Origin of the sequence: Pseudomonas sp. HY7a-MNA-CIBAN-0227, assembly GCF_040310325.1 — a bacterium.
In the GTDB taxonomy this organism is placed as follows: Bacteria; Pseudomonadota; Gammaproteobacteria; order Pseudomonadales; family Pseudomonadaceae; genus Aquipseudomonas.
The window spans coordinates 1-57671 of record NZ_JBEOPT010000004.1 but is presented as its reverse complement, the minus strand read 5'-3'; the positions used below and the strand labels follow the sequence as shown (position 1 = coordinate 57671).

The 57671-nt window shown below is 59.7% G+C and carries 44 protein-coding genes, 1 tRNA gene and 3 pseudogenes (1 of these 48 running past the window's edge); 8 read left to right on the top strand and 40 right to left on the bottom strand.

Going from position 1 to position 57671, the window contains the following annotated elements:
- Together desA and AAEZ06_RS08330 are read left to right on the top strand one after the other, a co-directional pair.
- Window positions 1-557, top strand: the 3' portion of a protein-coding gene (desA, locus tag AAEZ06_RS08335) for a delta-9 fatty acid desaturase DesA (RefSeq protein WP_149414231.1). It extends 628 nt beyond the left edge of the window; only the last 557 of its 1185 coding nucleotides appear in the window; the start codon falls outside the window, past its left edge; the stop codon is at window positions 555-557.
- Between the two features lie 228 nt (window positions 558-785).
- Window positions 786-1787 (top strand): GGDEF domain-containing protein, encoded by a 1002-nt coding sequence (locus AAEZ06_RS08330; RefSeq protein WP_350613828.1) that lies wholly within the window; start codon window positions 786-788, stop codon window positions 1785-1787.
- A gap of 9 nt (window positions 1788-1796) precedes the next feature.
- Here the strand turns inward: AAEZ06_RS08330 and AAEZ06_RS08325 are convergent, their stop codons facing one another.
- From AAEZ06_RS08325 to gabD, 3 genes are all read right to left on the bottom strand, one after another.
- Complete coding sequence (locus AAEZ06_RS08325; protein WP_149414233.1) at window positions 1797-3005, bottom strand: HDOD domain-containing protein; 1209 nt, start codon at window positions 3003-3005, stop codon at window positions 1797-1799.
- Between the two features lie 134 nt (window positions 3006-3139).
- Window positions 3140-4417, bottom strand: a complete 1278-nt coding sequence (gabT, locus tag AAEZ06_RS08320) for a 4-aminobutyrate--2-oxoglutarate transaminase (protein ID WP_350613826.1) — start codon at window positions 4415-4417, stop codon at window positions 3140-3142.
- A gap of 186 nt (window positions 4418-4603) precedes the next feature.
- Window positions 4604-6046, bottom strand: a complete 1443-nt coding sequence (gene gabD, locus AAEZ06_RS08315) for an NADP-dependent succinate-semialdehyde dehydrogenase (RefSeq protein WP_149414235.1) — start codon at window positions 6044-6046, stop codon at window positions 4604-4606.
- Between the two features lie 394 nt (window positions 6047-6440).
- Between gabD and AAEZ06_RS08310 the strand changes: the two genes are divergently transcribed.
- Together AAEZ06_RS08310 and AAEZ06_RS08305 are read left to right on the top strand one after the other, a co-directional pair.
- A tRNA-Arg gene (locus AAEZ06_RS08310) sits at window positions 6441-6517 on the top strand.
- A gap of 80 nt (window positions 6518-6597) precedes the next feature.
- Window positions 6598-7638, top strand: a complete 1041-nt coding sequence (locus AAEZ06_RS08305) for a virulence RhuM family protein (protein ID WP_149414236.1) — start codon at window positions 6598-6600, stop codon at window positions 7636-7638.
- Window positions 7639-7707: 69 nt separating this feature from the next.
- Here AAEZ06_RS08305 and AAEZ06_RS08300 read toward each other — a convergent pair whose 3' ends face one another.
- The 11 genes from AAEZ06_RS08300 to AAEZ06_RS08250 form a co-directional block, all read right to left on the bottom strand.
- Entirely contained in the window at window positions 7708-8328 is a 621-nt protein-coding gene (locus AAEZ06_RS08300) for a hypothetical protein (protein ID WP_350613823.1), read from the bottom strand.
- Complete coding sequence (locus tag AAEZ06_RS08295; RefSeq protein ID WP_350613821.1) at window positions 8325-8897, bottom strand: RNA polymerase sigma factor; 573 nt, start codon at window positions 8895-8897, stop codon at window positions 8325-8327. The genes AAEZ06_RS08300 and AAEZ06_RS08295 overlap by 4 nt, the downstream gene beginning before the upstream one ends.
- A gap of 32 nt (window positions 8898-8929) precedes the next feature.
- Window positions 8930-10603 (bottom strand): vWA domain-containing protein, encoded by a 1674-nt coding sequence (locus tag AAEZ06_RS08290; protein ID WP_350613819.1) that lies wholly within the window; start codon window positions 10601-10603, stop codon window positions 8930-8932.
- A gap of 133 nt (window positions 10604-10736) precedes the next feature.
- The gene (locus AAEZ06_RS08285) at window positions 10737-11390 is read right to left on the bottom strand and encodes a DUF799 domain-containing protein (RefSeq protein WP_133103737.1); all 654 of its coding nucleotides are present in this window, start codon (window positions 11388-11390) and stop codon (window positions 10737-10739) included.
- Window positions 11387-11746, bottom strand: a complete 360-nt coding sequence (locus AAEZ06_RS08280) for a DUF4810 domain-containing protein (protein WP_149414240.1) — start codon at window positions 11744-11746, stop codon at window positions 11387-11389. Before AAEZ06_RS08280 ends, AAEZ06_RS08285 begins: the two co-directional genes overlap by 4 nt.
- 29 nt (window positions 11747-11775) lie before the next feature.
- Window positions 11776-12456: a CsgG/HfaB family protein gene (locus tag AAEZ06_RS08275; RefSeq protein WP_149414241.1), complete on the bottom strand. Its 681-nt coding sequence runs from the start codon at window positions 12454-12456 to the stop codon at window positions 11776-11778.
- Window positions 12457-12497: 41 nt separating this feature from the next.
- Window positions 12498-13079, bottom strand: coding sequence for a hypothetical protein (locus AAEZ06_RS08270; RefSeq protein WP_350613817.1), 582 nt, complete (start codon window positions 13077-13079; stop codon window positions 12498-12500).
- A gap of 111 nt (window positions 13080-13190) precedes the next feature.
- Entirely contained in the window at window positions 13191-13667 is a 477-nt protein-coding gene (locus AAEZ06_RS08265; RefSeq protein WP_149414243.1) for a hypothetical protein, read from the bottom strand.
- A 156-nt stretch (window positions 13668-13823) separates the two neighbouring features.
- A complete protein-coding gene (locus AAEZ06_RS08260; RefSeq protein ID WP_350613814.1) occupies window positions 13824-14411 on the bottom strand; it encodes a hypothetical protein in 588 nt (195 codons plus the stop codon).
- 10 nt (window positions 14412-14421) lie between these two features.
- The gene (locus tag AAEZ06_RS08255; RefSeq protein ID WP_350613812.1) at window positions 14422-15039 is read right to left on the bottom strand and encodes a hypothetical protein; all 618 of its coding nucleotides are present in this window, start codon (window positions 15037-15039) and stop codon (window positions 14422-14424) included.
- A gap of 148 nt (window positions 15040-15187) precedes the next feature.
- Window positions 15188-15580, bottom strand: coding sequence for a DUF2846 domain-containing protein (locus tag AAEZ06_RS08250; protein WP_169876735.1), 393 nt, complete (start codon window positions 15578-15580; stop codon window positions 15188-15190).
- Window positions 15581-16091: 511 nt separating this feature from the next.
- Here AAEZ06_RS08250 and AAEZ06_RS08245 point away from each other — a divergent pair.
- Window positions 16092-16349, top strand: coding sequence for a hypothetical protein (locus AAEZ06_RS08245; protein WP_350613810.1), 258 nt, complete (start codon window positions 16092-16094; stop codon window positions 16347-16349).
- Between the two features lie 72 nt (window positions 16350-16421).
- On the opposite strand, the gene AAEZ06_RS08240 is transcribed toward AAEZ06_RS08245, so the two are convergent.
- Window positions 16422-17006, bottom strand: coding sequence for a zinc ribbon domain-containing protein (locus AAEZ06_RS08240; protein WP_350613808.1), 585 nt, complete (start codon window positions 17004-17006; stop codon window positions 16422-16424).
- A gap of 42 nt (window positions 17007-17048) precedes the next feature.
- On the opposite strand from AAEZ06_RS08240, the pseudogene AAEZ06_RS08235 reads away from it, so the two are divergent.
- Window positions 17049-17243: pseudogene (locus AAEZ06_RS08235) on the top strand (hypothetical protein); the annotation flags it as partial.
- A gap of 50 nt (window positions 17244-17293) precedes the next feature.
- On the opposite strand, the gene comJ reads toward AAEZ06_RS08235, so the two are convergent.
- The 25 genes from comJ to AAEZ06_RS08110 all read right to left on the bottom strand — a co-directional run bounded on the left by comJ (window position 17294) and on the right by AAEZ06_RS08110 (window position 55656).
- A complete protein-coding gene (comJ, locus tag AAEZ06_RS08230; RefSeq protein ID WP_149414244.1) occupies window positions 17294-17767 on the bottom strand; it encodes a competence protein ComJ in 474 nt (157 codons plus the stop codon).
- 41 nt (window positions 17768-17808) lie between these two features.
- Entirely contained in the window at window positions 17809-18507 is a 699-nt protein-coding gene (locus AAEZ06_RS08225) for a transposase (protein WP_149414245.1), read from the bottom strand.
- Window positions 18508-18890: 383 nt separating this feature from the next.
- Window positions 18891-19373: an SMI1/KNR4 family protein gene (locus AAEZ06_RS08220; RefSeq protein WP_133103742.1), complete on the bottom strand. Its 483-nt coding sequence runs from the start codon at window positions 19371-19373 to the stop codon at window positions 18891-18893.
- A gap of 1 nt (window position 19374) precedes the next feature.
- A complete protein-coding gene (locus tag AAEZ06_RS08215) occupies window positions 19375-28413 on the bottom strand; it encodes a two-partner secretion domain-containing protein (RefSeq protein WP_350613805.1) in 9039 nt (3012 codons plus the stop codon).
- Window positions 28414-28444: 31 nt separating this feature from the next.
- Window positions 28445-30166: a ShlB/FhaC/HecB family hemolysin secretion/activation protein gene (locus AAEZ06_RS08210; protein ID WP_149414247.1), complete on the bottom strand. Its 1722-nt coding sequence runs from the start codon at window positions 30164-30166 to the stop codon at window positions 28445-28447.
- 376 nt (window positions 30167-30542) lie between these two features.
- On the bottom strand, window positions 30543-31019 hold the full coding sequence (gene pgaD, locus AAEZ06_RS08205; RefSeq protein ID WP_133103613.1) for a poly-beta-1,6-N-acetyl-D-glucosamine biosynthesis protein PgaD: 477 nt from the start codon (window positions 31017-31019) through the stop codon (window positions 30543-30545).
- Window positions 31016-32362, bottom strand: coding sequence for a poly-beta-1,6-N-acetyl-D-glucosamine synthase (gene pgaC, locus AAEZ06_RS08200; protein WP_149414248.1), 1347 nt, complete (start codon window positions 32360-32362; stop codon window positions 31016-31018). The genes pgaD and pgaC overlap by 4 nt, the downstream gene beginning before the upstream one ends.
- 3 nt (window positions 32363-32365) lie before the next feature.
- Window positions 32366-34363, bottom strand: a complete 1998-nt coding sequence (gene pgaB / locus AAEZ06_RS08195; protein WP_350613802.1) for a poly-beta-1,6-N-acetyl-D-glucosamine N-deacetylase PgaB — start codon at window positions 34361-34363, stop codon at window positions 32366-32368.
- 12 nt (window positions 34364-34375) lie between these two features.
- Window positions 34376-36835, bottom strand: a complete 2460-nt coding sequence (gene pgaA / locus AAEZ06_RS08190; protein ID WP_149414250.1) for a poly-beta-1,6 N-acetyl-D-glucosamine export porin PgaA — start codon at window positions 36833-36835, stop codon at window positions 34376-34378.
- 216 nt (window positions 36836-37051) lie between these two features.
- The gene (locus AAEZ06_RS08185; protein WP_149414251.1) at window positions 37052-38548 is read right to left on the bottom strand and encodes a YdgA family protein; all 1497 of its coding nucleotides are present in this window, start codon (window positions 38546-38548) and stop codon (window positions 37052-37054) included.
- Window positions 38549-38700: 152 nt separating this feature from the next.
- Window positions 38701-39333: an NADH:ubiquinone oxidoreductase subunit N gene (locus AAEZ06_RS08180; RefSeq protein WP_149414252.1), complete on the bottom strand. Its 633-nt coding sequence runs from the start codon at window positions 39331-39333 to the stop codon at window positions 38701-38703.
- An 82-nt stretch (window positions 39334-39415) separates the two neighbouring features.
- A complete protein-coding gene (locus AAEZ06_RS08175) occupies window positions 39416-40858 on the bottom strand; it encodes an efflux transporter outer membrane subunit (protein WP_149414253.1) in 1443 nt (480 codons plus the stop codon).
- Window positions 40855-41745, bottom strand: a complete 891-nt coding sequence (locus tag AAEZ06_RS08170) for an efflux RND transporter periplasmic adaptor subunit (RefSeq protein WP_350613799.1) — start codon at window positions 41743-41745, stop codon at window positions 40855-40857. Before AAEZ06_RS08170 ends, AAEZ06_RS08175 begins: the two co-directional genes overlap by 4 nt.
- Entirely contained in the window at window positions 41742-41951 is a 210-nt protein-coding gene (locus AAEZ06_RS08165; protein WP_149414255.1) for a DUF1656 domain-containing protein, read from the bottom strand. Before AAEZ06_RS08165 ends, AAEZ06_RS08170 begins: the two co-directional genes overlap by 4 nt.
- Window positions 41948-44020 (bottom strand): FUSC family protein, encoded by a 2073-nt coding sequence (locus AAEZ06_RS08160; protein ID WP_350613796.1) that lies wholly within the window; start codon window positions 44018-44020, stop codon window positions 41948-41950. Before AAEZ06_RS08160 ends, AAEZ06_RS08165 begins: the two co-directional genes overlap by 4 nt.
- The gene (locus AAEZ06_RS08155) at window positions 44017-44448 is read right to left on the bottom strand and encodes a MarR family winged helix-turn-helix transcriptional regulator (RefSeq protein WP_149414257.1); all 432 of its coding nucleotides are present in this window, start codon (window positions 44446-44448) and stop codon (window positions 44017-44019) included. The genes AAEZ06_RS08160 and AAEZ06_RS08155 overlap by 4 nt, the downstream gene beginning before the upstream one ends.
- Before the next feature lie 144 nt (window positions 44449-44592).
- The gene (locus AAEZ06_RS08150) at window positions 44593-44844 is read right to left on the bottom strand and encodes a DUF2789 domain-containing protein (RefSeq protein WP_149414258.1); all 252 of its coding nucleotides are present in this window, start codon (window positions 44842-44844) and stop codon (window positions 44593-44595) included.
- A gap of 66 nt (window positions 44845-44910) precedes the next feature.
- Window positions 44911-46518 carry a glycosyltransferase family 39 protein gene (locus AAEZ06_RS08145; protein WP_350614086.1) on the bottom strand — a complete coding sequence of 536 codons (1608 nt, stop codon included), beginning with the start codon at window positions 46516-46518 and terminating at the stop codon, window positions 44911-44913.
- A 333-nt stretch (window positions 46519-46851) separates the two neighbouring features.
- On the bottom strand, window positions 46852-47700 hold the full coding sequence (locus AAEZ06_RS08140; protein WP_350613793.1) for an ABC transporter permease: 849 nt from the start codon (window positions 47698-47700) through the stop codon (window positions 46852-46854).
- Between the two features lie 26 nt (window positions 47701-47726).
- Window positions 47727-48578 (bottom strand): ABC transporter ATP-binding protein, encoded by an 852-nt coding sequence (locus AAEZ06_RS08135; RefSeq protein WP_149414260.1) that lies wholly within the window; start codon window positions 48576-48578, stop codon window positions 47727-47729.
- A gap of 1 nt (window position 48579) precedes the next feature.
- Window positions 48580-49605, bottom strand: a complete 1026-nt coding sequence (locus AAEZ06_RS08130) for an ABC transporter substrate-binding protein (protein ID WP_149414261.1) — start codon at window positions 49603-49605, stop codon at window positions 48580-48582.
- 14 nt (window positions 49606-49619) lie between these two features.
- Window positions 49620-50504: a TauD/TfdA dioxygenase family protein gene (locus tag AAEZ06_RS08125; protein ID WP_149414262.1), complete on the bottom strand. Its 885-nt coding sequence runs from the start codon at window positions 50502-50504 to the stop codon at window positions 49620-49622.
- 251 nt (window positions 50505-50755) lie between these two features.
- Complete coding sequence (locus AAEZ06_RS08120; protein WP_149414263.1) at window positions 50756-52120, bottom strand: HlyD family type I secretion periplasmic adaptor subunit; 1365 nt, start codon at window positions 52118-52120, stop codon at window positions 50756-50758.
- Window positions 52110-54266, bottom strand: a complete 2157-nt coding sequence (locus tag AAEZ06_RS08115) for a type I secretion system permease/ATPase (protein WP_149414264.1) — start codon at window positions 54264-54266, stop codon at window positions 52110-52112. Before AAEZ06_RS08115 ends, AAEZ06_RS08120 begins: the two co-directional genes overlap by 11 nt.
- A 40-nt stretch (window positions 54267-54306) precedes the next feature.
- Window positions 54307-55656, bottom strand: coding sequence for a TolC family outer membrane protein (locus AAEZ06_RS08110; protein ID WP_133103588.1), 1350 nt, complete (start codon window positions 55654-55656; stop codon window positions 54307-54309).
- A 339-nt stretch (window positions 55657-55995) separates the two neighbouring features.
- Between AAEZ06_RS08110 and AAEZ06_RS28535 the strand changes: the two are divergent.
- Together AAEZ06_RS28535 and AAEZ06_RS08105 are read left to right on the top strand one after the other, a co-directional pair.
- Window positions 55996-56434, top strand: a pseudogene (locus tag AAEZ06_RS28535) (retention module-containing protein); the annotation flags it as partial.
- Window positions 56435-56508: 74 nt separating this feature from the next.
- Window positions 56509-57671, top strand: a pseudogene (locus AAEZ06_RS08105) (immunoglobulin-like domain-containing protein); the annotation flags it as partial.

Below are 57671 nucleotides of genomic sequence, written 5' to 3'. Positions count from 1 at the left end.
ACACCTACCCCAACTCCGCCAAGTTGTCGGTGAAGAAATGGGAATTTGACATGGGCTGGGCCTGGATCAAGGTGTTCAGCTTCCTGCGCCTGGCCAAGGTCCAGCGCGTTGCGCCCATCGCCCACCGGGTCGAAGGCAAGGGCCACCTGGACATGGACACCGCCATGGCGATCCTCAACAACCGTTTCCAGATCATGGCCCAGTACCGCAAGTTGGTGATTGCGCCGCTGGTCAAGCAGGAGCTGGAGAAGGTCGATCATTCCGTCCGTCACCAGTTCCATCGCGCCAAACGCCTGCTGTCGCGGGAAACCAGCCTGCTGGATGACCGCCATCACCTGCGCATCCAAAGCATGCTGGAGCACAGCCAGGCGTTGAAAGTGATCTACGAAAAACGTCTGGCGCTGCAACAGATCTGGCTCAAGACCAGCACCAATGGCCACGACATGCTGGCGGCGATCAAGGAATGGGTCCACGAGGCCGAGGCCAGCGGGATTCAATCCCTGCGTGACTTTGCCCATCAGTTGAAAACCTACTCACTGCGTCCTGCACCGGTCTGATTGGATGCCCAAAGGCTTGTTGTGGCGACGGGGCTTGTCTCCTCGCCACAACAAGCCTCCCCACAGTTTTTTGGCGCCATTACACAGTCGCCGAATTTTCCGTCTCAATCGCCACCAATAACGGAACTTCGCTGCAAATCTCCTCTCTCAAACAACACTTCGCCATCCTGGCGCACCTTGTTGTGACCGCTATCTGATCCTGCGGCACGCCCAGAGAGAGTTGTGCCGATGGTCCACGAAAAAACCTCCCCACCCGATATTCCCATCGCTGAGCAGGCACGACCTGCGGCTGTCGCCACGTTACTGGCGCTCAAGCATGCCCAGGGCGAAGTGGAGCGCCTGAGTGAACGCGAGCAGTTGTTGAGTTCGTTACTGGTCAGCGTCAACGCCGTGCTGTGGGCGATCGAGTGGGACACCCGTCGCGTGCTGTATGTCAGCCCAGCCTACGAGCGCATCTTTGGGCGCGCGGCGGGCCTGTTGATGGCCGACCACAGAGAATGGCACAACAGCATCCACCCCGAAGACGTCGATTACGCCGAATACAGCCTGGCGCTGGTGCTGGACAAAGGCGCCGTGGAAGACCGCCAGTACCGCATCATCACCACAGACGGGCAGATCCGCTGGCTCAGCGATAAATGTTTTATCAATCAGCAGGCCGAACCCGGTCAGCCGATCATCGTGGTGGGCATCGCTGAAGACATCACCGAAAAAAAGCAGTTGGAGCTGGAACTGCAACGCCTGGCCACCACCGATGCGCTGACCAAAAGCAGCAACCGTCGGCACTTCTTCGAATGCGCCAACCATGAATTCGAGCGCGCCTGCGTCCAAGGCACGCCACTGGCATTTCTGTTGCTGGACATCGATGACTTCAAGACCGTCAACGATACCTACGGCCATCTGGAGGGTGATCAGGTACTGCAGCGTATCGCCGAGAGCGGTCGAGGAGTTTTACGCCGTGGCGATTTGTTCGGGCGCATTGGCGGCGAAGAGTTTGCCGCAGTGCTGCCCGGTTGCGCGCCGGAAATGGCCAGGCAGGTAGCCGAGCGTCTGGGGCAGGAGGTTGCGCAGCTGAGTTTCAGCCATGAAGAACAGAGCTACGGGGTAACTGTCAGCCAGGGCTTGGCGAACATGACTGGCGACGATGCGAACCTCGACAGCCTGTTCGCCCGAGCCGATACGGCGATGTATGAGGCCAAGCGCCGGGGCAAGAATCGAGTTATCTCGGGCTGATGATCAGCATCAAACCTTGCGGATGCGCATCAGCTCCGACAAACCGACCTTGAGCAACCGCGCCGTCTTGCCCCTGGCCAGTTCCTCGACGCCTTCATGCTCGCTCAGCCGCGCCAATTGCGCCGCTATGTTCACCACCAGCGCTTCACGGGAATACACCCCGCCTTCCAGGGAATAGATCGCCGCGATCAGCTGACGCAGCTCCAGCGGCAAGCGCCAGCGGATGCGCAACGCCGAGCCGTAGTTGGCGCCGAAGGTATACAGGGACTCGCCAATCAGTTCGACATCCAGTTCGCCACCGCCCTGGCGCCACTCCTGTAAACACCGCAGCAGCGCCAAATCGCCCAACCGGTGGAGAATGCCGGCGCTGTAGCAGCGCTCATGGTCCAGATCAAGCATGCGCGCCAGGGAGCGAGCGTAATCGGCGGTACGCTGGGACAGTTGCCAGTGACGTTCGGCGTAATCCACCAGGCTGGCGTCGCTCAAGATCACGTTGTGCTTTAGGGCCAGGCCCAGGATCAAATTCATGCTCTGCCCGGCCGCCAGCTTGTGCAGGGCCATGGACAAGGTTTGCACCGGAACGCCGTGATGCCCGGCGCTGTTGGCGGCGGCGATCAGTACAGCAGTGATTTGCGGATCAACCTTGACCTGCTCTTCCAAGCGCCTGAGGTCCAGGCCTTCCGGCGCAAGGCTGTGTTGCACCACCGCCTTGACGTCGACCCGCAGCGGCGCGCCATCGGACAGTTCGCGGCGGTGCTCCAGGAACACCGGCAGGGTCATGCCGGCAGCCAGGGCCGGGACTTCACAGCAAACGGTTTCACCCTCGTTAAGTAGCAAGTCCTGCAGACGCTGGGTCAGGCCTTCCATGTTAAGGGGTTTAGTCAAGTACGCGGTCGGCGCCAGGGGCAATGCTTCGCGCACGCTGGCGCTGTCGTTGCGGGTGCTCAGCAGGATGAACGGCAACGCCGGTGTACGCCGACGCTGGCGCACGGTACGCAACAGGCTCAGGCCGTCGACGCCGGGCAGATCCCAGTCGGCGATGATCAGGTCGTAGGGTTTTTCACTCAATAGCGCAGCCGCTTGCTGCCCGTCGGCGCACACGTCCAGCCGGGCGTCACAGCGCACATTCAACAATACCTGCTTGAGCAGATCCCGCGACCAGGGGTCCGCCTCGGCGATCAACACACGGGGTACAGCAGGCAAATCAACAGCAACCATCCAGCACGCTCCCTCTGCAATCCTTGCACCTTAGACAATGCAGGCATTTGGATACAGGAAAATTCCCTCGATATGTTTCTGAGGGTACAAAAAAACCGCCGAAGCGGTTTTTTTGTAGATCAGGTCACGCTAAATCAGAGCTCGGAGAAACACTCTTCAATGATCGCCAGGCCTTTATCCAGTTGCTCGTCCGGCGAAGTCAGCGGCACCAGTACGCGCAACACGTTGCCGTAGGTACCGCAGGACAGCAGGATCAAACCCTTGTCGCGGGCCTTGGCGACCACAGCGGCCACGGCCGGGGCGTTCGGCTTGTGGCTGTCGCCATCGACGAACAGCTCAACCGCGATCATCGCGCCCAGGGCACGCACGTCACCGATCACTGGGTACTTGGCCTGGATGGCCTTGAGGCCGGTTACCAGACGCTCGCCCACCGCCTTGCAGCGGTCCAGCAGGTGCTCTTCTTCGAACACTTCCATCACCGCCAGCGCAGCAGCGCAAGCGATCGGGCTACCGGCGTAGGTGCCGCCCAGGCCGCCTGGCGCAATGGCGTCCATGTATTCAGCCTTGCCACACACACCGGCCAGCGGGAAGCCGCCAGCGATGGATTTGGCGAAGGTGGTCAGGTCGGCGGCAACGCCCATCTGTTCCATGGCGAAGAAAGTACCGGTGCGGCCAGCGCCGGTTTGCACTTCGTCGGCGATCAGCAGGATGCCGTGCTGGTCGCACAGTTCGCGCAGGCGCTTCATGAAGGCTTTAGGCGCGACGTAGAAACCGCCTTCGCCCTGCACCGGCTCGATGATGATGGCCGCGATATCACGCGGCTCGGCATCGTTTTTGAAGATGCGCTCGATGCTGGCGATGGAATCATCCACGCTCACACCGTGCAGGTCGTTCGGGTACAGCGCACGGAAGATACCGCCAGGCATCAGGCCCATGCCGGCCGAGTAAGGCACGACTTTACCGGTCAGGCCCAGGGTCATCATGGTGCGACCGTGGTAACCGCCAGTAAAGGCAATCACGCCGGCACGGCCAGTGGCGGCGCGGGCGATTTTCACGGCGTTTTCTACAGCTTCGGAACCGGTGGTCACCAGCAGGGTTTTCTTGGCGAAATCACCAGGCACCTTGGCGTTAACTTTTTCACACAGTTCAACGTAAGGTTCGTACGCCAGCACCTGGAAGCAGGTGTGGGTCAGCTTGTTCAACTGGGCGGTCACGGCCGCGATGATTTTCGGGTGCAGGTGACCGGTGTTCAGCACGGCGATGCCGCCGGCGAAGTCGATGAACTCGCGACCTTCAACGTCGGTCACGGTGGCGTTCTTCGCCGACTCGGCAAAGATCGGGTGAATCTGGCCAACACCGCGCGGTACTGCGGCTTCGCGGCGTTTCATCAGGGAAGCGTTGGTCTTGCTCATCAAAAAAGTCCTCATTCGCCGCTCATCGGGCGGCGTAGCTCAAGGAGTACGTGGCGGGAGGCAACTACGGCAGCATGCGATGATCGACTGCCACAGCTTTCCGGCCACTTGCGTAATAACATTTTGAAACACGCAAAGGGACAGCGCTCTCGTGCCCTTTGCGTTTAACGCAATGCCTTGCCGGGTTTAGATACCCAGGCAGAGGTATTTGATTTCCAGGTAATCCTCGATCCCGTACTTGGAGCCTTCACGGCCCAGGCCCGAAGCCTTGATGCCGCCAAACGGCGCCACTTCGTTGGAGATCAACCCGGTGTTGACGCCGACCATACCGTATTCCAGGGCTTCGGCCACACGGAACACACGACCCAGGTCTCGGGCGTAGAAGTAGGAGGCCAGGCCGAACTCGGTGTCGTTGGACATCGCGATCACTTCGGCTTCGTCTTTGAAGCGGAACAACGGTGCCAAAGGACCGAAGGTTTCTTCCTTGGCCACGGCGGCGTTCTTCGGCACGTTGACCAGGATGGTCGGCTCAAAGAAGTTGCCTTCCATGACCTTGCCCCCGGCCAGCAGCGTTGCGCCTTTGCTCAGGGCATCGGCGATGTGTTCCTGAACCTTGGCCACGGCTTTTTCGTCGATCAGCGGGCCGGTAGTAGTGCCTTCTTCCAGACCGTTGCCGATCTTCAGTTTGGCCACCGCCACTTTCAGTTTCTCGGCGAACGCGTCGTACACTGAATCCTGAATGTACAGACGGTTGGCGCAGACGCAGGTCTGGCCGTTGTTACGGTACTTGGAGATGATCGCGCCTTCGACGGCCTTATCCAGGTCTGCGTCGTCAAACACGATGAACGGCGCGTTGCCGCCCAATTCCAGGGAGACTTTCTTGATGTCCTTGGCGCATTCGGCCATCAATTGGCGACCGATTTCGGTAGAGCCGGTGAAGGACAGCTTGCGCACGATCGGGTTGCTGGTCAGCTCGCTGCCGATATCGCCAGCACTGCCGGAGACCACGCTGAAAACGCCTTTGGGAATACCGGCACGCTGGGCCAACTCAGCCAGGGCGAACGCGGAGAACGGCGTTTGCGAGGCGGGTTTGAGCACCATGGTGCAACCGGCAGCCAGGGCCGGGCCGGCTTTACGGGTGATCATCGCGGCGGGGAAGTTCCACGGCGTGATAGCAGCGGTCACGCCGATCGGCTGCTTGATCACGATCAGGCGCTTGTCCGGCTGATGGCCGGGAATCACGTCACCGTAAATGCGCTTGGCCTCTTCGGCGAACCACTCGATGAACGAGGCGGCGTAGACGATTTCGCCCTTGGCTTCGGCCAGCGGCTTACCCTGTTCCAGGGTCATCAGGCGAGCCAGGTCGTCCTGGTTTTCGATGATCAGTTCAAACCAACGACGCAGCTTGTTCGCACGGTCCTTGGCGGTCAGTGCACGCCAGGCCGGCAGGGCCTTGTCGGCCGCTTCGATAGCGCGGCGGGTTTCGGCAGCGCCCATTTTCGGCACGGTACCCAGAATTTCGCCGGTAGCCGGGTTGTTAACCTTGATCGTCTGACCGTTGTCCGCATCGACCCAAGCGCCATCAATGAAGGCTTGCTGGCGGAACAACTGGGTGTCTTTAAGCTGCATGTCGGCTTTCCTTAACAGCACCGCGCACGCGCGGAGCAAATTAGAGTTGTTGAAAGGCGCCTTGAAGGCTGCCGTCAGGGAAATCATTCACCGGGCGCAAGCACATAAATAGCGCACGAAAGACAGATGTGCGGTTCAGCACCCAGGGAGGAGCGTTTGAAATCTCAAACGAATCCTAGGATCAATGGGGGTAAAGGACAATAGTCTGTTCGAAAAAAAGAACAAAAACGGCGTACTTGCCGAAACTTTCTGATCAGCGTACTTGCCCCTGGTTCAGTGCCAACGACCCATACCGCCCGGGGCAGAGCCTCGACACTCCAGAATCCTGCCGGCAGACGGCCGAAAACCAGCATGGACGCCCAAGGTCGACATGGGTATGATGGCGCCCGCACAAGCATCCGTAGCTCAGCTGGATAGAGTACTGCCCTCCGAAGGCAGGGGTCGTGGGTTCGAATCCCGCCGGGTGCACCAGATACAGACGAAAAGCCCCAGGTCGAAAGACCTGGGGCTTTTTTGTAGACTATCGATCAGCCCGATCACAGAGGTCTCACATGAGCGATAGCACCCAGACCGAACATCCTCCCGCACCACAAGGTGAACTGTTGTTGTTCCAGAGCGGTGACGGTTTGGTTCGCCTGGAGTGCCGCTTCGATACCGACACCCTGTGGCTCTCGCAGGCAATGATCTGTGAGCTGTATGGCAAGGCAAAAGCCACCATCAGCGAACATATCAGCCATATCTTCGCCGAGGGCGAACTGGTGGAGGATTCAGTTGTTCGGTTTTACCGAACAACTGCCGCCGACGACAAACCCTACAACGTCAGATACTTCAGCTTGCCGCTGATTCTGGCGGTAGGGTATCGGGTACGCTCTAAGCGCGGTACTCAGTTCCGTCAGTGGGCCACGCAAATCCTGCAGGAATATCTGGTCAAAGGCTTCGCCATGGATGACGAGCGGCTGAAAAACCCTCCCGTGGGTCGTTCGTTGGTTCCTGACTACTTTGACGAATTGCTTGAACGCATTCGCGATATCCGCGCGAGTGAGCGCAGGGTCTATCTGCGAGTCCGGGAAATTTTTGCGATGGCGGCCGACTACACTCCGTCGAATAGTGAAACCACAACATTCTTCCAGATCATCCAAAACAAACTTCATTTCGCCAGCACCGGACTGACCGCTGCCGAGTTAATTACTCAACGTGTTGATGCCGCCAAACCGAACATGGGCCTGACCAGTTTCAAGGGTGATGAAGTACGTAAGGGTGATGTGACCATCGCTAAAAACTATCTTCAGCAGCACGAAATTTCTGCATTGAATCGCATTGTCACCATGTGGCTGGACTTTGCCGAAGATCAGGCGTTGAGACGTAAGCAAATTTTCCTACGCGACTGGCAGGAGAAGCTGGATCAATTTCTAGCTTTCAACGACCGCGAAATTCTGCAAGGTGCAGGACAAATCAGCAAGCATGCAGCCGATGATAAAGCGAAGCTGGAGTACGAACGCTATAACCAACAACGCAGGACTCTGAAAGAAACAGAGGGAGAGACATTGAGCATTGAGGCATTGCGTGCGATGTCACAGAAGAAGAATTACTGAAACGCCTTAGTCTTTAGAACGAAAGCCCCAGGTCAAAAGACCTGGGGCTTTTTTGTGGCCGCCGTTTACTTATGGCTTTTGCAACGCCTCCAGCCGAGTCGGCAAGTCTTCCTGGGGAAAGCGCTTATACAGCGCCAGAAGCTTTTCATCGGCCGCCTTGGCCTCTCCCGCTTGGCGCAGGCGCACAATTTCCTGAAGCCCTTGCTCCAGGGACTGTGGCTTGACAGCCCTTCGCTTGCTCATTTTTGCCACAGACTCGTCCGCCAGGGCTCCCGCCACCTCAGCCTGAACCTGCACACTGTCCGCCTGGGGTGCCATGGCGAGTCGAGTCATGGGCGGTGCGGGCGCTTGCAACGCTTGCGGCGCTGGGCGAGCGAGTTCCTCGCGGCTGGCGGAGTACTGCGCCGCCGCTGGCGCGGGCAGGTCGACATTGGGCACTGGCGAGCGCACCACCAAGCCAATCATCAGCGCCACACCGGCAACGGTGGCGAATGCCATTTGCCAGCGTGGCCGTTGGCAGGCCAGCAGCCAGCGTTGCCACAGATTTGGTTGGGGCGCCGGGGCTTCGCGGCGGGCGGTGGCCAGCAGGAAAGCGTCCAGGGAAGCAGGCGGTTCGCCGCTGGTGTGTTGGCGAAAGTGTTGGATCAGCACTTCGTCGTCGGGATTCGGGGTGTGTCGGGAGTCAGTCATACGGGTACCTCCTCGGCCAGCAGTCGACGCAATTTCTGCTGGGCGTAACGCAAGCGGCTTTTGACCGTTTCCAGTGGGACGCCAGTGAGCTCGGCGATTTGCGGCACCTCCAGGTCGCCGTGCAGGCGCAGCAGGAATACTTCCCGCTGGTCTTCGGGCAAGTCTTGCACCGCGGCGTCCAGACGGCCCTGGTCGCGGCTCAGGCTCAAGAGTTGTTCGGGGCTGCCGCTGTCGTCGGGCTGGGCGTGAAGCTGTTCATCGTAGCTGTCGTGCAGCGGATTGTGGACGCCGTGCTTACGCCAGTAATCGATCAGGCGGTTGCGGGCAATCTGGAACAGCCAGGTACGAAAACTCGCTCGCCCTTGTGGCTGAGTGGCGCTGCGGATCAAGCTGAGCCAGGTGTCCTGGTAGATTTCCTCGGCAAGTTCCACTTTGTTGCTCAAGGACACGAGGAAACGATACAGGCCTTGTCGATGACGCGCGTACAAGGCCTCGAATGCGGCAGTGTCGCCGGTGCGATAGCGGGCCAGCAGCGATTCGTCGCTGGGTGAATCAACTGGAGCGGGCATGGGGGTGGCGAACTCCTTTCTTTTCAGCATCTTCAGTGTTTGACCGAGGCCTTGAGGCTCTGCGCCAGTTCGACCAATTGCACGAACTCATTGCGCAAGCCAAACGGGTCGTCGCCTCGGGCAGAACGAGCCAAGGCAGCCGTGTCTTTCAAACTCATGTTCCCAGTGTAGCGACCGTCACCCTTGAGCTGCTGGGCAAAGGCTGCCACGGCGGCTGAGAAGCGTAGGTCATTGCTGGCCTTGCCAGCGCTTTGCTCGCTGCTGATGGGGCGTTCTATCAACTGGCTGCTGCCTCCTTGGGCGGTCTTGTAGCGTACGCGCAAGATCGCCAGCTCCCCAGACGTGCCGCCTGATACAGGCTTAGCGGCATAGCGCAGCGGTTCCAACCAACCTTTTTCACCCTTGGGGACGATTTCATACAACGCCGTCACTGTATGCCCCGCACCGATCTCACCGGCATCGACCTTGTCGTTGTTAAAGTCCTCACGCTTCAACGCGCGGTTTTCATAACCCAGCAGGCGATATTCACTGACCTGGACCGGGTTGAATTCCACCTGCAATTTAACGTCCCGCGCCACCACCGCCAGGGTCGAGCTGAGCTGGTCCACCAATACCTTGCGCGCTTCGCGCAGGTTGTCGATATAGGCGTAGTTGCCATCGCCGGCATCGGCCAATTGTTCCATCAGCTGTTCGTTGTAGTTATCCACACCAAACCCCAGAGTAGTCAGGGATACGCCGCTTTTGCGCTGCTCGACCGCCATCTGCTTGAGGCTGTCGAAGTCACTGATGCCGACGTTGAAGTCGCCATCGGTGGCCAGCAGGATGCGGTTGATTCCCTTGTCGATAAAGCCTTCCCGGGCCATTTGATAGGCCAGTTCGATACCCGAGGCGCCTGCCGTCGAACCGCCAGCGGTCAACTGGTCGATGGCGTTGCGAATCTTCGCCTTGTCACCACCCGAGGTCGGCTTGAGCACCACGCGCGACTCACCGGCGTAGACCACCAGAGACACCCGGTCCTGATCTCGCAGCTGATCCACCAGCAGTTTCAGGGTGCTCTTGACCAGTGGCAGGCCTTCGCGGCGGTTCATGGAGCCAGACACATCCACCAGAAACACCAGGTTGGCCGGCGCCAGGTCTGCCACGGCGCGGTCGGAAGCCTTGATGCCGATGCGCAGTAAACGGGTGTGGGCATTCCACGGTGACGGCGCCACCTCGGTGGTCACGCCAAAGGGCGAGCCATCGTTGGGCAGCGCGTAATCGTAGGGGAAGTAATTGACCATTTCTTCAAGTCGCACAGCGCCTTGAGGCGGCAGGCTGCCCTGGTTGAGGAAGCGTCGGACGTTGGCATAGCTGCCGGTGTCCACATCAACACTGAAGGTCGACACCGGGGTTTCGGCGACGCTATGGATCGGATTGTCCGGCAGGTTCTGGTACTGCTCGCGGGGTTCAGCGCGGTATTCCATCGCGACCGAATCGCTCATCACCAACCGTGAGGCCATCGGCGCAGGCATGGCCATGCGTTTGCTCAACGCACCCTGAGCGCGAGCCGGCTCGCTATGCAATTCGGGGCTGGGGGTAACAGGGGCTGCTTCGGCTGTCTTGGCCACATCCCTGGACGAGGACAGTCCGCACCCGGCGAGCGCCACCAGCAAGGTGACGGCAAAACCCTGGGCTGCGGGGCGCAAGAGAAGAAGAGGACGGGACATGGGCTGAACCTCGGGAGTGAATGATCCGTTCACAAGGTCAGACGCAAGGCAATTACGGTTCGGGTTAAAACCGCAGATTTTAAATACGAAAACTGGCTACCCGAAGGTAGCCAGGCTGTTTATTGCAGGTCAATCAGTCCGACCCATACTTGGGCGAACGCGGCCCGTACAGAATCCCGGTGCGTTGGCCTGCCGACAGCAGACGCGCACTGGTGATGCCGGCAATCGGGTGGCCGGCGTCGGTTGAGCTGTTGATGATTTGCTTGACCGCTGCGGTGATCAGCATCCCCACCAGACCGCCGCCGCCATTGTTACCGCCCTCTTCGCTGGAGGCGCGAGCGGAGCCGGTCCACAGCGTGGTGCCGGTACGCAGGTCTACCAGTTTGGCCGACGCCGTCACCGCCGTTTCACTGGAGATCAGCATGTAGCTGGTGCCGTACTCGGTGATGGTGATGTACAGCCCGGCGTCCGCACCGAAGATTTCATGCAGCTTGCCCGGTGCCACGCCCTGGATGTCCGTCGGCGTGGTCAGACCGTTCTGGCGGAAGGTTTCATCCACCAGGGCGATCGGCAACACGTAGTAGCCGGCTTCGGCCAACGGGTAAGTCACCTGCGATACCAGGCTGTAGGACGCCTGCACTTCCGGCGATTCGTTGATCGGCGGCAGCACCAGGATTGACTTGGGCCGGGCCTGTTTAAACGCCGAGTAGTCGACGGTCTTGGGTGCTGCACAACCGCCCAGCAACGCCAGGGCCAGCAAAGCGCCAGTGAGTTTCAAAAGGCTCATTTGACGTCTCCGGTCTTGGCGTTCTTGAGCAGGAAGTCCATATAGGCAGCGGACTCAGGGAACAGCGCCTTCTCGGTGCGAAATTGCTGCACCATCTGGTCATCCTTGCCCATGCTCAGGTACAGCATGCCCAGGTGGGCGTGATAGCCCGGCGGCGCCTGGCGGCCACTGGCGTTGATCTTCTGCAGATCCCGCTCCAGCGCTTCGACCTGGGCTTCCTTGGGCTCACCCTTGAAGTATTCGTAAACCTGCGGCTGGTAGCTCTCCCATTGATAGAGAGGCTTGGGCGCCGTCTGGCACCCCGCTACTGTTGCTAAAACTGTCAGCATCAGCGCCAACGTCACTGCCTTGTTCATCCGTGTACGACTCCTTGTAAATCTGCTGATCAGTTGCGTGGGTTCCAGGCGCCGGCGTTGATGCCGTCGACGAGGCGGTTGATGGCTTCGCGCATGGCCAGGTCGAGGACCTTGCCATTGAGGGTGGAGTCGTAGCTGGCGGTGCCGCCGAAGCCGATCACTTCACGGTTGGACAGCGCGTATTCACCGGCGCCCTGGGTGGAATACACCACTTCGGAGGTACTGATGTTGACGATGTTCAACGCGACTTTGGCGTAGGCCACTTGGGTCTTGCCACGGCCGAGGATGCCGAACAGCTGGCGGTCGCCGGTCTCTTTGCGGCCGAACTCGGTTACATCGCCGGTCACCACGTAGTCAGCGCCCTTGAGCTTTTGCACGGTGCCTTTGATCGCGGCTTCCTGGGAGATTTCACCCATGTTGTCGCGGTCCAGCACGCTGAAGCGGTTGGTCTGCTGCAGGTGGGTGATCAGGATGGTCTTGGCCTGGCCACCGAGGCGGTCAACGCCGTCGGAGAAGATGCCGCGCATGTAGCTGGAGCGGTTATCGAACTTGCCCACGGCAATCGGCACGCGCACGCCGGAATAGGCGATGTTGGCGCTGGCGACTTGTTCCACCGGCATCGCGCGGTTGCTCTCCGTGGCACAACCGGCCACGGTCAGCAGCGCTGCGGCGGTGAAGCCCGACAGCAGGATTTTGGACAGTGTTTTCACGGGGTGCTCCTAGAGTGAGAAATCGGGTGCAGCAGGTAACGCTAGCGGGACGGAATATTGCGTAAGTCATCGACAATGAAGCGGCTCAACAAACCGGTGTAGAAAGGCTCCACACTGGAATTGCCGGTGTTAGTCAGCGCACCGGCCATGGTTTTCAAATTCTGCCAGTCGCCTTTGTAACCTTTGGGCATCAGCCCTTGGCGCGCCTGGGAAAAGTGCAGTATCTCGGCGCCGGCCTTTTTGATCTTGACCGAATAGTTAAAGTCGACACTGGCGAGGATGGTGTGGTCGTCAACGATGGCCGTCATGAAGCCGCCTTGGGTATCTTGAATACGCCGCGTATAGATAACGTCCACATCCAGCAGGTAATCCGCACTTTCCTTGCTAGTGGCGTAGCGCTTGGCCTTGAGCAGGCGGTCGATCAAGTCGACGCCCAATTGCTGGCGGACCTTGTCATCCGGCAAAAAACGTTCGTTCTTGCCCACCACATCAACGTCAAAGGTGTCGAGCCAGTAGGTAGCGGTCTTGGGAATGGTTACCGGCGCCGGAGAAATGTAGTACTCGGACTTGGAGGCACAGCCGGCCAAAAAAGAGAGGGCCAGGAGTAAGGCAAAGACGCGCATGTATGAATTCATCCCTGAAAAGTATCCGCGTTGTAACGGCTGCCGCATTTTACGGGGTTAAGAGGGGTTCTCAAGGTGTTTCGGTCCAAGCTCCAGGGGAGCATCACACCGTCACTGGTTCGGGCACTTCAACTCGGTTGGCCGGATATACACCTTGAACGCCGTGTTGCCCTGCGCGTCCTGATACGAATGCTCCTGATAGATCTTGTGCTTGCGCATGTTACTGATCAGCTCCGGCTCTCCACAGGCCAGGGCTTCCAGCTTTTGCTGCAGCTCCTGCTGGCCCTGGGCTTTTTGCGCAGCGCCCAGGCTGTCGGCGGCAAAGTTGACCCGGTAGCGATAAAACAGCGTGTAGCCGTACACCAGCTGGATGCTTTCGAGGGTAGTGGCGGCGTCTACCTGTTTGGGCAGGGTGGTTCGAGTCAGATTATCGAAGTAAGCGGTGAGTTGGGTCAGGTACTCAACCTCTTTTTTCTGCCCGTTGAAGGAGACAAAACGGCCGATGATCACAATGACCACCACGGCGCCTATCGACCAATAAAAGTTGCGAGCACTTCTCTTTTTCTTTGGGCTGAGCTTCATCAGCATGGGTGGAGAACTCCATAACAATAGGGTCAGACTACCTATTCAACGTGGCCAGACGTCGTTGTTTTCTACCGATCGTATTGCTTAAAACGCATAACTCGCCTTAAGCATTACCCCCTCGGTATCAAACCCGCTGCGAGCCTGGCGGGTATAAGCCCACTACAACAAGCGGCGTTGCACAGCCTCATCCAGCGTGCTGCGGGTCAAGGCCTGCACCACCTCGTGGGTGTCCTGCCGGAAAGGGACGGCGACGATCAACAACAACTGCATCCACGTACGCACCGACTCGCTCTTGCTCACACGGCCCAGCTCTTTACCGTCCTTGTCCTTGAACACTGTTTCCAGGGTGAAGGTATTTTTTGCCGTCGTGGGAATGATGAAAAACGTCACACCGGTGATGATGGCCGACGCCATGCTGAACTGTTCGTTGTTGTACAAGGTGGCTTCGGCATAGAGGTCTAACTCGACCTTATCCGTACTGACCCGCGTAAAGCGCCCAGACTGGCGAAACCCATCGGCAACCGCCGCTTCCCCAACGGCTGCTGCGGCACCCGCAGCGGTATTGGCCGGCCCACCGTTGACCTGATTCATAGCCGTGGTGCGCACGAACACCGTCAGTTTCTGTTGCGATGCATTGGCAGTTGGCGGCCAGGTCTGCACCGGAGGTAATTCATGCTGCGAATACGACACGCACCCCGTCAGCAGAACAGCCGCGAGCACCACACTGTGCTTGATCAAACCCATCATTTCATTCTCCTTAAAGCTGCGGTTTTGCCAACCGCGCGGTGGCGGTATCAAGCAGTTTTGAAACCAATTCATTCAGCTGTCTGGCCCCCATCACCGGTGACCAATATTCGCGCCCGTACAGGCCGACGTTGTGTTCAAACTTAATCTGATCCTTCGCCGATGCCAGCTCTTTACCGTCACGGTCAACGATCACCAAATCGCCTGCCACATCGAAACTGTCCACGTAGATTGGCCCGTTCACCCAGATCCAGATCGTCAGGGTCAACAAGGCTCCGGGGATATATGCAGGATGCGGGGCACGATGGCCCTTGAGGGACGTCATGTTGAACTTGAGCACCACATCGTTCTCACCCAGACGCGTGGGGTACTCGGTGACCTGCTTGAAATACCCACCGGCCTTAACGTACTGGTTGAGCTGAACCGTGAGCGAGCGGCTGATGGCTGTACGTGTTGCGTCGTCGGCACCTGGAACGGAAACCGCAACGTCAGCAATTTGCGCTGTACGGGGATTACTGGCCGCAGCAGAATGGAGCGGAGCGCCCAACGGGCCGGTGACGGTATAGGAAACACAGCCAGTCATCGACAGCGTCGCGATGAGGGCGGCGGCTTTGAAGAGGGTTTTCAGCACGGAATGTCCTTATTGGGTGGCGAGTTACTGGAGTATCTCGACTTGTAGAAGCATATAGGGGTCAGACCCCTGCCAAACTTAATGTTTGGGGTGGGTGAATAGCGACGATGGCCGAGCCCGAGGCCCGGCCGCTTCAAGCGCTTTTAACTCACTTGCTTTCTTTTGCCACGGTGCCCAAGGACGCATCCTTGACCAGATAACGGCCTTCCACATCGCTCAGCACTTTGAGGCTGTTGCGCGCCACGGCGAAGCCCATTTCGACTTCCTGCTTGAGGTAAACCACCTCACCGGCCTTGACGTTGATCGGCATGTCAGCCCAGTTTTCAGCTTTGGAGCTGATCACGTGCTGGCCGGGCGTCACGAAGAAATAAATGTACTGGTTGCCACGGTTGTAACCCATCTCCGAGTCGGCTTCCTTGTCATCCAGGAACACGTTGAACCGCACCATCATCCCCACGTTGCTTGGGCGTACGACATACACCAGGCCTTTATCGGCAACGGCAGCCTTGGGCAACGAGTAGTTCGCCACGTCCGCCTGCATCTTCTCAACCGACGGCGTCGAGGAGCAGCCAAACAGCGTGGCCAGGGACAATACAACAGCAGCTTTGCAGAACAGCTTGATCATGTACTTCTTCCTTGTGGTGTGACGGTAGAGCGGGTTGAGAGCGCCGGCGATTGACCGGCGCGGTTTTTTTGATGCGTTTAATCATCGCCAGTGTGTCGGCCATGGGTCTGAAGACATGAGGCGTTGTGCGTGGGCCAGTACTTTGATGCCTTGCGTGGGTTTGGGCGCGGGGCTTATAGTCCGGCCCGTCGCCCAACAAGGGCGATCGGGTTTGGCGACCCGACGACCGTGTGCGAAAGCTTTCTGCTTGCTTGCAGGGGCTTCCGTACCCGCATCGCTGCTTTATGGCAGCTGTGCGCGGGAGACCTTCGGGTCTGCCGGAACTCGGTCCCGGTTCGCCAACCTGCGTACAGCTGTCACCCATTCGTTTGGCGACGATAGGTGACAGCTTCAATCTACTGACCGAGGTTTCACCATGAACCAATACATGCCCCTCACGGGTCACGACAGTACCGTCCCCGCTCTACTTATTGACACCAGTGCGCCCCTCGACGTCCTCCACGACGCCGCCGTGTACCGGATTCGAGCCGTCACCCAACTGCTGGAAAACCTGGCCTTCCGCGAACAGCTCAGCAGCGATGCTGTGGTGCTTCAAGACTTCGCCCAATTGCTGGCTATTCCGCTGCGCGATGGGTGTGATTTGCTCGATGTCATCATTCGCAGGCTCCATGCAGATCCATCCTGAGTAAAAACCGGGCGGCCTTAGCGTCGCCCGCTTTATGCGTAGGCCTACTTATTTCCCCACAGCTACTTTTTTTTACGGCTGCATCTCATGTTCTCGGGTTACCGAGCGCCACGTCACCAGCCCATCCAAGCCGTGTTCAGACTTCAGGAATTTGAGTACGTTTTGCGCCTCGGCCTTTTCCTCAAACGGCCCTGCGTAAAGGTGTGGCGGCTCATCAAGCACTGTCGGTATATCGATGAGCGCCATCTGTGCCGCCATCCGTTCAAATGCCTCATCCGTATCGGCGGTCATGCGTGCGACCCAACCGCTGCGATCTCTCAGGGCAATCGGCTCCACGTCGGCGCCGCAGTGCTTACAGCGAGATGCCGCCGCTTGGATCGGTTGGTTGCAGGCGGGGCAAGGGCGTAGGTCCGGGTGCACCAGGGCGTCAACACCGGTCTTTGCCAGCCGGGGCATTAACAACACGGCTACCAAGGCGACGCCGGGAAGGAAGAGTGAGATTGCAAACCACCGGGGCCCTGAGCGCCCGCGTGTGCTTGCAACGTAAGCCGTGACAGCGGTGATAATGAGCCAGAAGGGGAGTGAGATGCCCATTGAACTTCCTTGTTTTAATAGTGGAATGGTGCGCACGTTGAACGAGCAGATAATAGGAAACAATCAGGCCTCTTCATTTTAGCGACAGAGGGCTAAAAAGTTAACGATGTCCTCCACGACGCCGCCGTGTACCGGATTCGCGCCGTCACCCAACTGCTGGAAAACCTGGCCTTCCGCGACCAGTTCAGCAGCGATGCCGTGGTGCTTCAAGACTTCGCCCAATTGCTGGCGATTCCGCTGCGCGATGGGTGTGATTTGCTGGATGTCATCAGTCGCCGACTCAATGCCGATCCATCCTGAGTAAAAGCCGGGCGGCCTGGGTGCCGCCCGATTTATAGTCGTAAACACGCTTAAGTGGCGGGCACCGCATCAAGATCAAAATCATCCTGGCCGTTAATTTCAGCATCTGCCCTCAGCACTTCAAACCCACAGGCCCCTTTGTTCAAGCGGACATTTATCTCGCACACCCCATCTAAAGAAGGGCTGATAAATTCGACCTGAAGGGCATAGTTTCCTTCTGGTAGCTCTAGAGGAATGACATCTGAGAGGCTACCGATTTCAACATTTTTGTCTTTTACAGTGAACGGAACTCTAAATGCCCGCACCACCCCAGCGCTCAAAGGCGGTTTTTCTTCATTGATGAAAAGATTAATTTTATGATCCCCTTCATCAACCAAAGTTTTAAAGGAAGCGCTTCCTACCCTCCAAGCAAATCCTTGCGAATAGCTCCGATCACTCCAATCGTTATACGGATGATCGAGCGAGCTTAAAAATACACAAATTTGTGAGTACGACACATACGCGCCCTCTTCAAACCTTGCCATCAGCGCCACACCTTAAATCATGGGAAATAGGGGTCAGACCACTATTCTTCTAACTCACATTTTTTTGGACGTCCGGCTATACCCCGAGAAACTCTTTTACCTAATGCCTGTGCGACCTCTGAAGCAAACTTCTTACCACCCAAAACGTAATTGCCGTTTGTAGATAGTCGAATTTTCTCTATTAGCTCAGGGGAAAGCCGGTCTTTGAATATAGACTGGTAAGCTTCTGCTCGTTGCGAAATATTGCTGCCTAAGCTTCTATAAACCGGATGTGGGCTGATAAAATCTGATGGCTCGCACTGTGCGTTCACTCTATAGCTGGTCCAACGATACTCGCCCGGGTGAGCAACCATACCCGCTCTAACCGGGTTCATTTCTATATATCGATAGCAAGCCAAAACATAGTCGTCTTGCTGAACCAAGCAAGAGCGAAAGCGTCCTTCCCAAAGAGTGCCCGTTCGTTGATATGTTCGATTTACATATTGGACGTAACGCTGCCCCAGCCCTTTCATAAGTAAACCAGCTCCTGCACAGCAGGCAGGAGTCAATAACAAATGCACGTGGTTTGTCATCAGGCACAATGCGTGGACTTTACAGCCATACATTTCAGCAAGCACAGTTAAGTTATCAATGTAAAAAAGATAGTCGTCATCTGAATAAAAACATGCAGACCTGTTATTTCCCCGCTGAATAATATGCAATGGGATATCTGGCAATAAAACCCTAGGACGTCGAGGCATAGAAAACTCATAACTGGACAAGAGTTTTTAGCTTAGCCGCCTATCACGAGGGCGACAAAAACAGAACAATTACAAAAATAAATCATGTTTTTAAAGAGCAACTCTGCCAGCCTTAAAACGTGGTCTGACCCCTATTTTTCTCTATTTTCCTGCTCGCTATATGGAAGCCTCTATCAATTCATAAAGATCTTCATAATCCAGGCCGGTTGAAGCGAATGACTCCTTGAGGCTCTCAAGCCAAGCCAAGCTATCCATCAATTTGTCCTCGGCGGCATAGGGGTCAAAGCAATGGGGACGGTCAACGGGGGCGGATTTATTTAATCGACTCATCTGGAGTTTTTTTAAATTTAATATTTAAATAAATCCGTCCCTTTTACGCTATTTTATTCGGGAGGACGCTCAAAAAGCATCTCTAAAAACGCTGAAAAGGAAGACGCAACAAAAGATAATTCGTCATCGCTACCGGGAGATGCTTCATGATGCCACATCACTACGCCTGGATCTTCAGACTGACGGTTCTCACGATAATCAAAACAGAGCGCATCGCCATTCCCTAGCACCGAAAAAATAATCAAACCTTGAACAAAATCCTCGGGTGGGTGTTGATACTTCATCTCCATTGTTTCAAATGAGCCCTCGATTTCACCGAAAGGCAAAAACATACCGGCGCTGCTCGTGACATCTACTCCGAGGAGACGATTATAAAACTTAAAAACGGGCTTATTCAAAATAAACGCGCCATTAAACCCTATTGAAATCTTTTTGTATTTTTCAGGAAAAACTACACCTGCCAGTGTTTCAAACGCTGCTATTTCAGCAGCATCACCTTGACCATAATACGAATCAAAACTTACGCCTGCGATCATTTTATTGCCCCTTGCTCATCGATTCCCACCCGACGTGGCGCGCACCATTATGGAAAGCCTCGGGAACCAGTTGCATCCTACCGGTATCCTGATGGTGATGCCAAGTATACCCAGGGATCTTATCCTGACCACCGCGGATTGCTTTTAGCTGTACGTCCGTGAATGCGGAACTTGGAACGGCACCACTATCTATCTGCGTTCGCAGGTCACGGGTGGCCATCCTTAACTGCCCATCGTAACTGGCAGCTCGAAACTCGCTGATATTTATATGTGTGTCGAATCTCGTAACATCATCAAATATAGGGAAGCCTTTGTTATCAAAGACTACGCGTGCATTTGAACCATCTGGCAGCACAATATCCTTATGCATTCCCGCCAGTTTCACATTAGGCATCCCCGACGGCGGAACAGTCGTAGATAACACATTATCGGCACCATATTTATCGCTCAATTCCTCCCGTATATTTCGGGAGTCATAAGGCACATCGCCGAGATTACGTTGGATCGAACAACTCCCTGCATTACAGGTATAACAAGGCCCGGTGTTATGCACCCAAGTGCTTAGCTTCCCGACATAAAACGTATGCCCAATATCCACCGTCAGGTTGTATGTCTTTCCCTGCGACTGCAGCAGCTTTATGGATACCACGGAGATCGAAGCATCTTGCGTAGCACCATCCCCCAACGATTGCAGCTGATCGCCCGGTTTGAGCTCTATCAGTGGCACAAAGCCTTTGCGCGCCGGGACGTAGAATGGATGGCCCGGGGTGACTTGCAAGGTCTCTGTTGTACCTTCGCCTGCAGCGCCGTTTTTCACCAGCGTCAGCTGATAAATCGGCTGGTCTGTTCGAATGTGGGTAGCGGAAACCTTGGAGGCGAATGGCTCACCTCCCTCTTCAGGTTTGGTCCAGACGATATCGCCCACCTTGAGTGCATCAATGGCTCGCTCACCATCAGGAGTGGCAACCATCGTCCCAGCAGCAAAACAGCAGGGGCTATAGCCAGCTAATTTCGCCTGAGCTTGGTTGGCAAACTGTTCGGTGCCCTTGCCGGCCGCGGCATCTATGCCTTTACCTGCAACAGACTCGAGACCTTTACCAGCAACCGTTTCAGCCGCCTTCCCTGCAATAGCCTCCGTACCTTTGACCGCCAATACATCCCGCGCAGCCAACTCTTTGATCGCGTTTAAGAGTGTTCCCTTACCTACTCCACCGATAGGCATAAGCTCAGCAAGGAGCTTTAGATCGATATTTGAATTGATGCCGCCGCCCACCAATACACGTAGTCGGTCTATTTGCTCTGCTTGGGAAATGGCGTCAGAACTGAGCGCGGCGATTTCAGGGAGCTTCCTGATAGCCGTACCCTCTCCGTATTGCTCGGCCCACGCATCAGGCACGACCCCCATACCACCGGGTTCATTGTTGTAGGTGGTGTTACTCGAAGGATTGAATAGCCGCGAGTCTGTGTACTGCTTGTCTGTAGACTTGAACGCAACTACCTGAGCCCCGTTCGCGACAATCGGGCTACCATCTGCCCAGGTCAGAAGGACTTTCTCGTTTTGCAGCTTAGTGATCACTTCCCGCGCAACACTCAGGTCGTCACCCAATGCCTGCCCCTCAGGGTTGGTAGGGCTGTAGCGGGCAAGAACTCCTTGGAGCTCATTGTTGGTTTTCTGATCGACTTCACCTCCCGCAACAAACGTCAGGAGAGCGTCCCACTCAAAGCCAGATCGGCTTTTCTTTGTGGCATCTAGACTCTTGGCCTCCTGAGCCAATCTTTTCTCTTCTTGGACGTGCAATTTCCGGTTGTACGATTGTGCATTCCCAGCGATTTCAGAGCCCATGGCGACATCGCCATTAACACTGGCCGCAGCGAGTAAACCCACCAGCTTGGACGCCGCATTGACCAGTCGATCATGCTCTGCTGGATCACTGCTACTGAGCAGAGGCGACTTATCCAACGCCACAATAAGCGCCTCATTAGCGCCCGCAGCAATCGCCCCCGTTTTGAAGTCGCCGCCCATTGCTTCCGAAAGCAACCCGCCCACAACGGCGTGCAGTGCTGTTTTACTCAGGCCACTGTCTTGAAGTTTGAAGGCATTGCCAAAATCACCTACGCCTGTGAACGAGGTCGCCTGCAGTACATCGAAAAGGCTGCCCTTCATGGCGTCCTTGAAGCTGCCTTGCCCAAGCGCTTCAGAAAGCGTTCCGCGCACGGCTCCGCCTGCCAATTGGATCGTTCCGAAACGCCCAATAGCGGCCGGGTCGTTCCAGTGAGGCACTACGCTGGGACCGCTCACTTTGTTGGTAACAGGGTCGCTTTGTGCGCCGAACCAATTGCCACTGGCGTAATTCACGAAGCCTGCTGAGGCGCCAGCGATCAGCGATTGCTTCATGCTGTCGCTGCTAAAGGTTTCCTTTAAAGCCGCGCCCAGGTTGCCCTTGTTGTTTATCGTGCTCACCACGCCGGTGCTGGCAAGAGAGGTCAAAGACGCGGTGGCGATGATGTTTCCTAGACCTGCTGCCGTACCCGCAACTGCCGCCGTCGTAGACGTTGCAGCTGTAGCCGCCGTCGCAGCAGCCATAGTCGACCCGGCACCCACAGCGCTGCCAGCTGATGCCGCGAGTGCACTGGCAGCACCTGCCGTCAATACGGTGACGACAATGATGATCGCCAGCATTGCACCTTGGCCAAGGCTGGAATGGCTGTATTTGAAGGAGTCGTGCAGTTCCTTCACATGCCGCCAATCCACATCCCCACGCTTCTCGGCTTCTTTCAACCAAGCCAACTGTGGATCTGCTTTCACCATCACATCAATCGTCTGGCTGACTGTGTTCTGATCGATCTGCTTGATATCAATCTTCAAGCCATCAACGGCCTTAATCGCCAACTGCCCCTGCGCCATCAACTCACTCTGGCGCAGCGTCTCGTCGGTATTGCCTTTACCCTTGGCGCTGGTCCACGCCAGGTCGCTCTTACTCTTCTCGTGGCTCTCTTGATGCAGGTCCTTGACCGCTTCAAACGTCACCGCGCCGCCGCTGGCAATCGTCAGATCGTTGCCACTGCTGAGCTTGGCCCGCTGATACAGCTGGTCGCCGCCACTGGCCAATGTCAGGTCACCGCCGGTCTTGATCTCAGTGCCGACGTTGGTGACGCGGGTGACTTCATCGCGCTTGGTTTTCTTCGCGCCCCAGCCACCGTTCTCCTTCATGTCATACAAGGTATGCGTGCTGTTCTGCGCCGCCAGCAAATTCAACTTATCCCCGCTATACAGATAAGCCTCATTGCCCGCACTGATCTTGCTCGCCACAATCGTAGTGTCGCGCCCCGCCTGGCTCGTAAAGTCCCTGCCCGCCGTCAGCACACTGGCTAACTGCGTGGTCTGCTCATCCGCCGTCTTGATGCGTTTCTTGCCGTGTTTTTCCTTGCCCTCGACGTTGTGCATGTCGCTGACCGAGGCGACGTTGAGGTCGCGACCGGCGGCGATGTTGAGGTCTTTGCCGGCGGTGGCGGTGCTGCCGATGATGTTGACGTCTTGTCCGGCCTGCATGTTGATGCTGCCGCCCGCCGTGACGCTGGCGGCGAGGTTTTTGACGTCGGTGGTGATGCTGGATTTCTCGCCGCCGTCGCGGGTCTCGTGTTTGACGCTGGTGTCGCTGGCGGCGATGAGGTTTAGGTCGCGGCCGGCGGTGAGGTTGGCGTCGTTGCCAGCGGTGAGGGCGCCGCGGTTGGTGAGGTCGCGCCCGGCGTCGATGGCGAGGTTTTCGCGGGCGACGATGGTGCCGGCGCCGGTGTCGGTGAGGGTGCGCATGCCGACGCCGTCACGCACCTGGATGGCGGTGGTGTCGTTGGTGATGTCGCCTTTAAGCGCCGTGAGGCTGACTTGCTTGCCGCGAATTTCGCCGGCCATGGCGTTGCGAATGCTGTCCTGGGCCAGCAGGCTGAGGTTGTTGCCAGCTTCGACCAGGCCGCCGGTGTAGAGGCTGCCGCTGCTGATGGCGGTAAGGTTGTTGCTGGCGCGCAGGGTGCCGACGTTGATCAGGTCGCCGCCGGTGACCAGGTTGAGGTCGCGGCCCTGGATCAGGCTGTTGCCGCGTACGTTGCGCGAGTCAGCCTGGGCCAGGTACAGCACCGGCACGAGGACGGTCTGGCCGTCGATAACGCGGTTTTCCATCCACACGATGTCATGGGTCAGGGCGCCGACCTGCTGGTCGGTGAGGGACACGCCGAGGCTCAGGCGCAGGGCGTCTTTGCTGGCAAGGCCGTTGTCCATCAGGTAGCGGAATTGGTCGGCGTCGCTGTAGAGGCCACCGGCGAGGAAGCGTTGGCCGGTTTGCGCGAGTACGGCGTCGCGGATCAGCCGGGTTTCGTACTGGCCGTCACCGAGGCGGCGCCAGGCGTCGTCGGAGGTGTAGCCGAGCTTGCCGAGCATGTAGTCGGAGCTGAGGAAGCCTGATACGGAGGCGAACTCGGGGTTGGTCTCGATCAGGTAGTGGCTGGTAGGGTCGGCGCTCTTGACGAACAGGCCGTACTCGCCCTTGGGCAGTTGGAAGGTGGGCGAGGTGGTGGGGTCGACCGGGGCGAAGGCGGTGCCGGTGTAGTCTACGGGCACGAAGCCGCCGCCGGGGGCCACGCCCACGACGGGCAATACGCTGCCTGGCGCCTGGGCGCCAGGGTCGTTGGCGTGTTTGCTCAGGTTGATGTTGATGCCGCCGACGGGGATGCCGGTCTGGTCGTCGCCGAGGGTGCCGGTCAACTGGGCCAGGGTGTTGTTGTGCAGCGTGCCGTTTTGCAGGGTGCGGGCGACGTTGAGGTTGACCGTGCCGCCCGCTTGCAGGGTGGCGTCGTAGCCGGGGCCGCCGTTGTTGGTCCAGGTGGTGATGTCGCTTGAGTGGACGAAAGGCAGGCTATTGGGCGAGCGGCTTTTCAGTTCTTCGAAGCGCGCCTTGTCGAAATTGCCAGCCGCCGTGGCCGCATTGAACGCGGGCACGTCGACATATCGCATGCGTTCAAACAAATCGTCGGGAACGTGCCCTGGCGTGTTGACGACAATCTTGCGCTGCCCCGTGCGCGTGGCGGCGCCCTGGTTGAGCAGGTCACCGGCGGTGATGCTCAGGTCGCCATTGGCGGCCATCAGGCTGTAGCGGTTCTGCACATTGTCGCCTTGCAGCAGCATGTTTTTGCCAGCCACCAGGCGCGCCGCTACCGAATCCTTGGTCGCCGCCTCAAGGTACGTCTCGTAGATGGTGATCTCGCCACGTTCCCAGTTGTCGCTCTCGTCGCAGTGCTGCTGACAGATCCAACTCAGGCTGCCGGTGGTCAGCGTCTGCCCGAGTTCGAATTCATCTTTGGCGTTTTCGATAAAGCCTGCATTGATGCCGATCGAGCCTTCGCTTTCCACGGTGCCGGAGCGGTTGCTGAACAGCACGGCACGCCCGCCATCCCGTGCGGCGAAGCTCAAGTTGCCTTTGCTGTAGACATCGCCATAGAGGTTGCTGAAACCATTGCTGCGCAAGGTCATGTCGCCGCCGCTGAACAGCAGCGTATCGGCAGCATTGGTGATGCCGTTGACTGCGGTGAGGTTCACTGCGCCCTGGGCACCGAGGGTGCCACGGTTGTTGATTTGCGCGGCGGCGATATCCAGCTGCTGGCGGGCGGTGAGGAAACCGAGGTTGTCCAGGGTGCCGCCCAGGGTCAGGCGGGCATTGGTGGCCGCCAGACGGCCGCCGTTCTGGCTGAGGTTGTTGGCTGCGACGGTGAGTGTTTGCAGGGCCGATACGCGGCCGCTGTTGGTCATCTCGCCGGTGGTGATGCTCACGTCACCGTCGCTAAGCAGCTCGCCGCCGTTGTTCAGGCTCGCCACATCAAGGGTCAAGCCCTTGCCGCTGGCCATGCGGTCGCCGGCCTTGAGGGTCAGGCCCTGGGCGCTTTTGTAGGTAAGGATTTCGTTGAGTTGTACGCGGCCCAGGCCGTCGACGGTGCCGAACGCCCAGTCGGCGGTGCCCATGCCATTGATAGTGCCTTGGCTGCCGCTGAGGCTGGCGGTGTTGAGGCGGAACAGGCCGGTGCCGGCGTGCTGGATCTGACCGGCCTGGTTGTTGAGGCTGGCAGCGTCGAGGCGCAACGCCTGGCTGCCGAACTCGAGAGTGCCGTTCTGGTTATTCAGCGCACCGCTGAGGTTGAGACTGCTGTCGGTGCCGCCCAGGGCGCGCAGTTGCCCGTTGGCGCTGTTGTCCAGGTTGCCGCCGTTGAGGCTCAGGCCCTGATTGGCCTCGATCAGGCCGCCCTGGTTGATGAGAGTATCGCGTGAGGTCAGGTTGAGTTGGTTGCCGCTGATCTGGCCGCCCGCACTGTTGTCGAGGGTGGCGCCGCTGACGGTCAGCTGCTCTTTGCCGAACAGTTTGCCGCCTCGGTTGGCCAGAGCTTCGACGGTCAGTTGCAGGTTGCCAACCAGGCTCGCCATCAGGCCGTCGCTGCCGTTGTCGAGCTTGTCGGCAGTGACGGTCAGGCTGTCGCCTTGCACGGTGCCGCCTTGGTTATCCAGGCGGGCGGTGTGCAGTTCGGTAAGGGCGCCGCCGCTGAGGATCAGGCCTTTGCGGTTGCTCACGTCCTGGCCGCTGTAGCTCAGGCCCCCGGCGCCGGCCAGCAGTTGGCCGCCGTCATTGTTATTCAGGTGCTGCGCGGCGATATCCAGACGCTTACCGCGCAGGGTGCCACCGTCGTTGTTAAGGGTGGTGAGATGCTTGACCAATACGCTGCGTTCGCCCGCGTCGATCTGGCCGCCGACGTTGGTCAGCAGGTTGCTGACGTTGAGGGTGATGTCGCCGCCATCGCTGACCAGCGCGCCCTTGTCGCTGTTGTTGAAGCTCTGCGCCGTCACCTCGACGGTTTGACCAAGCAGAATGCCGGCACTGTTGTCGAAACGCTCACCGCGCAGTTGCAGGAGACCTTCGCTCTGGATGCGGCCCTGTGCGTTGAGCAACTGGCCCGGGCCGTTGAGCAGCAGGCTTACGCCCTGGGCGCCACCGGCCAGCAGGCCGGCGTTGCGGTTGTCGAGGCCGGAGGCGCGCACGTCGAGCCCGTCCCCCAACACGCGCCCGGCGCGGTTGTCGATATCACCACCGGCGACGTCGAGCAGCAGTTGCTTGCCGACGATTACGCCGCTTTGGTTATCCAGGTTCGCGGCGTGCAGTTCGATATCGCCCTGCCCGGCCTGTAAGCGGCCCTGGGCGTTGTTGAGCTTTTGCGCGGCGGTGAGGGTCAGCTTGCCGCTGTCGGCGCTCAGTACGCCGCCTGCGTTGCTGCTGAGGTTGCCCGCCTTGACGTTGAGGTCTGTGCTGGCCTGGGCGAAACCCTGGTTGTTGTTGAAGCTGTTGTTGACGGTGAGGTTGAGCGCGCCGCCGTCGGCCTGGATCAGGCCCTTGAGGCTGTTGTCGAGGTCGCTGGCGTTGACTGTGGCGGTCTTGGCGACCAGTACGCCGTTCTGGTTATTCAGCTTGCCGGCGTTGACGGTCAAGTCGTTGGCGATGACTTGACCACCACTGTTGTTCAGGTCGGCACTGCTCAGCACCAGGCTGCCACCGGCCATTTCGATACGGCCTTGGCGGTTGTCTAGGGAGGCGCTGTTGAGCGTAGCGGCCTGGTCCTCGCCGAAGCGAATCAGCCCGCCGAGGTTGACGATGGCCGGTGAGCTAATCGCCAGGCTCTGTTCGCCGAACAGGCGTGCGCTGGCACCTTGGTTGGTCAGTTTGGCGCTGCTGACCTCGACAGTCTTGGCCTGGATGATCGCGCCCTGGTTGGTCAGCGCCTGCGCGGCGGTGATCGCCAGTGCGCGGCTGGCCAGCAGGTTGCCGCTGGTGTTGACGGTCTGCGCGTTGACCACCAGGTCACCGGTGGCGTTGCGGCTGTTGTCGGGCGCAACGCCGGCTTCGATGATGCCCGGGTTGGTGACCTTGATCGCGTTGAGTTCGATGCGCTGACCCGCGGCCAGGCTCTTTTGGTTGACCAGTTCTTCGGCACTGCTCACCTGCACATTGCCGGTGGCGTAGACCTTGTCGGTCAGGTTCACGTTCTGCGCGGTGACCTTGAGATTACCGGTGGCCGCCGTCTGCGCCATGCTCAGGTGCCCATTGGCATCCAACTGGATATCCCCACCACTGGCGGCCAGCGTACCGTCGAGCTTCACGCCCACGCCGGCTTCGGTGCCGACCAGCTTGATGGCGCCTGCGTACATGCCGCCCAGCGCCGAGGAGTCAATCGCCAGCTCCGGCTTGGCGCTACCGTCATCGGCACGCGCGGTGGTCTTTAGGCTTTGGGCATCGACGTCGTTACGCCCGGCGATCACGGTCAATTCGCGTGCGTTGATCTGCGCATTGATCTTGGCCGAGCGGGTGATGATCTCGAAGCGGTCGACGTTACTGGCGTTCAGGCCCTGGCCGTCGATGGTCACGGCACCGCCGTCAACCTGGTAGCGCTGCAACTGGCCGCTCGCGTCGAGCACCGGTTTGCCGGTAGTGAGGGTCACGTTGGGAGTGTTGATGAAGCCGCAGCCGCTGCACGTGACGCCGTAAGGGTTGGCCACGATGACCTTGGCCGACTGGCCCGCCACTTCGGTGTAGCCGCGTAATTGGCTGGGGCTGCCGCCGTTGACTTCGTTGAGGATAACGCTGGCCGCGCCGCCTTTGAGGTTCGGGTTGCCGACGATAAAGCCGCCCAATTGGGTGTTGGTCACCGCACCATTGGCGTTGTTGAGGATCACGCCGTTGGGGCCGACGTTGTAGTCCTTGAATTGGTTATGGGACAAGCCGCTGCCATTGGGAGTGGCGATGTTCACCACTGGTACGCCATTGCCGGCCTGGCCGACGGTGGTGCCTGGCGCACTGACCACAATGCCTTCGGCCTGGGCCAGCAGCGGCTGCCAGAACAACGCGTTGGCCAGGATCAGCGCCAGGCCGCGCTTGGGTAGGCCCCAGAACGAGTCGCGGCTTTTCAGTGCAGAAGAAGGCTGGCGAGCCAGGAAGGCAAAGTGGCGAACATCCATTGTCATATTCTCGATGTAACGGGGCGTTGAGTTACAGGAAGAAATCCATGCGGAAGTAGATCGGCGCTTCGCGCTCGCTCATCACTGCCGGGCGTTCCAGAGAATGGGCAAAGGTCACGCTGGTGCTGACGTATTTGCCGCGGGCGAACAGCTCCAGGGAGTTGCTCGAGACCCGGCCGTGCACTTCACCGTTGTAACGGTCGTTGCTGATCACGCCCTGGTCGTAGCCGACGCTTGCGCCGTATTCGGCAAAGGCCGGGCGCATCCAGTCCCAGGTCACCGGGCGAGCCCAGCGCACGTCGTTGCGCCAGTAGCCGCCGCTGTCGCCGGTGAGCTGCTGGTCTTTAAAACCGCGTACCGAGGCCGAACCGCCGAGGCTCATGCGCTGGGGGCTGAACAGGATGTCTTCACTGCGTTGGCCGGTGGCCAGGCTGGAGAAACTGAACGACTCGCCCCACAGCGTGAACGGCTGCAAGTAGCTGACGGTGGCGGTGTATTTGCGGTAGCGCGCGTTGGGCTGGCGATTGCCGTACTGATCGCGCTCGTTTTCAGCTTGGGCATCGAAGGCGCCGATACCGTTCTGCATGCCCAGGTCGAGGTTGACGAAGGCATTGCCGATGCGTCGGCCGTGGTTGATGCCCAGCTGCAGTTCGCTGAGGCGGTTGCTGCTGGGCTCGGTGCGGACGTCGAGGATGTAGTTGTTGGTGCGCAGGTGCGACACGCCGACGTTCACCGACGTCTTGCTCACGTCGTCACGATGGATCACCCGCTCGGCGCGCAGTTGGTGGTTCTCGTTGTCGCCGTTCTGCTTGAACTTGTAGTCGTTGGTCACGCCGTAAGTGCGGTAATCACTCTCGCTGTAGGTGTAGCTGAAGTTCCACCAGCCCCACGGCACGTTGTAATACAGCATGGAGTTTTTCGAGGTTTTCTGGTGGTCGCTGACGGCATCGTGGCCGCCGCGCAGTACCAGTTGGTCAGCCAGGCCCAGCGGGCTGTCCCACTCAAGGCCTGCGCCCCACTGCTGTTCGCCGGTGCTTTTCTGCCCGTCGTTGTTGCGCGACAAGCTGGTGCGCCAGGGCTTTTGCGGGGCATTTTTCACCAGCACTTCGCTACCGCCTACCTCGCTGCCAGGGGCCAGTTCCATCTGCGCCTGTTTCGACGGCAGGCGGTTCAACTGGTCCACCAACTGCTCGATTTCCCGCAGGTTGAGCTGCTCTCCGACTTTGCCGGGAAAAGCCATGGCCAGTTCGCGTTCGGACAGGTTGCTGCCCTGGGCACCCTTCATGCCTTCGAGCTTGCCCTCGACCACCAGCACGCTCAGGTGGCCGCTGGACAGGTCCTGCTGCGGCAAGTAGGCGCGGCTGGTGACCATGCCCTTGTCGATGTAATAGTCGGTGATGACCTTGAGCAGCCCGTTGAGCTGGGTGACGCCCAGGCACTGGCCAATATAGGGTTTGAGCAGACGCACGCGGTCAGTGGCGGACAGACTGTCGGCGCCCTTGAGTTCGATGTCCTTGATGGGAAAGCAGCGGCTGTCCACCGGAGCGGCGGGCACAACGGGCTTGGCTTCTTTACCGGGCAGTTCCTTGAGTTCTTCAAGGCGCCGGCGCTGTTCTTCCAGCAGGCGATTTTGCCGGTCGCGGATCAGGTCTTGATCCCCTGGCGTGGGTGCGGCAACCGCGCTGTTCAAAACAAGGCAGGCAAGCAGCGAGATACACAGCAGATACCGAATCCGAGGCAATAACGAAGACATGTTCGATCCATCGAAAAACAAGGGCGGCAAACTACCATCGAACTCCAGGACGGCCAAGAATCTGGCTTAGTTGGATTCGATAATTAATAAGTTCGTAAGCCATTTATTAAAAACAACTAAAAAATCAAGTAACGATTACCAACTTGTATTTGGAATTTTTATTCCGACAAGCGGTAACAGTTTTGATGCAGGTCTCGTCAAGGCTCTAGAGAGTTGCCACTAGTTAGCCACCAACCTTGCGTCGAGATTGATTAGTAGCCAGAAGAGAGGAAAAGTTCACGAGCCTTTTGTGAATTGGATCCCATATTTGAATGTTGATCGTTGCCACACTCTGTGGGACGCGGAGCGTGGCAACGATCATCAACAGAGGCTGTATTTAGCCCACTTCCTTGACCCGCCCCCGCACCAGCTTCAACCCCACCCGCTCCACCTCACGGGACACATGAGCGGTCACTTCCCGCACCCCACCGTCTTGGTCGTTATGAATCACCAACACCCCCGGCCGGCGCAGTTGTTCCAACTCGCCCTCGGCCAGGCTGAAACTTTCGCTCAAGCCTTTATCACTCAGGGCCTTGCCCGCAGCTCTGCGCTGGGCAAAACGCTTGCCCCGGCGTTGTTGATAACGTGCCCAACTGATCAGCAGCACCGCGTTAAATACCGCAATCCACAGGTAAATCTGCAAGGTATTCAAGGCCGCGAAAATCGGCGCATCCAGGCGCGGGCCGCCGTGGGTTTCCAGCATCGGCACCAACCCGCGTACCAACAAAATAATCAACCCGGCCCAGGCCATCAGGGTCAGGAATACATCGATTGCCCACATCACCGGGCGCTGAGAGGTTCGAATCAGGTTCATGGCTGCACTTCCTTTTGGGGGGCTTTGATTCCGCGATCCGGACTGACCCAGCGCGCGCGCTTCTGGTGTTGGCGGAACAGCACTTTGGGGAAACTCACCAGCGTGGTGAACAGGCTGACCAGCCAGAACACCAGCGGGTACCAGACGGTCCAGAACAGGGTTTTCCACAGGCCGCGCTCATAACGGCGGTCGATCATGATGCTCACGGCGAACTGCACCAGGCACACCACCGCCAGCAGCAAACCGGTGAAGGCCGGTGGCATCAACGAATCCACGGCAATCGCTTGCGGCAACGGAACAATTTTGCCCACGCCCCAGAAGATCACCGACAGCAGAAAAGTGAAGGCCCAACCGGTGGACAGGCAGTACTCGAACAGCAACGGCCACAGGTAGCGATGGCGCCATTGCCAGATGCCACGGATATTTTTGAACAGTACTTCGGCGCCGCCCTGGGCCCAGCGCAGGCGCTGCTTCCACAAGCCGCCGAGGGTTTCCGGCATCAGAATCCAGCACAGGGCGCGGGGTTCGTAGAAGATGCTCCAGTGGTCCAGTTGCAGCTTCCAACTGACGTCGATGTCTTCGGTAATCATGTCGGTGCTCCAGTAGTCGACCCGGTCCAGGGCCGCACGACGGAACGCCACCACCACGCCGGAGACGGTGAAGATCCGCCCGAACACCCGCTGGGTACGCTTGATCAAACCGATGATCGAGGAGAACTCGCCCACCTGCACCCGGCCGATCAATGTGGAGCGCGTGCGGATGCGCGGGTTGCCGGTGACCGCACCCAATCGCGGGTTGTCGAGCATCGGCGCCACCAGGTAGGCCGCCGCATTGCGGTCGAGCAAGGCATCACCGTCGATGCACACCAGGTACTCACTGCGAGCCGCCACCGCCCCCATGCGCAGGGCAACCGCCTTGCCCTGGTTTTGCGCCAGGTGCAGCACTCGCAGGCGCGGCTCCCGCAACGCCAGGGCATCGAGCACGGCGGCGGTGTTATCGCTGGAGCCGTCGTTGATGGCGATTACTTCGATGTTCGGGTACTGCTGGGCCAGCGCGGCGCCGATGGTGTCGGCGGCGTTGTCGCCTTCGTTGTAGCAAGGGATCAGGATCGAGATCAGCGGGTTGCCCGCCAGCACCGGCGCCGGAGTGTCATCGGCCCACGGCCAGTGGCGCTCCCAGTGCAGCCAGAAGTACAGGCCACCGGCGATCCACAGCCCGGACATGAACAGTGGGTAAAAAAACACGAAGTCCATCAGGAACTGCCCGGTGACCAGAAAGATCAGGCCCAGGGGCACGCCCAACACCAGGGATAAGACGAGTAAAGCCAGGATTCTGTCGAACATGGGTCAAGGATTCCACTGGTTGGAAAGGGCCGGACGCACGGTGTTCAGGTCCGGCGAGTTCTCCAGGAAGTTGTCGGGGTAGTAGCCAAAACTGGTGACGCCCTGGCGCTTGAGCACGCCCATCCACTCGGCCATTTGCGCGCCGGAAAGATCAGGCGCGGCGGCGGTGCGCCAGTCCTTGGCTTGCAACTCGAAGACCGTGCGTTGCAGGGCGCCGGGGCGGACCTTGACGGTGGCCACCAGCTTTTCCAGCCAGGCGTTGGAGTCTTCAAGGCTCTGGCCTTCCATCAGCGGCATAGCCATGGGCGCGGTCCAGTCGTAGCTCTGGAGGAAGTCATCGAGGTTCTGGGCAAACCAGGCTTCGCTGCCAGGGTTAAGCATTGGCTCGGCGAAAATATTGCGTGCGGTCTGCACTTGCGAACCGCGAAGTTTGCGGACCTTGGCGGTCAACTCGTGGGTGAAATCGATCAGGTATCGGCTCTTGAAGCGGGTCCAGCGCTGCATCACCGCAGGGTCGGCACGCAAGGCTTCAATACTGTCTGGCAGGCCGTTGGCGGCATAGGCCTTGAGGGCGGCGGGGCTGGCGTCTTCAAAATCGGAGAGCACCGCATCATCGTGGAACAGCACGCCGTCGATGGCATTGATGCGGGCCAGGTCTTCGTAAATCTCGCCAATGATCTGCCGCACCTTGGGATCAAACGGCGACAGGCGCTGGTATTGGTCCGGGTCCTGGCCAACCTTGCCGGTCTGCGGGTCCCAGCGGGTGACGCGAGGCAGCTTGGCATCAAGGGCGAAGCTGAGCACCGGCATCCAGGCAAACACCCTGGCATGGGCGCGGGTGTGCAACTGCCAGGCGACGCGGTTGAACAGGTCGGCGCGCACCGGCAAATGGCGGTTGGGGAAATACAGCGAATGCACCAGCCCATCGCCCTTGGGGTCGGCGAAGGCTTGCAGGAACACCGTGTCGGCGCCCATGTCCACCACGCGCTGGACCAATTGGTCGAGGTTGCGCGCTTCTTGCGCCTTGTCGGGGTCGTAGACGTTGTCCAGGTCCACATGCAGCACGCGCAACGGCGCCTGGGTCTGAACATTGACGATGGCATTGGCAAAGTGCTCGCCGTCCGGGTCCGAGGCCACCAGGAAACGCGGGCTGCTCATCAGGTTGCCGAGGCTATCGAGGCCGTCTTCCAGGGTCAGGGCCATTTGATAGCCCTGCTCGTCCACCACTCGCAACGTGGTGCCATCCGGGGCGCCATAAGGCCAGACCCACACACGCGGGGCCTTGCCGGTGACAGCGCGGATCTTGTTGGAAATACCCGCCACATCGGTACGCATCCGCGCCTGGAACTGTGCCTCGGTTTCATAGCGACCGGTGGCCGTATCAAAGCGGCGGGTGGTGGCCGCCGGTTGCAGGTTGCCCTGGGGATTGGCCAGCACGCCCTTGTGATTGGCGTCGGTGTGGGCGGCGATTTCCACCAGGCCCGATTGCGACACTTCGCGCACCTGCTGCCAGGTCAGGAAGTCGGAACGCGGGCGCGGCGTGCCGGCGAAATCCACCGGCTGGTTTAACGGCGTGTCGATCCAGGTGCCCACCGGCGCCAGCAGCGCGTGCCAGTTGTAGGCCCTGAGGATCGGCATCACACGGGTATAGAAGCTGGCGTAGCCGTCATCGAAACTAAGCATGATGGCCTTGGGCGGCAGCTGCGGGCCGCCCTTTCGGGCCGCGAGGATCTGGTCGACGGAGACTGGCTGGTAGCCGTTTTCCCGCAACCAGGCCAACTGTTCGATCAACCGCTCGGTGCGCACCGCCACCACCGCCTGATCGGGGTCGCGGTCCTCGACATCGTGGTAGGCAATACCGAGAAAATAGTTTTTCGGCCACGGCGCTTCGTTGGCCGCCTTGGGCCGTTCGGCGGGTGGAGTAAAGGGCGCGGGTTGCTGGGCGCAAGCGCTGCTCAGCACGAATCCCAACACCAGGCAGCAGCGGGAAAGAATGGACATGATCGGACTCTTCTAGAAGCGGTACGTGAGGTCGACGATCAGGCGCAAATCGCTTTCGCGCTCACCGTCATAAGGTCGGCTGATCCAGCTGAGGTTGGCGCCGGTTTCCAGTACGTCGTTCCAGCGAAAGCGCTGGCCATAACCGATCAAACCGACGCCACCAGTGGAATAATCCCGCTGGCTGTAAGTGCCCGCTCCGACCTGGAACTGCTGACTCCACTGGGTCTCGTAGCGGTGATAGAGCACGTGGTTGACGTTCACCGTGGGCAGCACGCTGAAGTCCGAGCGCGGGTTGAAATACGGCGTGCCTTGCTTGCTGTTGCGGCTGGTGCCGACTTCAAGGCCCAGGTCCACTTGCACACCCGGCGAGCTGTAGACGCCTTCGCGCCCGGTCAGCAGGGCTTCGACGCGGTTGTTGCCGTCGCTGAAATGGGACGGGCTCAGGGCCAGTTTCCATTCGCGGCTTTCGTTGGCGCGCCAGCGGATAAAACCGCTGCCGCCGTTGGCGGTGATGTCGGCATTCAATGCCCGCAGCGGGGTGGCGGCGGCGAGGTAGTCGAGGCTGCCGCCGTATTGCCAGTGATCATTGATATCCCGTGCAATCGCCAGCCGGGCGCCTTGCTTGGAACCAAAGCCGTAGGAGTGATTGGAGACTTCGGCTTCGAGGGTCATGTCACGGGTGCGCCGCTCCACGCCCAGGCGCTGCCAACGGTGCTGGCCGGTGCCTTCCTCGAAGTCGGCGGTGGCGTAGCCGACGCCGCCGAACAGGCGCCAATCCTCATCGATAGGCGGGCTGTAGAGCAGGGTTTCGATGCCAAAGTCGCGGCTGCCGACGACCGTGCCGCCGTTACTTTTGCCGGTGTAGGCCTCGACCCGCAGCTCGGCCATGTCGTGAACCTCACGCAGGCGCTTGAGGCGCTGCACCTGGCGGTTGTCCGGAGCGCGGGCGACCACATCATCGGTCAGCGCATCGAGCTGGCGCCACTCCTGCAAATCCAGGGCGGTGTGACCTTGGGAGACCTGCAGGCCGATGTCACGCGGGGCCTGGTTTTCGGTTTCCTTGAGGGCGTTTTCGGCGCGCCGTGGCCAGTCGCGGGCGCGGTACATATCGGCCTGGGCCAGGCGCAGGCCGATGTTGCCAGGGGCTTGTTTCACCAACGCCTCCAGGCCTTTTTCACTGGCTGGCAGGTCGGCGCCATAGGTGCCAGCCTGGGCCGCCAGTTGTTGGGCGTCCATCCAGGCGTCGTTGGGATTGCCGGTGGGCAGGCCCTTGAGTTCTACCCGTGGTTTTTGCGCGCTCGCGAGATTGTCGGCGACGGTGCGGGCTTCGTTGACCTGATCGTTTTCCAGCAGGGCGTAGAACAGTGCAGTGCTGTCTTCAACGTGATCGCCAGCATCCGCGTCCTTGGCCGCGAGGGCCTGACGGTACAGCGGCGCAGCTTTTTCCGGCTGGCGTTGGTCGAGGTAGGCGGCGGCGACCCAGCGCAGGGCGTAGGTGGGCAATTGCACACCCTCGCTGGTGAGGGTCTGGTAGTCGTAGATCAATTCGGCCGTGCGTGCGCGGGCCTTGAGGGCACCCAGGCGGTCGATGCGCCAGCGCACCACGTCGTCATGGGCGCTGGCGTCCGGGGTCCAGGTGGCGAGCAGTTGGTCGTAATCCTTGAGGGCGCGGTCGGCGATGACATAGCGCTCTTTTTCGCTACGGGACGCGAACTCGGCCAGGCGTACGCGCTCGGCGGCGAGGTCACCTTCCAGGCGGCGCTGGGTGATGGGGTCGAGCAAGCCGGGGTGCCGGGCGGCAAGGCGCAGGGCGGGTTCCGGCAGGCGGGCGCGTTGCAGGGCGACGAGGTATTCACCAATGACTTCGGGCCGGTTGCCGGCGCGGATGAAGGCTTGGTCGAACTCGAACAGCGCATCAAAAGGTGAGCCTGCGCGGGACAAGGCGTAACCGAGGGCCAGGCGCCGGTCCACGTCCGCAGGTTTGGCGGCCACCAGAGCTCGGGCGCGCTCCACGGCTTCGGCGGTTTGACCTGCATCGGCGAGGGTCAAGGCCAGGCCCAACTGAAGGTCTGGGTTGTTCGGTTCGCGCACCAGCGCTTGGCGATAGACCGCAATCGCCGGGGCCCAACGTTGCTGGTTGCGGTAGGTACGGGCGACGGTGGCGAGCGCTTGGGTGGTCAGGTTGCGATTGCGCCCCTGGGCCTCGTAGACCGTCAGCACTTCGGCGTCCTGACGTGCCCAACTGGCAATCAGCAGGTGATCGCTGACCTGCCCCGGCGTCTGGCGCTCGGCGGGCAATTGGCGCAGCAGGTTGAGGGCGGGCGTGTAGTTACCCGAGCGGGCCTGATGAATCAGGGCGTCATAGGCCGCATCGGCCGACGCCACGACAGGCCATAGAAGCTGGCTGCACAGGGCAACCCGGATAAACAGGCGCAATCGGCTTGGGATAGAGGGGTGAACATTACGCGACATGTCGTCAGCTTCCTTACCAAGGAAAGCTGTAGCGATAAATTCACCTGTACAACACGCATCAGGCGACCGGTATCTGATGACCCGGCCAAGCTTTCCTGGGGCGCAATATCCATGAGGGGGGTATAAAAAGGTCAATTCAGAACAATTGTTCAGAATTCTCCTACAAGAATTTACCGCCCTGTGGCGAGCGGGCTCACCACAGGGGGTTTTTCAGTTTTACTGAGCGCCGCTTACCGCCCCGACTTTGCTCATCACAAAACCAATGAACTCCTCGACGGTCATTTTCTGGCCATTGAGGGTCACTTCATTGTTGGCGTAGTGCAGCTTGGAGACGAGGTCGTTACCTTCAAGGGTCGCCAATTGGGTACCGACGGCCATGCCGCTGACCATCTCGCTGGCCATTTGGGATTGCTGCTCGATGGCTTTCGGATCAGTCACACCACCGACCTGCGCTTGCAGTGCAGCGACATCAGCGATCATCGGTTTGGACAGCGTCAGGTTAGTGTCCAGAACCGCAATGATCTGCTTGGCCAGTTCAACCGGCGGCAGTTCCATGGTCGACGGCTTGGTCAGGTCCACCAGCAGGTTGAAGCGACTTTCGCCATGGACGGTCTTCAGGGACAGATTTTCCAGGGCCACTTGCGGCTTGGCGGCCAGCAGTTTGTCGACGTTGGCCTGGGCCAGCGCTTGTTCAGCTTCGTTCAGCTGCAACTCAGGAGCAGGCTGCCCGGCTGCGGCGGCGGCTTGCACCGGCTGCATCTTGGCCTGGTAGAGCTGGGTCAGCACCATCATGGCCGGCACATCGACGTTTTTCATGCTCACGGCCATGGCCGCCGAACCCACGGGTTTACCCTGGTAAACGATCTCGTCGATCTTGTAGTCCACGCGCCCGGCCATGTTGTTGTCCTGGACGTCGCTGGTGTCTTTTTGCTCAAAACCCTTCAAGGTCAGCATCAATTGCTGCGGGCCAAAGGTGAGTTGGGTGTTGGTCAGCTCAATCGTATTTTGCCCGGTGAAGAAGCCGAACGAGCTGCGGGACAGATTGCTGGCCAGGGTCAGGCCACTCAGCTCGGCTTTGAACGGCGCGCCGTTTGGATCTATCAGCGAGAGCTTGAGGTTGTCCATGTAACCATTGACCTTGACCTTCTCACCCTTGGCTGTGTTGAAAAAATCCAGGTTCAGGCCGGAGAAATTGACGCTGGAGGTGTCATCCTTGAATTCCAGGGGCAGCAGTTCCAGGTTGCCGTCCACCGAACGATTGAAGGCGATATTGGCGGTGGCTTTGAGCGGCGACACGTCTTTGGTGGCGGCGAACCATTTCTCGGTGGTGGGGTTTTTCTCAAGTGCCAGGTGGCTGGTTGCCAGGACCGGCAGCCATTTGAGGGTCAGCAGGCGGGAGAGCGGCAGCGGGCCGTGTTCGATGCGGTCGATAAACAGCAGTTCGGTGTTTTTATGGTCTTCACCGAACACCGAGCCCTGGGCCTTGAGGCGGAAATGGCCGGTGCTGCTGAACCAGCCGCGGTCCAGGGACAGCATTTCAATGGTCACGGTGCCATCAATCCCAACCATGGAGCGCTGCATTTCCTTGTTGGCGTCCTCGATCGAGGTGTTCAGTACACCTTCCAGTTGATTGCCGGTGTACCAGGCACCACCGGCACTGACTACGCCGACGGCGGCAACAAAACCCAAGAGAACGATTGCTGACTTATTCATGAAGAGACCTGATCAAATCCTGTGCGAAAGTGGGCTGTCTTCCCTGACCCCCTGCTGGGGTGTCGGCTCAAGCCCGCCGAAAAATCCGGTGAAAGATTAGCATAGGCTCCGTAGCAGCGGTCGGACGCGGCCTCGCTGCTACGGGAGGGGGCTCAGGAATATTCCAGATCGATCTCGTCGAGTTGATGATCAAAACTCTTCAATCGCGCCGTCCAGGTGTACACCAGCACTTCGAACTCGCGATGAATCACCGCATTGCCCGGCGTATCGGACTTGGGATCGCAAAAGTCCAGCTGATAACGCTCACGGGCCATGTCGGTGGCAACATCGGACAGTTCTCGCGCGTTATTGAGCCAATGCCGTCCGTCGGCCACTTGCCGGTCCAGGGCCACACATTGTTTTTTCAGGGCTTCGAGGCTTTTTTCCAGGGGCGTGCCGGTGAGTTCGCCCATGACTTCCTGGAAGGTGCGCCCCGGTTGCCAGTAACTGCCCCAAAAATAGCGGTCGAACACCGTTTCGACACGGCGCAGGGCAACCTTGGTGTCCCAGATCGCCACCCGCGTCTTGCCTTGTTCGAGGAGTTTTTTCTTGGTTCGCTGGCCTTGGTAAGAAGCCCAGGCCACCACACCAATGGACAGCACGGCAATCAGCGCACAGGCACTGTCGAGGAACACCATGGCCTTGTCGATCTGATGGGCAAGCATGATGCCGTAGAAGTAAGTTGCCGAGAGCAGCACCAGTGCGAAGAACACGCACCAGAAAGCGGGAGCATAAGGGTTTTTCATTATTGGAATCCCCATGAGCAACGCGAGCAGTGATCAGCGGGGCCATCACGAAAGCCCAACTGATCAAAGCATAGCAACCGTCTCAGGGTTTGCTGGGTTCTGTGCCTTGCGTTCGTCCGCTTTCCCAGCCACCGCCCAGGGCCAGGAACAAATCGATCTGGCTCATGGCGACCTGGGTGTTGGCCTGGGCCAACTGGGCGCGCATGTCGGTGTAGGTGCGGGTAGCTTGCAGGTCTGCCAGGAACGACGCGCGGCCGGCCTGGAAGAAGCGATGGGTCTGGTCGGCAGCCTGTTGCGCCGACTGTTCGGCATCGGCCAGGGCGTCGCGGCGCTCCAGCTGAGCGGTGTATTGCGCCAGGCCGGTCTGGGTTTCGCGGATGGCGTTGAGCACCACCCCGTCGAAATGCGCCAGCGCGCCCTGGGTCGCCGCTTCGGCTTCGTGGATGCGCGCGCGGGAGCCATTGGACGGCACCGTCCAGCTCAACAAAGGTCCGAAGCCCCAGCGGTTGGCGGCGGGTTTGCCGAGGTTTTCCAGCAGGCCGACGGTGCCGATGGAGGCCCCAATGCTGATGTCCGGGTACAGCTCGCCGGTGGCGACACCGATGCCAGCGGTGGCGGCAGCCAGGCGGCGTTCGGCCTGGCGCACATCGGGGCGACGCTTGAGCAACGTGGCGCCGTCGCCCACCGGTAGCAGTTGGGCGATGTGCGGTAGCTCGGCGCAATCGCGGGTGCCGGCAGGCAGTTGGTCGACGGGCTTGGCCAGCAGCATCGACAGGCGGAACAACCCAGCCTGGCGCAATGCTTCATAACGCGGCAGTTCGGCGCGCAGGGATTTGAATTGGGTTTGTGAACGGGTGACCTGGGTCTCATCACCACGGCCGGCGTCCCGCAGGCGTTGGGTCAGGCTCGTACTTTGTGCTTGCAGGTCGAGGGAATGCCGGGCGATTCCCAGCTCCTCATTAGCCGCGCAGACTTGGGTGTAGGAACGCACCACATCCGCTACCAAGGTAATACGGGCGGTATCGACGGCCGCCTGGGTCGCATCGGCATTGGCCTGGGCGCCTTCGATACCGCGCTGCAAAGTGCCGAACAGATCGAACTGATACGAGGTGGTAATGCCGACGTCACCGACGTTGCCCACTGGCACTTTATCCGCCAGCAAAAACGCTTCGCCGGATTCCTGCAAGCGCTGGGCACCCAGCTTGACTCCGCCGCTCCAGCCGCCCGCAGACTGCGCTTCTTGCACCTGGAAACGCGCCCGTTGCAGGTTGGCTGCCGCGACGCGCAAGTCGGTATTGGAGGCCATGGCCTGTTGCACCAGTTGATCCAGTCGCGAGTCCTGATAGAGCTTCCACCAATCGGCGGGCACCGGTGCCGAGACCACGTTGGCGCCCTGCCCGGCCATCTGCCCTTGCAGGTCACCACGGTTCACCGCGGCCTGATCCGGCAGTTGATAATCCGGCCCAACCACTTGGCAAGCCGACAGCAACAACCCCAGCCCAGCGGTTGCTAACAGCCGTTTCATGGTTTGTCTCCCGCATTGGGCTGGTCGTCGATGATCGATACCGTGGCCGTGCGCCCGGCGATCATGCGAAAGTTCGCCGGCACCTTGTCAAAGGCGATGCGCACCGGAATCCGCTGGGCCAGGCGCACCCAGCTGAACGCCGGGTTGACGTTGGGCAACAGGTTGGCGCCGCTGCTGCGGTCGCGGTCTTCGATGCCGGCGACGATGCTCTGCACATGGCCGCGCAGGCGGGCGCGGTCACCGACCACGCGGATGTCGACTTTCTGGCCGACGTGAATGCCGTCCAGCTTGGTCTCTTCAAAATAACCGTCGATGTGGAAGGAGTTGCCGTCCACCACCGACAACACCGGGCGCCCGGCGGTGACGAACTCCTTGACTCGTGGTGCGCGGTCGTTGACGTAGCCATCCACGGGGCTGGTGATTACCGAGCGGTCGAGATTCAATTGAGCGCTGTCCACCGCCACTTGCGCTTCGGCAAGGGCCGATTGGGCGCGGGCCACGCGGGACTGGCTTTCTTCCAGTTGCTCGCTGGCCACCAGGTTGCCAAGGCCACGGTTACGTTTGTTTTCACGCTGGGCCTGGGCCAGAGTTTCCTGGCGGTCGGCCATGGCGGCCTGGGCTTGGCGCAAGGCCAACTTGAAGCGGTCCTGGTCGACGGAGAACAGCACCTGGCCGCGCACCACCAATTGGTTGTCGCGCACGTCCACTTGCTGGATCAGCCCGGAAACGTCCGGGGCGATCTGCACGATGTCGGCGCGGATGTGCCCGTCCCGCGTCCAGGGCGCAAACATGTAGTACATCACCATGCGCCACACCACGACGCAGGCGAAGGTCACCACCAATAACGTCAGGACCACGCGGCCGATGGTCAAAAAAGGTTTTTTCATGTCATCAGGTATCGACTGAGTGAATCCACTGCGCCCAGTAACAGAGCGTAGAGACCCACATTGAACAATGCCCGGTGCCAGACCAGGCGATAGAAGTGGAAGCGCGTCAACAGCCCGTGCACCACCAGGTACAACACATACGTAATGCCCATCAGCACCAGCAGCGTGGGCAGGAACACCCCGCTGATATCCAGATCACCGATCATAAAGGCGCTCCATCAGGTAGCGGCGCGTCCATCTCGCCTGCGCTGACAAACTCCACGCCCGGCAACAGTGACAAGCGCAAACCGCTGAGGGCATGGAGCAGGTGCAAGCGGGTCTCGTCTTCGCCTTGCAGGCCTTGCCCGTTAAGGGCGCGGCGGGTGCGGTCCAGGGTCATCAGCAGACCGCTGGGAGTCGGCAAGCGTTCACCGGCTTTCAGGCACGCCTTGAAATAGACGCCGACGTCCTCCACCACCTGGTTGAGCAGCACCCGAGGCACGCCGAGGATTCTTGGCGAGTAGGCCTGCAAGTCCATCAGGCTCAGCGCCACGCCCAACTCACGCAGTGCGATCCCGGTGTCTTGCCCGATGATGGCCAGACGCGGCAGGTGTTGCATCAGCCGGTCGAGCATTTGCGCGCCCATGTGCCGATGTTCGGCCAGGGTTGCAGGCTTGGTGAGGCTGACGATGTCGCGCCAGCTGAAGCGGGTCAGGCGCTTGGCCGCCAACTCCGCGCCGAACGGGCGGGCGATCAGGGTCCAGAGGAAGGCGAACAACAAGCCCACGGGGCCGGCCAGGTTGGAATTGGCGAAGCTTAGAAAATCTGCGTCGTAGGCGCCCTGAATGCTGATAAACGAGGACGTGTTGACGATGGTCAGCAGCATGCCCAGGTAAAAACGCGGCTGTACGGTCAGGGTCCCGACGCAGATAAACGGCACCGCGAAGGCCAGCACCAGCATCGGAAAATCATGCAGGTTGGGCAGGATCAGAAACAGGTAGAGGCTGGCGAACACCACCGACAGCGCGGTCCAGAAAAAGAACTTGTAGATCTGCGGCGCCGGGTCGTCCATCGAGGCAAAGAAGCTGCACGCTACCGCCGCGAGAATTACCGCGCTGCCGCCGTCGGTCCAGCCCAACAGAATCCACAACACCGAGGCGACGATGATCGCGCTGACCGTGGAAAACGCCGAGTAGAACATCAGGCCTCGGTCGAGGAATGGCGTCAGCCGGCCCAGGCGCCAGTGGCGGTAGACAGCGCGCCAGGTGTCCAGGTTTCCGCACTGGATGGCCACTTGCAGGCTGCGGCAGTCTTGCCACAAATCGATCCATTCGCCAAGGCGATAGAGGGCGTTGGAGAACAGCAGTTGATAGCGGTCGTCCAGGGCGTCGGGTTGCAGGGCTTCAAGTTGATCGCGCAGGACGCGCCAGCGTTCGACGGGCGCGTCCTTTTTGGTGCTTTCCAGCCACTCGGTGGTGGCCGCCAACAGCGGCGCTAATTTGCCGACCAGCTCCGGGGTGCGGCGCTCCAGGGCATACAAGGCGTCATCCAGGGCCTCCACCACCGGCAGCAGGTGGATCATCCGCCCGCGCAGCTCTTTGGTGTTGCGCACCGTTTGCGGCCGCGCGCCCTCGTGGGGGAGTTGGCCGATCATTAATTCCAGGGTGTTGAAGGTGGCGACCATCCCGCCGCGCAACGTGCTGACCTCTTTGGGTTGCACGTTACGACTGAGAAAACGCTGGCTGTAGACCTGCGCGTCGGCAAACCATTTGCTGACCGAATCATCAAACACCGGCGCCAGGCGCCGAGGCCAGAACATCGCGCCGACCACCGCCGCCACGGCGATACCGAGGAAGATTTCTTCAGCGCGCGCCTCGGCCACGTCCCACACCGCCAAGGGGTTATCCACCACTGGCAGGGCGATCAGCGGCAAGGTGTAGCCGGCCAGCATCAGCGCGTAGCTGTTGGCGGTGCGCAGGTGCAAGGACAGGAACAATAAAATCCCGGTCCACAACGCAATGACCACCACCAGCAGGTAAGGCGTCTGCACAAACATCGGCACAAAAAACACCGCCGCCATCGCCCCGAGAAAGGTGCCGATGGCGCGGTATAACGCCTTGGAACTGGTGGGGCCTACAAAGGGACTTGAGACGATATACACGGTGGCCATCGCCCAATACGGACGCGGCATTTGCATGAGCATGGCGATGTACAGCGCGATCATCGAGGCGGCGAACGTTCTTACTCCATAGAACCAGTCTCGTGCCGGCGGCATGCCGGTAAAAAATCCGTTCAAGAAGGCACTACCGCAGGGTGCTGATGGGCGCCTTCGAAAGCGCGCAACACGCGCAAGGCGGCCTCCAGGTCTTGGGGAGCAATGTCCGCCAGCACTTCACGGCGCAGGCGCACCAGTTGCTCTTCCACCGCTTGCACCAGCTCACGGCCACGGGCGGTGAGGCTCAGGGCCTTGGCGCGGCGGTCGTGAATATCTTCGCTGCGGCACACAAAACCTGCGCTGCACAGCTGGTCCAGCAGGCGCACCAGGGATGGGCTTTCCATCCCTGACGCCTGAGCGACCTTGACCTGATGCACTCCGTCGCCGAGACGGCCGATCATCAACAGCGGCACGGCGCAGGCTTCGGAAATGCCGAAGCTCACCAGCGTGGTCTGGCAGATTTTTCGCCAGTGCCTGGCACCCACCACCATGCTGCTGCTGATGTTCATGTGAAGTTGTTCGAGATTTGGGGACACTTGATTGTTCGCATACAGTTAGTTTGCTAACTATCAATATGGTGGATGGATACGAGCCCGTCAAGTTTTGATACAAATTGGTGGATTTGGAGACGCAGAGTAAGCAGTGCTGCATTCCTACGCGTTCATGTCTCGGCTACGCCGCAACATCAAATTCAATTCATCCACCACCTCCGCCCAATCCGCATCATCCAAAATCTCATCCCGCAAGAACGCCTTCTGGCTGTCCGTCCAGAAAAACGCATCCGCCAGGTGCAGTTCGGGCTTGAGTGGAGAGTGGACGGCGACGAAACGCTCGATGCTGATCGGGTCATCGGGCAGGCCGAGTTGCTTGAACAAAGACGGCAAGCTGTGGACTGGGGATTGCATAGTGTGTTCCTGAACAGGGGGTTCACTTGAGTCTAGCCTCACAGGCGAGCATAAGCCTGGCGCAGCTTAATCGCAGCCCTCCCGGTGAATCGCCTCCGGCACGTTACACAGCACAAACAGGCGCGCCCGAGCGCCGCCGCCGCCCTGCTGACTGAGCTGGCGCCAGCCTTCGGGCAGAGGGGCAAAGTCATCCGGCGCTTCATTGCTGCTGATCAACCACACGCGTCGAGTATCGGCAGGTATAGCCGACAAACGATCGAGGTAGATCCGCCCACCGTCCTGATCCACCAGGGTGCCAAAACCATAGGCATTGGGGCGCGTTGGCGTGCCATCGGCCTTGGGCGGAGTGTAGAGCTGCAACTGGGCATCGGTCTGGTCGTAATAGACGTAGCTCAGGTACCACATCATGTCGCTGAGGACGATGCGGTCATCCTCCTGGTAGTTGCGGTTGACGAACTCCACCGGGACGTTGAACTGGTCATGCTCATCGACAGCGAAGTTGTTTTTCAACCCCACCAGCTCCACGGCGATACACAACACGAACAGGGCTGCGCCAAGTATCGAAAAACGTACCAACAAGCGATCCACCGCCAATGCCAGGAGGATCGGCAAGCCCAGGGCATACACCGTGAGATAACGCTCGATAAAGACCGGGGAAATGAACGAAACCCCAAAGACCAACAGCAATGGCAGCATGAAAAACAGTGCCAGCAACCCACCAAACCGGTAGCTGCCTTGATCCCGCCAGGCGGTCACGCCCCCCACTGCCAATAGCAACACCGGCAACAGCAAAAACAATGGCTGCCATAGGCCGTCGCCTTCGTCCTGGATGAGAAACTGCCAAATCATCGCTGGCACGGAGAACAGGTTGACCGGCTCTTCCCAACCGATATCACCGCCCACCTTGAGCTGTTCGATGTGCTGCACCAAGCCCAGAAAGTTCGGCAGCCAGGGCAAATACAGCACGACGATGGCGACATTGGCCCACCACCAGGGCGCGCGGGTAACAAGCCGCAAGCCAGACGTGCGTGGCAGTCGCAGCAACGCCAGCCACGACCAGTGCACCAGCACGCACAGGGCGGTGAAGTAATGGGTATAGAAACCCGCCGTCATCAACAGTACATAGACGACCAGATACCGCGTCCGCTGCGGTTGCCGGGCCCAATAGACCAGCGCCAGGGTGGCGCCCAGCAGCCATACGCCCAGCAACGAGTACATCCGCACTTCCTGGCTGTAGCGCACCGCCGTGGGTAGCAGCGCCAGCAGAATCGCGGCCAGCACCGCAGCGCGGCGGGTCGCAATCACGCGCGTCAGCCAGATACCCAGGCCGACGGCGATGACACCGGGGATCGCACTCATGCTGCGAATGGAGAAAATCCCGTCACCAAACAGTTCAATCCAACCGCGCAGCAGGAAAAAATACAGCGGAGGATGAACGTCATGGGCGGCGTGGAACCACAGGTCAGTCAGAGAATACTCACTGAGCAATAGGCTTGAACCTTCATCACCCCAGATCGCTGAGGCGGTCAAGCCATAGAAACGCAAGGCCATGGACAGCGCCAGGAGCGGCACCCACCAGAGCCGACTGATCCAGCCTGCGCTCCCCCACAGGTCGGGGTTGAGCACAGAACAGGCCCCGACCTTGTCGTCTTGTTCCGCCACAGAGCGTCGCACCTCTATTTCCTCACCCACGGCCCTTCTCCAGGGCAAAACCCGCGCTTGCGCGAACACTCGCCACTCTAGGTCAAAAGACCTTGATTCGCCTGCCGTTTTGCCACCAATCGGACAAATCTGAACTCTTCGTAGGCCTGCACTGATGCCTTTGCAGGTTCGCGCTATCATTGCCGCCTTCCAAGGATTCAGGATCAAGGACACCTCATGCACATCGGTCTTCTGGCTGTGCCTGCTCCGACACGGTAATGCGTGACGCCGATTAACCACGGCCTCAGGCAATTCCAACCCCCGGGGTCCTCGGCACAGGTTTAGTGTTTCTATTCGCTGACGCTATTAGCGCTGCATGCCCCAACGTTTCACGGTGACCCGCTCCAGGGTGTCAAACACCAGGTTTTCCACCAGCAGCCCGATGAGGATCACCACTGCCAGCCCGGCAAAAACCTTGTCGGTGTACAGCTCATTGCGGTTCTGGAAGATGTACCAGCCCAGGCCGCCCTTGCCGCTGGTGGCGCCGAATACCAGTTCGGCGGCGATCAGCGTACGCCAGGCAAACGCCCAGCCGATTTTCAGCCCGGCGAGGATCGACGGCAACGCCGCCGGAATCAGGATGAACAGCACAAAGCGCATGCCCTTGAGGCCATAGTTGCGCCCAGCCATGCGTAGGGTTTCCGAGACGCCGAGAAACCCCGAGTAAGTGTTAAGCGCCAATGCCCACAGCACCGAATGCACCAGCACGAAAATCAGGCTGTTCTGCCCCAGGCCAAACCACAACAACGCCAGCGGCAACAACGCAATCGCCGGCAACGGGTTGAACATCGAGGTCAGGGTGCTCAACAGGTCGCGGCCCAATTGGGTCGATACCGCCAAGGTGGTCAGGGCGAATGCCAGCACGATGCCGATCAGATAGCCCTTGAGCAGCACCACCAGCGAAATGCTGACCTTGCCCAGCAACTCGCCGCTGGCAATGCCGTCGTAGAACGCGTGGAAGGTCTGCAAAAAGCTCGGCAGCAGCAAGTCGTTGTTCTGATAACGAGCGGCCGCTTCCCAGAGGATGGCGAGCACGATCAGGATCAGGCTTTTGCGCAGCCAGCCTTGTTGCCACAGACGCTGACGCAGAGGCAGCTCGCGTTCCACGGGGACGCTGAGCAGCGGTTGGAGGGTGATTTCATATTCCTGGCGCATGCTGTAATCCTTCAAGGTGCAGCCCTTCAATAAGCGATGCGGATATCGGCGAAACCCAGCTCACGTTCGGCTTCAGGCACTTCATCAAACAACAGCCGATGAATGCGCCGCGCCGAGGCCTGGAACTCCACACCGCCAAGGCTGTGCAGGTCATATTGATGGCTGTGGATTTCCGCGCGAACCCGTCCCGGATGAGGCGACAGCAACAGGATGCGATTACCCACCACCAGCGCTTCTTCAATGGAGTGGGTGACGAACAGCAAAGTGAAGCGCACCTCTTCCCAGAGCAGCAGCAACTCCTCCTGCATCTTGCGCCGGGTCAAAGCGTCGAGGGCAGCGAAGGGCTCATCCATCAGCAGGATTTTCGGCTGCATGGCCAAGGCTCGCGCAATCGCCACACGCGCTTTCATGCCGCCGGACAGCGTGTGCGGATAGGCATCGGCAAAGGCCGTCAGGCCGACTTTTTCCAGGTAGTGCAGTGCCCGCTCCTCGGCTTCGCGGCGCTTGAGGGTTTTGGAGGCGAGCAGTGGGAACATGACGTTCTGTTTGACGGTTTTCCACGGTGGCAGTTGGTCGAATTCCTGGAACACCACGATACGGTCCGGGCCCGGCTGGTCGACCTTTTGCCCCAACAAGCGGATCTCGCCTTCACAGGGTTTGATAAACCCGGCGATGGCCTTGAGCAACGTTGATTTACCGCAGCCCGAAGGCCCCAGCAGCACAAAGCGGTCGGCCGGGTCGATCTCAAAGCTGACCTGATGCGTGGCCCGCACCACCCGTTCAGGCGTGCGGTATTCAAGGCTGACATGGTCCACCGACAGCAGCGCGGAAGGGGTCTGCAGGTTGCTGGCCGTGTGGCCTTGCAAGGGCGCGTTCATCTCAGCTCCCTTGCAACGGCTTGGCATCCTGAAAGAAGTAATCCTTCCACGATTCGGGTTTGTTTTTGATCGCGCCGACACGGTAGAGGAACTCGGCCAGCGGGTAGGTATTTTTCGGCGTAACGCTGAATTCAAATTGCGGGTTATCAATGATTTTCAGCAGCGCAGCACGGTCGATCTTGGCCTTGGTCACGCGGATGTAGGTGTCGGCGGCAGCGCCTTTATCGTTCTGGGCGAACTGCGCGGCTTCGGTCAATGCCTCGACGAAAGCCTTGTAGGTTTTCGGGTTGTCGTTGCGAAATTTCTCGGTGGTAAACAGCACCGTCGGCGAGTTTGGGCCCAACAGGTCATAGGTATTGAGCACCACATGGACGTTGGGGTTGGTCAGCGCCTGATCCTGGAACGGCGGATTGGAGAAGTGCCCGGTCAGCTCAGTGCCGCCGGCGATCAGTGCAGCGGTGGCATCCGGGTGCGGAACGGCGACGGTGTACTTGTCCAGGCGATCGAATTCCTTGTCGCCCCATTGCTTGGCGGCGGCGTATTGCAGGAAGCGCGACTGCACGGAAACGCCGACGGCAGGCACGGCGATGCGGTCTTTCTCGGTGAAGTCAGCGATGGTCTTGACCTTGGGGTTGTTGCTCACCAGGTAGTAAGGAAAGTTGCCCAGGGAGGCGACAGCCTTGACGTTCTGCTTGCCGTGGGTGCGGTCCCAGATGGTCAGCAGCGGACCGACACCAGCGCCGGCAATATCAATGGAGCCGGAGAGCAACGCGTCATTGACCGCCGCGCCACCGGACAGTTGGGTCCAGTCGACCTTGATGTCGATGCCCTCCTGCTTGCCGTATTTCTCGATCAGGTTCTGGTCGCGCACCACATTGAGCAACAGGTAGACGATGCCGAACTGTTCAGCGATGCGAATTTCGCCTTCCGCCTGGGCTACGGCCGGTGCGATCAGGCTGCCAGCCAGCAGGCTGACGCTTAGGCCAAGTGTTGCGGCCAGTCGTGCGAATGGAGTTTTCTTGGACATGGTGCTGCTCCGAATCAGAAAGGCGCGTCGCCCTGGATGGTGGTGCGGTACAGCTTGCGGCGCAGGTAGCTGGGGCAACCGGCGGCCAGGTGGACCAGCGAGCGGTTGTCCCAGAACACCAGGTCGTGGGGCTGCCATTGGTGGCGGTAGATGTTTTCCGGCAGCACGCTGTGGGCGTAGAGCTGGGCCAGCAGGTCGCGGCTTTCGTCCTCCGGCAGGCCGACGATGCGGGTGGTGAAGCCTTCACTGACGAACAGCGCCTTGCGGCCGTTTTCCGGGTGGGTGCGCACGATGGGGTGTACCACTTCGGCGACCTGGGCCAGTTGCTCGGGGGTTAGCGTCGGGCGCCAGTTGCCTTCGAATTTGGTTTCGCTGTAGCGCGCGGTGTAGGAGTGGGCGGCGCTGCGGCCTTCGATGGCCTGGCGCAAGTGCTCGGGCAGTTGCTCCCAGGCTTTGTGCATATCGGCGAACAAGGTGTCGCCGCCTTCGGACGGCAGCTCCTGGGCGTGGAGCATCGAGCCCAGGCTCGGCAGTTCCTTATAGGAAAGGTCCGAATGCCAGAACTTGCCGGCGTCTCCCAGGCCGATGGATTGGCCGTTCTCGATGATGTTGGAGACGATAAGGATTTGCGGGTGGTTGGCCAGCAGGAACTGTTTGAGCACGTGGATCTGCAGCACGCCAAAGCGGCGGCTGAAGGCGATCTGCTGTTCGGGGGTGATGCGTTGGTCGCGAAAGACCACGACGTGGTGGTCCAGGTGAGCGCGGTGAATGCGGGCGAAGTCCTGGTCGTTGACCGGGCGGGACAGGTCCAGGCCAATCACCTCGGCGCCGACGCTGCCGGGGAATGGGCGGATGTCGAAAGTTTGGGTGGTGGTTGGAACAGCGGAGGTTGCAGGCATGGGTTCACTCCCGAGCGATCAGGAGAGTGACTTTATAGATATAAGAACCGCAGTTTAAATACCGTTAGAGAATATCTATATGGCTTTTGGGCCGCAGCGTCAGAGGGCAGCCGGGGTGCGGCCCTCTCCACTTTCGTAGCAGCCGCCGAGCTTTAGCGAGGCGGCGACAGGTGCGACTCCGTGCCGAGGCCAGGCTTCAGGTCGGTGAGGTTCAAGACGGTATCTACGTCAACGCCTGTATTCAATCTGGATTAGCGCTCGTGCAACGCCTCTGCCCGCGCCCGGATGATGGGCTTGAGCAAGTAGCTGAGGATGCTTTTCTTGCCAGTGATGATATCCACCGAGGCGACCATGCCGGGGATGATCAGCAGCGGCTTCTCATCGGTGCCCAGGTGGCTGCGGTCGGTGCGCAGGGTGATCATGTAGTAAGTGTTTTTCTTGTCTTCATCGGTGATGGTGTCGGCGCCGATGCGTTCCAGCTTGGCCTTGAGGCCGCCGTAGATGGTGTAGTCATAGGCGGTGAACTTGACGATCGCCTCCTGCCCCGGATGCAGGAAGGCGATGTCTTGGGGGCGGATCTTGGCTTCCACCAGCAGGGTGTCGTTGAGCGGCACGATTTCCACCATGTCGCTGCCTGGCTGAATCACGCCGCCAACGGTGTTGACCAGCAGTTGCTTGACGATGCCACGTACCGGCGAGGTCACCAGGGTGCGGCTAACCCGATCTTCCAGGGCCTTGCCGGTGGACTCGGCCTTGTTCAGTTCGGTGCGGGCTTCGTTGAGTTGGGTCAGGGCTTCACTGCGGAATTTGCCGCGGGTCTCGTCGATTTTGCGCTGCACTTCCTTGATCGCCGATTCGGCGCGGGGAATGGCCAGGGTAGTGGCATCCAGTTGCCCACGGGTTTCCATCTCGGCGCGCTTGAGGCGCAGCACTTCCACCGGCGATACCGCGCCCTGGGCCACCAGCGGCTCGGACATGTTGATTTCCTGGCGTTGCAGGCTCAACTGGTTGCGGTACTGACCTTGCTTGGAGCTGAACTCGCGCAGTTCCTGTTGGCGCTGCACCAGTTGCTCCTGCAAGCCGCCGATCTCATCCTTGAGCTGCTGGCGACGGCTCTCGTACAAGGAGCGTTCGTTGGCCGCCTGGCTTGGCGCAGCCTTGAGCACGTCGTCAGTGATATTGAGCGGACGATCATCCACCTGGGCGCTCAAGCGTTCGACTCGCAGCACCATGGACAGCCGCTGCGCTTCGGTTTCACCGGCGTTGGAGGCAAAGCGGGTGTCATCCAGGCGAATCAGCGGAGCACCGGCTTCAACGATCTGGCCTTCATGCACGTACAACTCGGCGACAATACCGCCTTCCAGGTTCTGGATTTTCTGTAGCTTGGAGGACGGAATGGCTTTGCCGTCGCCACGGGTTACTTCGTCGATGCTGGAGAAATACGCCCAGGTCATCAAGAACAGGAAGAACGCGATGATCGCCCAGATGGTCAGGCGGATGACCCGCGGCGCATCTTCGATCAACGCCTTGTTGACCTCGGGCAGCGGTTGATCATGAAGAGATTCGGAGCCTTTAAAATAGCTGCCGATCGAAGCTTTGATAGAGTTAAGCGACACTGATTTGCCCCTTCTTCAACGCTTCCATAACCACGGCTTTCGGGCCGTCCGCGAGGATCTGCCCACGGTCGACCACCAGCAGGCGGTCCACCAGGGACAGCAGCGAGGCACGGTGCGTGACCAGCACCACCGTCTTGTTTGCCACCACAGCTTGCAGGCGTTGTTTCAAGCGTTCTTCACCAGTGTTGTCCATGGCGCTGGTCGGTTCGTCGAGCAGCAGGATAGGCGGGTTGAGCAGCAGGGCGCGAGCCAGGGCGACGTTTTGCCGCTGGCCGCCAGACAGGTTCTGCCCACGCTCGCCGACTTGCAGCTCGTAGCCCTGGGGGTGCAGGCTGGCAAACTCATGCACACCGGCAAGCTCGGCGGCTTGCAGGACCACCTCGTCTTCGACGTAGCGGGCGCCGGAGACCAGATTGTCGCGCAGGGTACCGGCCAGCAGTTGGATATCTTGCGGTACATAGCCGATGTTGTGGCGCAATTCACTGACGTCGATCTGGCGGATGTCCACGCCGTCTACCAACAGCGCACCGGAGTCTGGTTGATAGAGGCCCACCAGCAGTTTGGCCAGAGAGCTTTTGCCCGAACCGCTGCGGCCGATGATGCCGATTTTCTCGCCGGGCTTGATCACCAGGTTGATGTTCTTCAGCGCCGCGTTCTGTTGGTTCGGGTAGGTGAAGTTCAGGCCACGGCACTCGATGGCGCCTTGCAGGGTGCGGCGGCTCATAGGGCGTTCTTCGAAATTGCGCTCTTGGGGCAACTCCATCATCTGGTCCACCGAGGTCATAGTGACCTTGGCTTGCTGGTAACGGGTCAGCAGGCCCGACAGCGAGGCCAGCGGGCTCAGGGCGCGGCCGCTGAGCATGTAGCAAGCGATCAAACCGCCCATGCTGAGGTTACCGTCAATGATCTGGTACACGCCGAAGACGATCATGATGACGCCGGCCAGTTGCTGGATCAGCAAGGTTATGTTCATCGACAGGCCCGACAGCAACTTCACCCGCAGTTCAAGACGGCTGAGGGTTCCGATGGTCTGTTCCCACTGGTACTGGCGTTCGCTTTCGGCGTTGTTGACCTTGACCGCGTCCAGCCCGGCTAGGGTTTCGATCAGGCTCGACTGGCGCTCGGCGGCCAGGGCCATGGTTCGCTCCATGGTCGCCACCAGGGGTTTTTGCAGGGCGTAGCCGATCCCCAGGGCAATCGGGAACGCCAGCACCGGAACCCACACCAGGTGACCACCGAGGATGGCGATCACCAGGAAGATCAGCAGGGTGAACGGCAGGTCGATCAGGCTGGTGAGGGTCAGGGACGCGAGAAAATCGCGCAGGCTCTGAAATTCGTGGATATTCTGGGCGAAGCTGCCGACCCGCGCCGGGCGGTACTTCATGGACATGCCGACAATGCGCTCAAACAGCGTGGCCGAGATGATCAGGTCGGTCTTTTTCCCCGCCAGGTCCAGGCATAAGCTGCGCAGGCTCTTGAGGATCAGGTCGAACAAGTAGGCGCCGCCGATGCCGATGGCCAGCACCCACAGGGTGGCCGTGGCCTGGTTCGGCACCACGCGGTCGTAGACGTTCATCACAAAGAGCGGCGCGGCCATGGCGATGATGTTGATCAGGAAACTGGCGGCGATGGCGTCGGTGTAGAGCCAGCGCGAACGCTTCAAGGTGTCGCGAAACCACGAGCGGGCACGGGGAATCAGGGTGCCGTGGTTGACGTCGAATTTGTGCTGGGGCTGGGCGAAGAACACTTTGCCGGTGTAGTCATCGGCGAGCTGCTCGCGCTTGATGATCACTTCACCGCCGTCGCTTTCGCTGAGCAGGATTCGCGCTTCGTCCTCGCCTTGCCAGCCGACTAGCACGGTGCTACGACCGTCCTTGAGCAACAGCAGCGCCGGCAGGGCAATGGTGGGGATCTGTTCGAGCTTGCGTTGCAGCAAACGCCCCTGCAACCCGGCACGGGCGGCGGCACGAGCCAGCAGATCAGCACTCAGGCGCTGCGCGGGCAGCGGCAGGCCGGTGGTGAGCATCGCCGCACTGGCCGGCTTCTGGTGCAGGGCACAAAGCGTCAACAATCCGTCGAGTAACGGGTCGTCGTGCAGCGCGCGTGGATCATGACTGAGATAATCTCGACTGACTTCTGATTCCACGCGAACACTCTCAACTAACGATTGGACAATGAGTTTTTACTCAATTCATCCCAGGCAGTTGAACCTTCGGCTTCACATCGTTTTGTACGACGGAGGCCATCGGTGCGACCACTCCCTGGCTCTTGAGCAACTCGCCCATGGTCGCCTTGATTCGGTACTGAGTAAATAACTGAACGTTTTTTATCTCTTCCAGGCGCCGGGAGGCAGTGAACAGCTCGTTCTCGCTGTCGAGCAAATCCAGCAGGGTCCGCTCGCCGAGGCTGAATTGCTTCTGATAGGCGCTACGCACGTTGTTGCTGTGGTCGACATATTGCTGGGCGATCGGCACCTGGGCATTGGCGTTGTTCAGGGCGTTCCAGGCCAGGCCCAGCTCTTCGTTCAACTGGCGCAAGGCGTTGTTGCGGATATCCAGGGCCTGGTTGGACTGGTAGGACTTGGATTGCAGGTCGGCCTTGTTGCTGCCACCGGCGAACAGGTTGAAACGCATACGCACCATGGCTTCCCAGCCATTGTTGTGGCTGGCGTCGCCGTCGATGTTGTTATCGGCGTTGGTGCCAAGCTCAGCATCAAAACGCGGGTAGAAGGACGACTTGGCCGCTTCGTACTGCTTTTCGGCGGCAACGATATCGGATTCGGCAGAGCGCAGGATCGGGCTGTTGTCGAGCATCTGGCGGCGCGCTTCATTCAAGTCGACCGGCAGCAGTGCCATGAATGGGGCAGGACGTTCCAACTGGTCCGGCATCTGGCCAACGGCGCTGAGGTAGTTGGTTTGGGCATCGGCCAGGTTGGTCTGTTCGGTGATCACATTGTTGCGGGCCTGGGCCAGACGGGCTTCGGCCTGGTCAAGGTCGGCACCGCTGCCCACGCCACGCTGGGTGCGCAACTTGATCTGGTCGTAGATGCGTTCGTGGTTGCGCAGGTTGTCTTCGGCCAGGCGCACAAATTCACGACGAGTCAGCACGTCGAGGTAAACCTGGGCCACTGTCAATCCAGTGCGCTCGGAGGTGCCGAGCAGGGAGTACGCGCGGGAGTTAACGTTGGCTTGTTGACGCCCGACTTCGCTGGAAGTAGCAAAGCCGTCAAAAATCATTTGCTGCAGGCGCAAGCTGGATTCACTGCGATTGAGCGTGTCCCAGTGGTTGCTGCTATTGGTTCGGGTAGACGAGCTATCGGTGCCTTCACGACCGTACCCGGCGTTCAGATCGACGCGCGGCAAATAACCGCCCTGGGCGGCTCGCAACTGGTAGTCGGCAGACAGGCGGCTGTTGACGCCCGCCTGGATCTCCGGATGCACATCCAGCGCTTGCTGCATGGCCTGGGGCAATGTTTGTGCTTGTACGAAGCTGGCGGCGAGGACGAACGGTATAGCCTTGAGCAGTTGCAAACGCATTAAAAAATTCCCCAGGACTTCTTGTCTCAAATCACAGCAACTCATGTCGCTGCGTCGAAAAATGGCAACCGTAATGACCGTGCGTCGGAAAGTTCAAAAGCGGAACTGGATCACACACCGTAGGACGATTCGCCACGTAAATATCAATGTGACATTAGTGGGACGATTGTTTAGGATGGAGCCCATAAGGTCAATAGTTTGGCATAAAGTTAATTTCCAAAAAATTACAGCCAAATTATTGACGATTAATCTGTCAAAACTTAAGCACCTCCAAACTGGCATCTAAATGATTGTCAGGACTATGGAAGTCACCCGAACGGATCGCCGGAGAAATCTTCAATGAGCAGCGTTGTTGCCATCGTTAAAAGCATTGTTGGCCAAGTGTTCGTCATTTCTCCGGAAGGGGTCAGACGTGTCCTCGTTGAAGGTGATCGTCTGTTCGTCGGAGACCAGATAGACACCGGTCTCTCCGGCGCCGTGAGTCTGGAACTGGCCGACGGCCGGACCCTGGACCTGGGCCGCGACACCCAGTGGAGCGCCGACGCCCCCGACTCCAGCACCGACCTGGCCGAGGCCACCGCGCAAGCCGCACCGTCGGTTGCCGAACTGCAGCAAGCCATCGCCGCCGGCGCCGACCCGACCACCGAGCTGGAAGCCACCGCTGCGGGCGCAACCGCTGCAGGTACGGGCGCCGCGGGTGGTGGTCACAGCTTCGTGGTGCTCGATGCAACCGCAGGCCGCGTTGACCCAACGATTGGTTTCCCGACTGCCGGCCTGGCCGTTACCACGGCCCCATTGACCGAGCGCCTCGCCGCGCAACCGACCACCAACGCTGACCAAGCGGGCCCAGCCGCGCCCGTGCCATCGACCCTTACCCTGGGTGCCACGCCGACCATCACCGAAGCTGGCGGCGTGCTGACCTACACCGCCACTGTGACCCAAGCACCCACCAGCGACCTGAGCATCACCCTGTCCAATGGCTCGGTGATCACCATCCCGGCAGGCCAGTTGACCGGCACCGTCAACGTGCCCATGGCGCCGAATGACAGCCCTTATATCGATCCAAGCCAGATCAGCGTCACCGTTACCGGCACCACCGGCGGCACCAACCTGGATCTGACCATCAACCCGGCGCCGGCCGTGACCCAGATCACCGACACCATCGACACCACCACCGTCACGCTGACGGCGGGCGAGAGCGTGACCGAAGGCGGCCAGATCACTTACACCGCGACGCTGACCAACCCGGCACAAACGCCGGTGACCGTCACCTTGAGCAATGGCTCGGTGATTACCATTGAAGCGGGCAAGTCCACCGGCACGGTGGTGGTCGATACCCCGGCCAATGACGTTTACAACAATGGCAGTACAGTCAGCACCACGATTACTGGGACGACGGGTGGGAATTTTGAGAGTCTGGTGCCCAATACTGCGCCGGCTGAGACGAAGATTGTCGACTCGCTGGACAACACCGGCCTGAAGCTGAGCGCTGAAGGGTCGATTGTTGAAGGCGGCAAGATCACCTACACCGCCACACTGACCAACCCTGCCGACACCGCCGTGACCGTGACGCTGAACAGCGGCGCGGTGATCACCATCGAAGCCGGGAAAACCAGCGGCCTCGTCGTGGTCGATACGCCGGTCAACGATGTTTACAACAATGGCAGCACCGTTACGGACTTCATCAAGTCCACCACCGGCGGCAATTTTGAGCAACTGACACCTAACACTGCGCCGGTTGAGACCAAGATCGTCGACTCGCTAGACAACACCGGCCTGAAGCTGAGCGCTGAAGGGTCGATTGTTGAAGGCGGCAAGATCACCTACACCGCCACACTGACCAACCCTGCCGACACCGCCGTGACCGTGACGCTGAACAGCGGCGCGGTGATCACCATCGAAGCAGGGAAAACCAGCGGCTTCGTCGTGGTCGATACACCGGTCAACGATGTTTACAACAATGGCAGCACCGTTACGGACTTCATCAAGTCCACCACCGGCGGCAATTTTGAGCA

Excerpts from the sequence above, each read along its gene's own strand:
- AAEZ06_RS08225 (WP_149414245.1), bottom strand. The coding sequence starts at position 18,507 with ATGCCTCGACGTCCTAGGGTTTTATTGCCAGATATCCCATTGCATATT.
- AAEZ06_RS08215 (WP_350613805.1), bottom strand. The coding sequence starts at position 28,413 with ATGGATGTTCGCCACTTTGCCTTCCTGGCTCGCCAGCCTTCTTCTGCA.
- AAEZ06_RS08180 (WP_149414252.1), bottom strand. The coding sequence starts at position 39,333 with ATGAAAAACCCTTATGCTCCCGCTTTCTGGTGCGTGTTCTTCGCACTG.
- AAEZ06_RS08170 (WP_350613799.1), bottom strand. The coding sequence starts at position 41,745 with ATGAAAAAACCTTTTTTGACCATCGGCCGCGTGGTCCTGACGTTATTG.
- pgaC (WP_149414248.1), bottom strand. The coding sequence starts at position 32,362 with ATGTTCGACAGAATCCTGGCTTTACTCGTCTTATCCCTGGTGTTGGGC.
- gabD (WP_149414235.1), bottom strand. The coding sequence starts at position 6,046 with ATGCAGCTTAAAGACACCCAGTTGTTCCGCCAGCAAGCCTTCATTGAT.
- pgaA (WP_149414250.1), bottom strand. The coding sequence starts at position 36,835 with ATGTCGCGTAATGTTCACCCCTCTATCCCAAGCCGATTGCGCCTGTTT.
- AAEZ06_RS08155 (WP_149414257.1), bottom strand. The coding sequence starts at position 44,448 with ATGAACATCAGCAGCAGCATGGTGGTGGGTGCCAGGCACTGGCGAAAA.
- AAEZ06_RS08330 (WP_350613828.1), top strand. The coding sequence starts at position 786 with ATGGTCCACGAAAAAACCTCCCCACCCGATATTCCCATCGCTGAGCAG.
- comJ (WP_149414244.1), bottom strand. The coding sequence starts at position 17,767 with ATGGCAAGGTTTGAAGAGGGCGCGTATGTGTCGTACTCACAAATTTGT.
- AAEZ06_RS08260 (WP_350613814.1), bottom strand. The coding sequence starts at position 14,411 with ATGATGGGTTTGATCAAGCACAGTGTGGTGCTCGCGGCTGTTCTGCTG.
- AAEZ06_RS08185 (WP_149414251.1), bottom strand. The coding sequence starts at position 38,548 with ATGAATAAGTCAGCAATCGTTCTCTTGGGTTTTGTTGCCGCCGTCGGC.
- AAEZ06_RS08130 (WP_149414261.1), bottom strand. The coding sequence starts at position 49,605 with ATGTCCAAGAAAACTCCATTCGCACGACTGGCCGCAACACTTGGCCTA.
- AAEZ06_RS08295 (WP_350613821.1), bottom strand. The coding sequence starts at position 8,897 with ATGCCCGCTCCAGTTGATTCACCCAGCGACGAATCGCTGCTGGCCCGC.
- AAEZ06_RS08110 (WP_133103588.1), bottom strand. The coding sequence starts at position 55,656 with ATGCGTTTGCAACTGCTCAAGGCTATACCGTTCGTCCTCGCCGCCAGC.
- pgaB (WP_350613802.1), bottom strand. The coding sequence starts at position 34,363 with ATGTCCATTCTTTCCCGCTGCTGCCTGGTGTTGGGATTCGTGCTGAGC.
- AAEZ06_RS08280 (WP_149414240.1), bottom strand. The coding sequence starts at position 11,746 with ATGAACAAGGCAGTGACGTTGGCGCTGATGCTGACAGTTTTAGCAACA.
- AAEZ06_RS08150 (WP_149414258.1), bottom strand. The coding sequence starts at position 44,844 with ATGCAATCCCCAGTCCACAGCTTGCCGTCTTTGTTCAAGCAACTCGGC.
- AAEZ06_RS08305 (WP_149414236.1), top strand. The coding sequence starts at position 6,598 with ATGAGCGATAGCACCCAGACCGAACATCCTCCCGCACCACAAGGTGAA.
- AAEZ06_RS08220 (WP_133103742.1), bottom strand. The coding sequence starts at position 19,373 with ATGATCGCAGGCGTAAGTTTTGATTCGTATTATGGTCAAGGTGATGCT.
- AAEZ06_RS08290 (WP_350613819.1), bottom strand. The coding sequence starts at position 10,603 with ATGTCCCGTCCTCTTCTTCTCTTGCGCCCCGCAGCCCAGGGTTTTGCC.
- AAEZ06_RS08325 (WP_149414233.1), bottom strand. The coding sequence starts at position 3,005 with ATGGTTGCTGTTGATTTGCCTGCTGTACCCCGTGTGTTGATCGCCGAG.
- AAEZ06_RS08245 (WP_350613810.1), top strand. The coding sequence starts at position 16,092 with ATGCCCCTCACGGGTCACGACAGTACCGTCCCCGCTCTACTTATTGAC.
- AAEZ06_RS08285 (WP_133103737.1), bottom strand. The coding sequence starts at position 11,390 with ATGAGCCTTTTGAAACTCACTGGCGCTTTGCTGGCCCTGGCGTTGCTG.
- AAEZ06_RS08270 (WP_350613817.1), bottom strand. The coding sequence starts at position 13,079 with ATGCGCGTCTTTGCCTTACTCCTGGCCCTCTCTTTTTTGGCCGGCTGT.
- AAEZ06_RS08210 (WP_149414247.1), bottom strand. The coding sequence starts at position 30,166 with ATGTCTTCGTTATTGCCTCGGATTCGGTATCTGCTGTGTATCTCGCTG.
- AAEZ06_RS08140 (WP_350613793.1), bottom strand. The coding sequence starts at position 47,700 with ATGCGCCAGGAATATGAAATCACCCTCCAACCGCTGCTCAGCGTCCCC.
- AAEZ06_RS08175 (WP_149414253.1), bottom strand. The coding sequence starts at position 40,858 with ATGAAACGGCTGTTAGCAACCGCTGGGCTGGGGTTGTTGCTGTCGGCT.
- pgaD (WP_133103613.1), bottom strand. The coding sequence starts at position 31,019 with ATGAACCTGATTCGAACCTCTCAGCGCCCGGTGATGTGGGCAATCGAT.
- AAEZ06_RS08135 (WP_149414260.1), bottom strand. The coding sequence starts at position 48,578 with ATGAACGCGCCCTTGCAAGGCCACACGGCCAGCAACCTGCAGACCCCT.
- AAEZ06_RS08165 (WP_149414255.1), bottom strand. The coding sequence starts at position 41,951 with ATGATCGGTGATCTGGATATCAGCGGGGTGTTCCTGCCCACGCTGCTG.
- AAEZ06_RS08125 (WP_149414262.1), bottom strand. The coding sequence starts at position 50,504 with ATGCCTGCAACCTCCGCTGTTCCAACCACCACCCAAACTTTCGACATC.
- AAEZ06_RS08250 (WP_169876735.1), bottom strand. The coding sequence starts at position 15,580 with ATGCAGGCGGACGTGGCGAACTACTCGTTGCCCAAGGCTGCCGTTGCC.
- gabT (WP_350613826.1), bottom strand. The coding sequence starts at position 4,417 with ATGAGCAAGACCAACGCTTCCCTGATGAAACGCCGCGAAGCCGCAGTA.
- AAEZ06_RS08300 (WP_350613823.1), bottom strand. The coding sequence starts at position 8,328 with ATGACTGACTCCCGACACACCCCGAATCCCGACGACGAAGTGCTGATC.
- AAEZ06_RS08265 (WP_149414243.1), bottom strand. The coding sequence starts at position 13,667 with ATGCTGATGAAGCTCAGCCCAAAGAAAAAGAGAAGTGCTCGCAACTTT.